The organism is Deltaproteobacteria bacterium GWA2_45_12, assembly GCA_001797365.1.
Taxonomy (GTDB): domain Bacteria; phylum UBA10199; class UBA10199; order UBA10199; family UBA10199; genus UBA10199.
The window spans coordinates 1-57,671 of the sequence record MGPH01000028.1; the positions used below are offsets into that span (position 1 = coordinate 1).

At 45.0% G+C, this 57,671-nt stretch carries 51 protein-coding genes and 1 tRNA gene (1 of these 52 running past the window's edge); 38 read left to right on the forward strand and 14 right to left on the reverse strand.

Annotated features, from left to right (window positions below; all coding sequences use genetic code 11):
- Positions 1-194 precede the first annotated feature (194 nt).
- Both A2048_07655 and A2048_07660 read left to right on the forward strand, forming a co-directional pair.
- The gene (locus A2048_07655) at positions 195-2,225 is read left to right on the forward strand and encodes a hypothetical protein (protein ID OGP09386.1); all 2,031 of its coding nucleotides are present in this window, start codon (positions 195-197) and stop codon (positions 2,223-2,225) included.
- Between the two features lie 24 nt (positions 2,226-2,249).
- Positions 2,250-4,154, forward strand: coding sequence for a hypothetical protein (locus tag A2048_07660; GenBank protein ID OGP09387.1), 1,905 nt, complete (start codon positions 2,250-2,252; stop codon positions 4,152-4,154).
- A 29-nt stretch (positions 4,155-4,183) separates the two neighbouring features.
- Here the strand turns inward: A2048_07660 and A2048_07665 are convergent, their stop codons facing one another.
- Together A2048_07665 and A2048_07670 are read right to left on the reverse strand one after the other, a co-directional pair.
- A complete protein-coding gene (locus A2048_07665; GenBank protein OGP09388.1) occupies positions 4,184-4,582 on the reverse strand; it encodes a hypothetical protein in 399 nt (132 codons plus the stop codon).
- A gap of 3 nt (positions 4,583-4,585) precedes the next feature.
- On the reverse strand, positions 4,586-4,990 hold the full coding sequence (locus tag A2048_07670) for a hypothetical protein (protein ID OGP09389.1): 405 nt from the start codon (positions 4,988-4,990) through the stop codon (positions 4,586-4,588).
- Positions 4,991-5,462: 472 nt separating this feature from the next.
- Between A2048_07670 and A2048_07675 the strand changes: the two genes are divergently transcribed.
- Both A2048_07675 and A2048_07680 read left to right on the forward strand, forming a co-directional pair.
- Complete coding sequence (locus tag A2048_07675) at positions 5,463-5,885, forward strand: hypothetical protein (GenBank protein OGP09390.1); 423 nt, start codon at positions 5,463-5,465, stop codon at positions 5,883-5,885.
- On the forward strand, positions 5,872-6,297 hold the full coding sequence (locus tag A2048_07680) for a hypothetical protein (GenBank protein ID OGP09391.1): 426 nt from the start codon (positions 5,872-5,874) through the stop codon (positions 6,295-6,297). The genes A2048_07675 and A2048_07680 overlap by 14 nt, the downstream gene beginning before the upstream one ends.
- 134 nt (positions 6,298-6,431) lie before the next feature.
- Here A2048_07680 and A2048_07685 read toward each other — a convergent pair whose 3' ends face one another.
- Complete coding sequence (locus tag A2048_07685) at positions 6,432-7,217, reverse strand: hypothetical protein (GenBank protein ID OGP09459.1); 786 nt, start codon at positions 7,215-7,217, stop codon at positions 6,432-6,434.
- Positions 7,218-7,312: 95 nt separating this feature from the next.
- Between A2048_07685 and A2048_07690 the strand changes: the two genes are divergently transcribed.
- Entirely contained in the window at positions 7,313-7,963 is a 651-nt protein-coding gene (locus tag A2048_07690; protein ID OGP09392.1) for a lipoyl(octanoyl) transferase, read from the forward strand.
- A 31-nt stretch (positions 7,964-7,994) separates the two neighbouring features.
- Here A2048_07690 and A2048_07695 read toward each other — a convergent pair whose 3' ends face one another.
- The 9 genes from A2048_07695 to A2048_07735 form a co-directional block, all read right to left on the reverse strand.
- A complete protein-coding gene (locus A2048_07695; protein ID OGP09393.1) occupies positions 7,995-9,194 on the reverse strand; it encodes a hypothetical protein in 1,200 nt (399 codons plus the stop codon).
- A 57-nt stretch (positions 9,195-9,251) separates the two neighbouring features.
- Entirely contained in the window at positions 9,252-10,271 is a 1,020-nt protein-coding gene (locus A2048_07700; protein OGP09394.1) for a hypothetical protein, read from the reverse strand.
- 201 nt (positions 10,272-10,472) lie between these two features.
- Entirely contained in the window at positions 10,473-10,901 is a 429-nt protein-coding gene (locus tag A2048_07705; GenBank protein OGP09395.1) for a hypothetical protein, read from the reverse strand.
- 50 nt (positions 10,902-10,951) lie between these two features.
- Complete coding sequence (locus tag A2048_07710; GenBank protein ID OGP09396.1) at positions 10,952-11,791, reverse strand: hypothetical protein; 840 nt, start codon at positions 11,789-11,791, stop codon at positions 10,952-10,954.
- 95 nt (positions 11,792-11,886) lie between these two features.
- The gene (gene gltD / locus A2048_07715) at positions 11,887-13,332 is read right to left on the reverse strand and encodes a glutamate synthase (GenBank protein ID OGP09397.1); all 1,446 of its coding nucleotides are present in this window, start codon (positions 13,330-13,332) and stop codon (positions 11,887-11,889) included.
- Positions 13,325-17,899, reverse strand: coding sequence for a glutamate synthase subunit alpha (locus A2048_07720; GenBank protein ID OGP09398.1), 4,575 nt, complete (start codon positions 17,897-17,899; stop codon positions 13,325-13,327). The genes gltD and A2048_07720 overlap by 8 nt, the downstream gene beginning before the upstream one ends.
- An 80-nt stretch (positions 17,900-17,979) precedes the next feature.
- The gene (locus tag A2048_07725; protein ID OGP09399.1) at positions 17,980-18,786 is read right to left on the reverse strand and encodes a hypothetical protein; all 807 of its coding nucleotides are present in this window, start codon (positions 18,784-18,786) and stop codon (positions 17,980-17,982) included.
- 42 nt (positions 18,787-18,828) lie between these two features.
- On the reverse strand, positions 18,829-19,848 hold the full coding sequence (locus A2048_07730; protein OGP09400.1) for a hypothetical protein: 1,020 nt from the start codon (positions 19,846-19,848) through the stop codon (positions 18,829-18,831).
- Positions 19,845-20,861, reverse strand: coding sequence for a hypothetical protein (locus tag A2048_07735; protein ID OGP09460.1), 1,017 nt, complete (start codon positions 20,859-20,861; stop codon positions 19,845-19,847). The genes A2048_07730 and A2048_07735 overlap by 4 nt, the downstream gene beginning before the upstream one ends.
- Positions 20,862-20,924: 63 nt before the next feature.
- Here A2048_07735 and A2048_07740 point away from each other — a divergent pair, with 63 nt between their 5' ends.
- The 23 genes from A2048_07740 (at position 20,925) to A2048_07850 (ending at position 42,718) form a co-directional block, all read left to right on the forward strand.
- Entirely contained in the window at positions 20,925-21,257 is a 333-nt protein-coding gene (locus tag A2048_07740) for a hypothetical protein (GenBank protein ID OGP09401.1), read from the forward strand.
- 150 nt (positions 21,258-21,407) lie between these two features.
- On the forward strand, positions 21,408-21,662 hold the full coding sequence (locus tag A2048_07745) for a hypothetical protein (GenBank protein ID OGP09402.1): 255 nt from the start codon (positions 21,408-21,410) through the stop codon (positions 21,660-21,662).
- Between the two features lie 14 nt (positions 21,663-21,676).
- Positions 21,677-22,012 (forward strand): hypothetical protein, encoded by a 336-nt coding sequence (locus A2048_07750; GenBank protein OGP09403.1) that lies wholly within the window; start codon positions 21,677-21,679, stop codon positions 22,010-22,012.
- A gap of 194 nt (positions 22,013-22,206) precedes the next feature.
- A tRNA-Pro gene (locus tag A2048_07755) sits at positions 22,207-22,281 on the forward strand.
- A gap of 121 nt (positions 22,282-22,402) precedes the next feature.
- A complete protein-coding gene (locus tag A2048_07760) occupies positions 22,403-24,493 on the forward strand; it encodes an ATP-dependent DNA helicase RecG (protein OGP09404.1) in 2,091 nt (696 codons plus the stop codon).
- Between the two features lie 68 nt (positions 24,494-24,561).
- Positions 24,562-25,425: a lipoyl synthase gene (locus A2048_07765; protein ID OGP09461.1), complete on the forward strand. Its 864-nt coding sequence runs from the start codon at positions 24,562-24,564 to the stop codon at positions 25,423-25,425.
- 299 nt (positions 25,426-25,724) lie between these two features.
- Positions 25,725-27,095: a hypothetical protein gene (locus A2048_07770; protein ID OGP09405.1), complete on the forward strand. Its 1,371-nt coding sequence runs from the start codon at positions 25,725-25,727 to the stop codon at positions 27,093-27,095.
- On the forward strand, positions 27,095-27,790 hold the full coding sequence (locus A2048_07775; protein ID OGP09406.1) for a hypothetical protein: 696 nt from the start codon (positions 27,095-27,097) through the stop codon (positions 27,788-27,790). Before A2048_07770 ends, A2048_07775 begins: the two co-directional genes overlap by 1 nt.
- Complete coding sequence (locus A2048_07780; protein OGP09407.1) at positions 27,790-28,509, forward strand: hypothetical protein; 720 nt, start codon at positions 27,790-27,792, stop codon at positions 28,507-28,509. The genes A2048_07775 and A2048_07780 overlap by 1 nt, the downstream gene beginning before the upstream one ends.
- A gap of 221 nt (positions 28,510-28,730) precedes the next feature.
- Positions 28,731-29,069 carry a hypothetical protein gene (locus A2048_07785; protein ID OGP09408.1) on the forward strand — a complete coding sequence of 113 codons (339 nt, stop codon included), beginning with the start codon at positions 28,731-28,733 and terminating at the stop codon, positions 29,067-29,069.
- A gap of 117 nt (positions 29,070-29,186) precedes the next feature.
- Positions 29,187-29,798 carry a TetR family transcriptional regulator gene (locus A2048_07790; protein ID OGP09409.1) on the forward strand — a complete coding sequence of 204 codons (612 nt, stop codon included), beginning with the start codon at positions 29,187-29,189 and terminating at the stop codon, positions 29,796-29,798.
- Positions 29,799-29,804: 6 nt separating this feature from the next.
- Positions 29,805-30,578, forward strand: coding sequence for a hypothetical protein (locus A2048_07795; protein ID OGP09410.1), 774 nt, complete (start codon positions 29,805-29,807; stop codon positions 30,576-30,578).
- 102 nt (positions 30,579-30,680) lie between these two features.
- A complete protein-coding gene (locus A2048_07800) occupies positions 30,681-31,661 on the forward strand; it encodes a hypothetical protein (protein ID OGP09411.1) in 981 nt (326 codons plus the stop codon).
- Between the two features lie 8 nt (positions 31,662-31,669).
- The gene (locus A2048_07805; GenBank protein OGP09412.1) at positions 31,670-32,587 is read left to right on the forward strand and encodes a tyrosine recombinase XerC; all 918 of its coding nucleotides are present in this window, start codon (positions 31,670-31,672) and stop codon (positions 32,585-32,587) included.
- 112 nt (positions 32,588-32,699) lie between these two features.
- Positions 32,700-33,239 carry an HslU--HslV peptidase proteolytic subunit gene (locus A2048_07810; protein OGP09413.1) on the forward strand — a complete coding sequence of 180 codons (540 nt, stop codon included), beginning with the start codon at positions 32,700-32,702 and terminating at the stop codon, positions 33,237-33,239.
- A 2-nt stretch (positions 33,240-33,241) separates the two neighbouring features.
- On the forward strand, positions 33,242-34,669 hold the full coding sequence (locus tag A2048_07815) for an HslU--HslV peptidase ATPase subunit (GenBank protein OGP09414.1): 1,428 nt from the start codon (positions 33,242-33,244) through the stop codon (positions 34,667-34,669).
- Between the two features lie 106 nt (positions 34,670-34,775).
- Positions 34,776-35,657 carry an acetylglutamate kinase gene (locus A2048_07820; GenBank protein OGP09415.1) on the forward strand — a complete coding sequence of 294 codons (882 nt, stop codon included), beginning with the start codon at positions 34,776-34,778 and terminating at the stop codon, positions 35,655-35,657.
- Between the two features lie 15 nt (positions 35,658-35,672).
- Positions 35,673-36,893 carry an acetylornithine aminotransferase gene (locus A2048_07825; GenBank protein OGP09416.1) on the forward strand — a complete coding sequence of 407 codons (1,221 nt, stop codon included), beginning with the start codon at positions 35,673-35,675 and terminating at the stop codon, positions 36,891-36,893.
- 137 nt (positions 36,894-37,030) lie between these two features.
- Positions 37,031-37,921, forward strand: a complete 891-nt coding sequence (locus A2048_07830; GenBank protein OGP09417.1) for an ornithine carbamoyltransferase — start codon at positions 37,031-37,033, stop codon at positions 37,919-37,921.
- A 40-nt stretch (positions 37,922-37,961) separates the two neighbouring features.
- Positions 37,962-39,167: an argininosuccinate synthase gene (locus A2048_07835; protein OGP09418.1), complete on the forward strand. Its 1,206-nt coding sequence runs from the start codon at positions 37,962-37,964 to the stop codon at positions 39,165-39,167.
- Between the two features lie 105 nt (positions 39,168-39,272).
- Positions 39,273-40,619, forward strand: coding sequence for a hypothetical protein (locus A2048_07840; GenBank protein OGP09419.1), 1,347 nt, complete (start codon positions 39,273-39,275; stop codon positions 40,617-40,619).
- Between the two features lie 9 nt (positions 40,620-40,628).
- Complete coding sequence (locus A2048_07845) at positions 40,629-41,342, forward strand: hypothetical protein (GenBank protein ID OGP09420.1); 714 nt, start codon at positions 40,629-40,631, stop codon at positions 41,340-41,342.
- The gene (locus A2048_07850; GenBank protein OGP09421.1) at positions 41,339-42,718 is read left to right on the forward strand and encodes a hypothetical protein; all 1,380 of its coding nucleotides are present in this window, start codon (positions 41,339-41,341) and stop codon (positions 42,716-42,718) included. The genes A2048_07845 and A2048_07850 overlap by 4 nt, the downstream gene beginning before the upstream one ends.
- A 12-nt stretch (positions 42,719-42,730) precedes the next feature.
- Here A2048_07850 and A2048_07855 read toward each other — a convergent pair whose 3' ends face one another.
- Positions 42,731-43,666: a hypothetical protein gene (locus A2048_07855; GenBank protein OGP09422.1), complete on the reverse strand. Its 936-nt coding sequence runs from the start codon at positions 43,664-43,666 to the stop codon at positions 42,731-42,733.
- Between the two features lie 336 nt (positions 43,667-44,002).
- Positions 44,003-45,916, reverse strand: a complete 1,914-nt coding sequence (locus A2048_07860; protein OGP09423.1) for a molecular chaperone DnaK — start codon at positions 45,914-45,916, stop codon at positions 44,003-44,005.
- A gap of 192 nt (positions 45,917-46,108) precedes the next feature.
- On the opposite strand from A2048_07860, the gene A2048_07865 reads away from it, so the two are divergent.
- The 10 genes from A2048_07865 to A2048_07910 form a co-directional block, all read left to right on the forward strand.
- Entirely contained in the window at positions 46,109-47,938 is a 1,830-nt protein-coding gene (locus tag A2048_07865; protein OGP09424.1) for a GTP-binding protein TypA, read from the forward strand.
- An 81-nt stretch (positions 47,939-48,019) separates the two neighbouring features.
- Entirely contained in the window at positions 48,020-49,132 is a 1,113-nt protein-coding gene (locus A2048_07870) for a molecular chaperone DnaJ (protein ID OGP09425.1), read from the forward strand.
- Positions 49,133-49,156: 24 nt separating this feature from the next.
- Complete coding sequence (locus tag A2048_07875) at positions 49,157-50,137, forward strand: ATPase (GenBank protein OGP09426.1); 981 nt, start codon at positions 49,157-49,159, stop codon at positions 50,135-50,137.
- Positions 50,137-51,015: a hypothetical protein gene (locus A2048_07880; protein OGP09427.1), complete on the forward strand. Its 879-nt coding sequence runs from the start codon at positions 50,137-50,139 to the stop codon at positions 51,013-51,015. Before A2048_07875 ends, A2048_07880 begins: the two co-directional genes overlap by 1 nt.
- 68 nt (positions 51,016-51,083) lie before the next feature.
- Positions 51,084-51,677 (forward strand): hypothetical protein, encoded by a 594-nt coding sequence (locus tag A2048_07885; GenBank protein ID OGP09428.1) that lies wholly within the window; start codon positions 51,084-51,086, stop codon positions 51,675-51,677.
- Positions 51,674-52,678, forward strand: a complete 1,005-nt coding sequence (locus A2048_07890) for a hypothetical protein (GenBank protein OGP09429.1) — start codon at positions 51,674-51,676, stop codon at positions 52,676-52,678. Before A2048_07885 ends, A2048_07890 begins: the two co-directional genes overlap by 4 nt.
- Complete coding sequence (locus A2048_07895; GenBank protein ID OGP09430.1) at positions 52,675-54,537, forward strand: hypothetical protein; 1,863 nt, start codon at positions 52,675-52,677, stop codon at positions 54,535-54,537. Before A2048_07890 ends, A2048_07895 begins: the two co-directional genes overlap by 4 nt.
- 8 nt (positions 54,538-54,545) lie before the next feature.
- Complete coding sequence (locus tag A2048_07900; GenBank protein ID OGP09431.1) at positions 54,546-56,360, forward strand: hypothetical protein; 1,815 nt, start codon at positions 54,546-54,548, stop codon at positions 56,358-56,360.
- On the forward strand, positions 56,361-57,125 hold the full coding sequence (locus A2048_07905; protein OGP09432.1) for a hypothetical protein: 765 nt from the start codon (positions 56,361-56,363) through the stop codon (positions 57,123-57,125).
- Positions 57,122-57,671 carry the 5' portion of a hypothetical protein gene (locus A2048_07910; protein ID OGP09433.1) on the forward strand. The gene runs 284 nt beyond the window's last position, so only the first 550 of its 834 coding nucleotides appear in the window; it begins with the start codon at positions 57,122-57,124; the stop codon falls past the right edge of the window. The genes A2048_07905 and A2048_07910 overlap by 4 nt, the downstream gene beginning before the upstream one ends.

Sequence of the window (57,671 nt, forward strand, 5' to 3'; positions counted from 1 at the left end):
TGAAGCCATTTATTGGAAAACAAAAACTAACGACTGCAACCCCCATCTCAACTTCTGACGCCAACTCTCCAGTTGACGGGGCGCAGTCCAATTTGTCACGCCGCGTCATCCATCCTAATTAATTCCTCCAATCCGCAACATCTTCAAGCTTTTGCCGATAATATCTGTGGGGAAGGTATAAGGAATAAAACTATATGGTTTCTATTCCTTCATTTAGTGCAGTTCCTGTTGTTTTAGCAAATGCGGGTGGCCCGGTTGGCACCTTTGCTCCTACATCTGTTGATCCTAAACGCTTGCCCGTTCAACCATCCCCTTCTCAACCTTATACTTACCGTGAATGTGGCGCTGAGGAAAACGTCGCAGATATCACGACGGAAGCATTAACCAATCTTAAAAAACAAATAGACGAAACAACTCTAGGCACAAATTTTACTTTACCTGAGGTAGTGTCCGTTTTTGTAGAGATGATGAAGAAAGACTATCCATTCTTGAGCACACAACATATTTGTCAAAAAGGGGGACCTGATGGAACCTATTTTGCCAATCTGGATGTGCCTAGTTTTTTACCCTCACCTGCACAAACGGCTCAACAACAGACTTTAGGGGAAATAGGTGATTTGGAGACTGTGTTAGAAGCCAAGTGTGAAGCTTACTATAATAAATTAGGCATGCCGGATCAGCAGCATTCTCGGGTAGCAGAAGCAGGTATTGGGATTGGAAGTGCGTTAGCTATCTTTGGTATCGGTGTAAATATTTTCCATCGATTGCATGATAGGCAAGAGGTGAGAGAGGGCCGACAGAGCCGCACGTATCAAGATGCGGTGAACGAAGAAATGACTCGTTTGGCAAGAACTAATGGAACTTGGTGCCCACAGAATATTGAACAGCTAATTCCCTATAGGCAAAACATCGTAAGTAGAAATCTACGTTATTTTGGATATCTGGGCTTGGGCATTACGGCACTCATCGCTGGCGCTAAGATATATTCTGGGATGAGTACCCATAAGCTTTCAGAAGAAGAAGCAGAAGAAATCAAAACCTGTTATTCACCAACTAATTACCCTAAAAATCCAGCTCCTGATTCCGAAGCAGATAATACGGCCCTGGCCAAAGCAAAGGCTGATCTTATGGCTCGAATAGAGATGATAGGGGGAAAAGCAACGGCCTTAAGTATTGAAAATGCAAAACAAGCTTATCAAAGCCACGCTGAAGAGGAGGGTATTGGATCTTGGATTATTGGAGGGCTTGCAGTCTTAATAGGTGGATCGACAACAGCATGGGCTTTTAGCCCTTATGGAACTGGCCGCGCTGAACAAACATTGAGAAATGGAGTCAGACCTTTTGACGCCTACGATACAAGAGGTCGTTTAGAAAAATTAAAAGAAGAGGCCAAGGCAGAAGCAAGGGAAAGGTTTAATTCTTTGGTTTTAGGGGGTCAAATGGCTGTATGTAATGAAAATGAAGCTGATCAGCGTGCTCTTGAGAAGAAAGCAGCTGGGGAAACTGTTCAAGATGTAAAAGATGCTGTTGGTGGTTTTTTAGATGCCTATGGTAAATTCTGGGGGAATGCCACTCCAGAAGTGAAGGAGGCAATTAAAAAGCCAAATCAGGAAGTTGAATCTGCTCCAGATGCTGCGCAACCCGCCACCCGCGCTTCAACCCCTTTGGTCCCCGAGCGGAGTGGTCCCCGAGCGGAGTGGTCCCCGAGCGGAGTGGTCCCCGAGCGGAGTCGAGGGGTCGAGGGGTCGAGGGGTCAAGGGGCCACTCCCGATTACGCCTCCCTCCTTTCCCAAGCCCATCAAGCAGGGGGAGTAAGTGAAGTGCTTACCATTTATGCAGACCTTCGCAACGCTACCGAAAACCAAGAAGCCCTTTCGACAGCCGCCAGTGATCTTTACATCCGGAATCGGGATGAGTTTGAAGCCGTGGGAATTGTTTTTAATTCTACGAGCAGCGCTTTTGAGCCTATTTCAGATGAGCAGATAGCGGCCCAAGCATGGGATGCCTATGCTGGTGGTGATTCCAGGAAAGCCGTTGAACTTGTTGGAGGGGCGCCTCTTGCAAGTGAGGCTCCCAACGCTTCAAATTTGGCTCCCTCTACAGCTGTTTCACCCAATGGATCGGTCCCCTTTGTTCCCCCTGTTAGTTTGAAAGCACCTGCACCTGCTCCAGCTCCAGCAAGGGCCCCTCTAGGTTTAAGTCCGGTCAAGATCCGTGTTCCTTAAGTCATGGTCAATAAGGTAAAAAAAATGGGTTCCGTAAAAACAGAACAAGTTCATACTCCTTCCGCATGCACCCAACCTGAAGAAGCGCTGATTGAATTGCGTTATCCTCTTGTTAAAACAACCCAAGACATCCCCGAAGCAGTTTTTAAAATGAAGGAGACTTACCCCAACATACAAGCCAGAGATGTTTGTACCCTAGGAAATAAATATTTTTTTTCTCCCAATGGAAATCCCATTGCTGAAAAAAAACCGGATTCTTTGGAAGCCATGAGTTCGGATCAAATCATGGGAATGAGTGCGCTCGATTACGACCATTATTTCCAAAAGCATCAAGAAACCAAACTTAAGGGAGAAGTGGAATATTTGATGGCCGTTTGCAAGCCTCGTATGGACTATTCCTTAAAGGATTACGGTACCGCATTACCCGAAGTCCTTCAGGCTTCTTTTCTGCCTTTTATGAGCGATCCTAATGTTGTTTTTAGCTGGGATTATATGATTCGGATTGGGGAATCTCTCGTTCCGATGATTGTCTTATATAAGCTTACCTCCAAATTAGGGCAGCCCAAAACTCCAGGAGAATCTCTTGGATTTAATTACAAAGGCATGACGGGCGGTTTTATTTTGAATATTGTGATTGATCGAAGCCTTATGTATGCGGATGTTCCTGATGCAGCACGCCAGGTTCTTGGTCCGGCTATAACTATTGCCGCTTACGAAGTAGCGGCTTCCCCACTGATGGGGCGATACCGTTTAGCCCCCATGAACTATGGAGCCATTCCCAAATGGTATTTAGGGCTAAAGACCTCATCAGCATTATTGGACAAATTGGGGGGATATTTGCCTGAAGGCCATCAAGTTTTGCAAGCAGGTTCATTGAGCAATGACGTTGGCAGTGTGGTTCTTACAGGAACTGTTTTTTATTATTTCGATAGAACTCTTTCAAAACATTTTCCCGAGGTCTTGGCTCGTTTGGAAGCCACGGGTGCGGCTCCGCAGGTTGCGGGTGCAGCAGCAAGAGGTGTAACTGCAGTGGGAGGGCAGGGGCTTAGTCTTGGGGCCAAGGGTATTTTCTATGGAGTAAAAATTGTAAAAGGTGTTTCTGTTGTTTCCCTGGGGGATGCCCTAGGAGGGATGGGAATTGATTTATATATCATGGCCGACAAGGACCCGGATGTCAGATTGCTCAAATTTGCTTTTGACCAAATGCCGCCACAAGAAGATTACCCTGATACTTTGGAATTTCTTTTCCCTACCGCCATTAAAGCAGGCGAAGCACGGGCCTATCAAGATGACCAAGACTATGGCAATAAAGTCACTAAAGCGGCCCAAAATTTGGTTAATGAAAGTAAAAAATTTACTGAATTAATGGAGGGGATTCTGTTGGATCAGGCAATGATCCATGTTGCAAAGGAAGGAGTTCTCGATGAAAGAAGGCTCAAAGGTTTTTTGGCTGAATACTACAAAAAATATGGGGATAATCTAGCAGGCCAATATGATCGCTTAAAAAAAACCGGACACCGTGTTTGGTCAGGGGTGTCGCTTACAGAGCTTATTGATGAAAAAGGGCAATTTAACTTTCATGACATGAAAATATACCTCATTAATTTGGCTGCACGTCGCAAGGAGGTGGTCGAAAAAGAATTTAATAAACGCTGTGAAAAGTTGGGGCTTATGGAATTGAAAAATGGCCGTTTGGAAATTGTAAAGATGGAAGATATCCCAAAAGATCCAAATCCAGAAAAAGAGGCACGCTTAAAGGCTTATCGTAAGGATTTTCTTTTGGGCGGTGCTTTTGGGAGATACAGAAATCAAATTGATGGTTACGCCAAGTTAATAGAAGTTCTCCATAACTCGGACAAAACTCCCACTTTACAAGACAAGCAATTGATCGCTTTGCTATTAAAGACAATTCATTCGCAGGGGGTATGAAAGAATTTTTCATCAGCGATTTCCCCCCCTTATCGATACCAATCTTCAACCAGTAATTCAGGAATAGCTTCGAAATGCTTTGTGTTGTGAGTGATCAGGATGCAGTCGTGGTGAATGGCGATTGCGGCAATGGCCAGGTCCATATCGGCAATGGGGGCGCCTTTCTGCTTAAGATGGGCCTTAAGGCGGCCAAAAATTTTGGCCGTGTGTTTGTTAAAATTAAAAATCTCCAGTTTTTCGATATTTTTTTGAATGGCTTTAAGATTTTCCTGAACTTTTTTCGATTGAAAAATCCCAAAATAGAGCTCGGCTACAGTGATGGAAGAAAGAGAAATCTGGCTATCCCCGACCTCATCTATTTTTTGTTTGATGGATTTGTTTCCTGCCGAAAGGAAAATATAGGTGTCTGTGTCGAAAAGATAGGGCATGGGCTATTCGAACCGCGGGCTATTCAAGCGGCCGTGATGGATATTTTTTAAAAGCTCTTGGGCCTCGTCAGGCTTTAAAACACCAAAGACCTCATCAAAGATGCCTTGGGGTTTTTGTAGGGATTTGTGGTGAAACGGGCTCATCACGTTCTGAGGTTGTTCAAATGCTTCACGCCCCTCAAAGGCATCTAAGATTTCATCAGGAAGGGGATCATTAAAATCATCAGGGACTGTAAAATCCCCTTTGGCCAAGCCCAAGGGTCTTTTTTTTACGGCTTGTTTCTTGATAGGGCTTAGCTCGGCAATGGGTTTATTATGGGAAGAAATAATAATAGTTTCACCGGCTTGTACTCTTTTAAGGATGGCTGAGAAATTCTTTTTTGTTTCGTAAATGTTGATTTGAATCATGGGTTAGACTATAAATCAGGTCAAGTATTAGGTCAATATTTACTTGAGAACCTATTTTGAGGACCTTACCACATACAAATCCATGGTTCGAGGGGCATGTCCAAATAAGGATATCTTGTCCAAGTAGGAGACACCCTGAGGCTCTCGAAAGGTGTGCTTTATTCCTGCCCTAAATTCCGCACCTTTCATTTATCCCCTACGCTCGTTGGCTTCGGGGACGAGCCTTGCTGGGTCAAAACCCTCCGCCTTAGGCGGAGAATCTTGGGTCCAGGGCTTGCCCTGGGGTGCATACCATTGATCTAAAATCCCCCCTGAAGAAAGAAGTTCTTTGATGCTATCGTTTTTTGATTCCCAAGGTCGCGTCCGTGACGCGCAGGCCTTGGATGTATACGCTCGGACTCTTTCAAAACATTAACCCGGATTCAAAATTAACTCCTTGGTTTTCATAAAACCTCTGTTAAAATGCTTTTTTATGAAGCTTGGTTTTAAATCCATTCAGGAGATATTGAGCAAACATCCCCAAGTTCTTTTTTCCTATCTTTTTGGCTCATTCGCCAAAGGCAAAACCCATGCCGCCAGTGATTTGGATATTGGGGTTTATGTTTCTGAAAACAATGAAGTCAAACGCGAAGCTCTTCTTGATTCCATTTATAATGATCTGGTCAAGTCAAAATTACCGGCATCGCTTGATCTGGTTGACTTAAGAAAATTGCCATCCCATGTTAGCTATGAAATTGTGGCCAAGGGCCAAATCTTGATGTGCCGTGATGAAAAAGAGCGGATTGAATTTTCTTGTCGCGTGCTTCGGGAGTATTTCGACATGGAATACTATCGCCAGCGTTATTATAAAAAGATGATGGATCGCATTGAAGGAGGACGCTTTGGTCATCTCTAAGACAGTCATTTTAGAACGGCTCAAAAAATTGGAGCAATGTTTAAAACGCCTGAAAACAATGGCCCAGATTTCAGAGGCTGATTTTCTTGGATCGTGGCGGGACCAGGACATTGCTGATAGAAACCTGCAATTGGCGGCAGAAGCTGTTTTTGATATTGCCAACCATATTATTTCAGAAAAAGGCTATGAAATGCCGACGACATTGGAAGAAACCTTTCCGGTTCTGCAAAAGAACGGCATTCTCTCAGAGAATTTATATCAGAGATTACAGGGGCTGGGACGTTTTCGAAATCTTATTGTGCATGAATATATGACTATCGATTACCACAAGATTTATTCCTATCTTCAGACTCACCTGGTTGATTTTGAAGCATTTGCCGCCGAAATAGGGCAATTCTTGAAAAAATCCTGAAAATTTATCCTTCGACAAAAACTCGGCCCCTTGGGGCCGAAATAAAATGACGGATAACCCTGAGCGAATCCCGCATTGCGGGATGAGTCGAAGGGTGGCTCAGGATGAAACTCGGGGGCTTGCCCCCGAGTTCTTCATTTCCCCACAAAATTCGGAGTGCGTTTTTGACGGATGGCGGCAATGCCTTCTTTAATGTCTTGAGTGGCAAAGCAGGTGGCTTGGGCGGCGGAATCATAAATGAACATTTGCTCCAGGGTTTTGTGCATGGCCATTTGAATGCCTTTTTTGATAAGCCTTACCGGCACGGGGCCGTTTTGGGCTATTTTGGTGGCGATACTTTTCACATAGTCCATCAAGCTTTCAGCGGCCACTGCATCGTTAAGCAGGCCATAGTCAAGGGCCTGTTCCGCTTCAAAAACATTCCCTGTCAAAAGAATTTCAGAAGCCATGGTGGGCCCCACCAGGCGGGTGATGAGATAAGTGCCCCCCATGCCGGGGGCCAGGCCAAGGCGGGCAAAATTAGCCCCCAATTTGGCCGTGGTGGCGGCATAGCGAAGGTCGCAGGCCAACGCCAGGCAAAAGCCGGCTCCCACTGCGGGGCCGTTAATGGCGGCAATCACGGGGATGGGTAGTTTGCGAATTTCAAGAAATGTTTTATAAAAATTCTGTAATTCTTTCTGGTTGGTGGCTTTTTTCTTCTTGATTTTGGATTCCAGCATTTCAAGATTGCCACCGCTTGAAAAAGCGCGTCCGGCGCCTGTAATAATGACCACGCGAATTTGGGGATCTGATTTGATCTGTTTTAAAATGGCCCCAAAAGCCTTGCCCATGGTTTCATCCATGGCATTCAAAGTTTCAGGGCGGTTGAAGGTGAGGGTGGCGATATTTTTTTCAACTTGAAATAAAATGGGTTCGTTCATAGAAGTTGAATCCTCTGAAAGAGTCTCAAATTTTTCCAATTCATGGTTCGACAGGCTCACCATGTCCAATGTATAGCTTATCGAAGGGTTTAACTATGTCATCTTTTCAATCCCAATTCTTGGGACGAATTTCTTATGCCGAAGCTCTTGGGTTAATGCAAGAATTTAAAGCGAAGCGGCAGAATAACGAAATAGGGGACCAGATTCTCTTTTTGGAACACCAAGCTGTCGTCACCATGGGAAGAAAACCTTCCGAAAAAGATTTATATCTTAAGAAAGAAGAGCTTCTTAAAAAAAATATCGATTTTGTCAAAACAGATCGGGGTGGCAAGCTTACTTACCATGGGCCTGGGCAGTTGGTGATTTATTTTGTTTTTGATATTCAAAAACGGGGATATTCCATTGAAGAGTGGGTTTGGAATGTGGAGGAAGGGGTCAGAAAGTTTTTGAGCGAGAAGGGAGTTGAGTGTGAGCGGGATGAGGATAATCCGGGGTTGTGGGTGAGGGCGGCTCACGAACCGCCCCTACAAAAAATTTGCTCCGTAGGATTTCATGTTTCTAAAGGGGTGACAACCCATGGTGTGGCCCTGAATCTTGATTGTGATCTAACCCCTTTTGGTTATTTTTTACCGTGTGGTGTTGAAGGCAGAGGAATAACCAGTGTTTTAAAAGAGACAGGGAAAAAATTGTTCTTGGAAGAAGCCGCAAAAGAAATTGAAGGTATTTATCGGGGGTTGTTTACGTAGGGGCGCCGCTTGCCGCGCCCCCCATGCACCCTCACCCCAACCAGATCGATTCCCGTTTTTTAAGGCGTTTGTTGATCATGCTTTGAATGGTCTGTCTTACTTCTTCTGAAAGACGGTTGATAAGCAAGTCGTCATTTAAACCCTGTTCCCCATATTTTTCGTAGGAAATAGCGGGGGCGTATTGGATGTCCCATTTGGCAGGAAGCGGGATAAGCCCAAAAAGCCCAAGCCAGGGGAAGGTGGGGGTAAAGGGGATGAAGGGGACCCCAATGGCCTTTGCCAGGGAATTGGATTTGAAAATGACGGGATGAATTTCTTCAGCCCCGATGACGGCCGTGGGAACGATGGGGCTTTTGGTTTTCATGGCCAGCTTTATGAAGCCACCCCGACCAAAACGCTGAAGTTTATAACGGTTTTTAAAACTTTTACCGATTCCCTTGACGCCCTCAGGAAACACAATGACCGCGTGCCCGGCTTTAAGAAGCAATTCGGCATTTTCCGGGCAGGCACGCACCCCACCCAGCCGATGCATGGCTGTTCCCAGAAAGGGCATGTGATAGGCAAAATCTTCGACCAAAAATCGGGCATCCTCGCGCACGGGGTGGTCATTCATAATGGCTACTTTAAGCATGGAGCCATCCCAGGGAATGGTTCCTGAATGATTGGCGACAATAAGGGCGGGGCCCTCATCGGGAACATGATGCATATCCCAGGTATTGACCCGCCAATAGGTTTGATACATGAAATCAAAAAAAGGTTTTACTTTTTCAATCAACCGCCGGTCCATGCCGAAGAGATCCACTTCTTCTTCATATTCCTGGTTGCCTAAACTCTGGATGACGTTTCGATAAAAATCAAAAGTGAACACCTTCACCAGTTGCGAGGTGAGGTTTTTGACCAATTCAAGACGGTCTTTTTCTTCTTGTTCCAGTTTTTCTTGAATGGATAGAAAATTGAAGGTTTTCTGAACACGGGCCTCCAATTGTTCGGCAAATTGTTCCAGCTCGCATCGCAATTGCAGTTCGCCTAGCTTGTGGGAAATTTTTTTGTTGATAAGGGTGCTTAAATCATTGTCTGCCATTTCTATGGATTGGGCTAAACTTTGGGGAAGCGTGTTTAAGCTTTCATCAAGATTCTTGGCGAGGTTTTCAAAAATGGGTGGAGATTCTTTTCTGTTTTTACCACGATAGAAAGAAAGCACTTTGGGATTTTGTTTTAACGGTTGTTCCATATAATATCCCCCTTTATCCCGCTACGCGGTGATAAAGGGGGATGATACGGGGGAAACCTACGCCTCAATCAACTGAATTTCCCGCAATTTTTCCGCCCCCACAAAACTGATCAGGGCTTCCTTGGAGGAAAAACCTGGGTTGAATTCCAGAATTTTTTTTGCCTTGGAACCGTCAGCCACATACGTATACCGCAAAAAATCGACATGCGAGCCGGGGGCCGGGGATAAATCGGCGAGCCAGGCCAATTGCACCAGTGTTTTAAAGCCGAATTGGGGCAGTTGAAAATTGACCCTTCCGCAAATTTTGATGACCCGCGACAAGGGAAGCACCCCATCCCCCACAATATTAAAAATGCCGGGGCAATTTTTTTGAAGAGCCAGCTTGAAAGCCTTCATCAGGTCTTCTTCATGTAAAAACTGGACAAGGGGGTCAAACCCCAAAATGGTGGTGACAAACAAATTTCTTAAAAAACGGGTTTTATAACTATTAACCGTGGGCCCCAAAATGGTGCATGGGCGCAGAATGGTGGCGGTGCATGAGGGATGTTTTTTTGAAAAATTCAAAACTTGTTTTTCTGCATCGATTTTATCGGTCAAGAAAGGTCCTTGCTGGAATCCTTTTGGCTCATGAACGTCTTCCTGCAAAAAATTCGGGTTTTTGATGGAAGCCCCATAAACATCAGTCGTAGACGCTAAAATAATTTTTCTAATGCGAGCTTCGGCGCATGCATTAAGGACATACATCGTTCCCACAGAAACAAGTTCATGGGCATACGAAGGATTTTTTGGGGGCGTTACCGGTAGGGCGCAGTGTAGCAAGGTATCGCATTGTTCCCTTTTAAGGATGTCCGCCAATCGCGCATCGGCTAAAGTTTCGGTGAGATCAAGGTGATAGTATTTCGTTTTTTTGGATTCGTAAGCCGCTTCTTTGGTGTCAAGGGCGATCAATTGTTCCACGGAGGGATCTTTTTCCAGCGTATCAAGCAGGCAAGATCCGATAAACCCCGCTGATCCCGTAATGGCCACGCGGGAGGAGGTGGTCTTTATTGCTGACGGGTTTTTCTTTTTATCGGCCATGAGGACTAAAACCCTCTACCCCCTGTTGTCCCCTCCTTCGACAGGCTCAGGACGGCGCTTACAAAGGGGGACAGAAGAATGAGTGAATCCCCTACAAAGAGGGACAGTTTTTAGTCTCCCCTCCTTTATAAGGAGGGGATTACCCATCATTCTCCCCTCCTTGTTAAGGAGGGGATTAAGGGGAGGTAGAATTCAAATTTCCTAAGTTTCCCATTTTACTTTTTTATAAAAATAAAAAGTGATCAAAAACATGCTGCCGTCTGAAATAACACCGACAAGATAAGCCAGGGAATAACCCTGCTTGAAGTAAAAAACAAAAAAGAAGAAGGTTGAGACGAATTTGGAAATTAAAAAGGGGATGACAAAATCAATATTGCGGCGAATATCTTTTTGGGCCCAATAACAAAGAAAAATAAGAACCACCATGAGCGACAAGGTTAACGTCAGCCAGAAAAACTCGCTCGGTTCGTTAATCAGGGGAAGTTTGGGAAAAAAACGCGTGGACACTTTATTGATGCTTATGAGCAATTGATTCCCAAAGAAAAGAAAAAAGACCCCGGCTGACCCAAGAATAAGCATCCATGTTTGAAGAAGATTTTTAAGGTTTTTTTCGGCGGGGGTTAATTCCATTGGAAATACTTATCTCATAAATAACAGAAGGGGGCAATGCTGGAATTATGTTAGCCGACAATCTTCCCCATCCCCACAATCCCATGGCATTTGGAATGTGTGGCAACAATAAATTTCGTAGGGGCGAGGTTTCCTCGCCCAAAACTCTTTTTCAATTTTCTCCATTCCTCCGCAATATTTTTTAAGGGGATGTAAGCCACGCCGTAAACCAATGCGGTGCAAAAAAAGGTGTGGATAGTTGTAGTTGGACCCTGAGCGGAGTGGGCCCTGAGCGGAGTCGAAGGGTTGAAGGGTCGCAGAACTTTCTTAAAATGTTCCCGAAAATCCCAAGTGCGTGGGGCTTGGGTGTGGGGGCAAATAGTGGGCTCGTCACAATCTAAGGGACAGATCCAAGTTGCAAAACTTGTCGCTACAATTCCGGAATCGAAATTTTTTTGGTAGGGGGTGTTAAGGGATTGATTGTAAGGAATGATTTCTGTTTTAAATCCTTCTTTCTCCAAGAGCTCTAAAAAAACCTTAAAAAAAACATGGGGGGCAGTGTGGTCGGGAATGAGGATGTCATTCTCATCAACGGTATAAACCCAAGGGCAAGCCTTGGAAGATTCTCCGCCTAAGGTGGAGGGTTTTGACCCGGCAAGGCGCGTCCCCGAAGCCAACGAGCGTAGGGGATCAAAACCCTGATTAAGAATATCGACGATAAATTGGGAATAAGATTTTTTAATGATTTGATTCGGATGTTTTTTTTCTGCCAGGGAATTTGGTTTGTCATCAACAAAGAACAGGGATTTGAAATCGATAAGCCCTTCTTTTTTGGCCCTGATTAATTTTTGCCCGTAATCGAGCGAGAGTTTGTGGGTGCCGAGGATGTAAATAGAGTGAAGGGAGAACATTAGCCATTTCCTCAAATGACGGGCCTTCGACTTCGCTCAGGCATCGGTCTCTAAGCAGAGTGGTCCCCGAGCGGAGTCGAGGGGGCGAAGTGACATCAACACCCCATCAATAATTCCGTCTCCCCCATTAAATATTTGTCAATCGACTTCGCACATTCCCGCCCTTCGGCGATGGCCCAGACGATGAGGGACTGGCCGCGCCGGGCGTCTCCTGCGGCAAAGATGCCGGGGACGGAAGACATTTTTGTTTCATCGGTTTTAATGTTGCCACGCGCATCAAGAACTAGGCCTGCTTCTTCGATGGCGCCTTTTTTTTCAGGCCCGACAAACCCCAAAGCCAAAAGGACAAGATCGGCCTCAAGCGAGAATTCACTTCCGGGGATTTCTTTAAACGATGGGCGTTCAGAAGGGGAGGACGGCTTTATCCATTCAAGATGGACGCAATTAATTTTTTTAATGACACCATTTTCTCCTGAAAAGCTTTTGGTCAAAATGGAATATTCACGAGCCCCCCCTTCGTCGTGGGCCGGTGAAGTTCTGTAAACAAGGGGCCATTGGGGCCAGGGGTTGTCAAAATCACGTTCTTTGGGAGGTTGGGGCAAAAGTTCAATTTGATGAATCTGTTTGGCCCCTTGACGGTGGGCGGTTCCCAGACAATCAGCTCCTGTATCACCACCCCCAAGGATGATGACGTTTTTTCCATGGGCGGTAATTTGATTTTCAATTTTTTCTCCGGCATTCACCCGGTTTTGCTGGGTAAGATATTCCATGGCCGGATGAATGCCTTTAAGTTCGCGTCCGGGAAGGGGCAGATCACGCGCCTGGGTAGAACCCATGCACAGAGCAATGGCATGATAATCTTTTTGAAGAGCTTTAAACGGCATGGTCTTGCCAATGGAAACACTTGTTTTGAAAACAACCCCTTCGGCCTCCATTTGCTTGATGCGTTGGTCAATACGCCATTTTTCCATTTTAAAATCGGGGATTCCATAACGGAGTAAACCCCCAATGCGGTCATCGCGTTCAAAGACAGTCACTTCATGACCCACGCGGGCCAATTGTTGCGCACAGGCAAGGCCGGCCGGGCCTGAGCCCACAACAGCTACCTTTTTACTGGTTAATTTTTTTGCAGGCTGGGGTTTGACCCATCCACTTTTAAAAGCATGATCGATAATATTAAACTCGATATATTTAATAGTGACGGGCGGTGCGTTAATTCCAAGTACACACGCCCCTTCGCATGGGGCCGGGCACAAGCGGCCGGTGAATTCAGGAAAATTATTGGTGGCATGCAAACGGTCGATGGCGTCTTTCCAGCGGTTACGATAAACAAGATCATTCCAATCGGGGATCAAATTACCCAAAGGGCAGCCTTGATGACAAAAGGGGACGCCGCAGTCCATGCAACGGGCTCCCTGGCGCTTGATGGAGTCTTCCGGGAATTCCTTGTAGATTTCCTTGTAGTCGTGAACCCTTTCCTGAATGGAACGTTCAGGGGTGCCTTCACGAGGGTATTCCATAAAACCGGTAGGCTTACCCATACATGGCCTCCCTTTCGGAAATTCCCAATTCCTTCATTTTTTTCCTGATTTCAATGAGGGCCGTTTTGTAATCTCTTGGCATTACTTTTACAAATGAAGCCACTTCTTTATTGAAGTTGGCCAAAATTTTCTGAGCAGAAGTACTTTGCGTATAATCAAAATGATTTTGAATAAGGTTTTTGAGGGTTAAAATATCATCCTCATCAACAACAGGGTCTAAATCCACCATGTCCGGATTGCAGTTTTGTTTGAATGTCTTTTTTGGATCGTAAACATAAGCAACGCCTCCGCTCATGCCCGCAGCAAAATTGCGGCCGGTAGGTCCCAAAACAACCACGCGACCGCCGGTCATGTATTCACAGGCATGGTCTCCCACGCCTTCAACCACGGTATGAGCCCCACTGTTACGAACACAAAAACGCTCCCCAGCCACCCCATAAAAATAGGCTTCTCCTTTGGTCGCTCCATAAAGGACTACATTACCTATGAGGATGTTCTTTTCAGGAACAAAAGGGGATTTTTTGGATGGGTAGATGATGATTTTTCCTCCAGAAAGCCCTTTACCAACATAATCATTGGCATCGCCTTCCAAGGTAAGAGTGATTCCGGAAGGGAGAAAAGCCCCAAAACTTTGACCAGCCGAACCATTAAACTTAATAGAGATGGTATCTTCCGGTAACCCATTACTTCCATGAAGACCTGTCAACTCACTTCCTAACATAGTGCCCGTGGTACGGTTGGTATTGTTGATGGGCATTTCAAAAGCCACTTTCTTCTTGTTTGACAGGGCCGCTCGCGATTTTTCAATTAAAACATTGTCCAAGACTTTGTTCATGCCATGATCTTGCCGGGTAACACATCGGATAGCAACTTCAGGTCCAATCTTTTGCTTGTAGAAAATTGATGAAAAATCGAGTCCTTTAGCTTTCCAATGCTCAAGGGCACCATCAACATCAAGCAGATCGCTTCTGCCAATCATTTCATTTAAGGTTCTAAACCCAAGTCCGGCCATGATTTCGCGCAATTCCTGGGCGACAAAATAGAAAAAATTCACCACGTATTCAGGTTTTCCTGTAAATTTTTTGCGAAGCTCGGGGTTTTGGGTGGCCACACCAACGGGGCAGGTATCCAAGTGACAAACACGCATCATAATGCACCCCACCGTCACCAGCGGAGCTGTTGCAAATCCAAATTCTTCAGCCCCCAGAAGCGCCCCGATGGCCACATCGCGACCGGTTTTTAATTGGCCATCGACTTCCACCCGGATGCGATCACGCAAATTGTTGCGAACTAGGGTTTGCTGGGTCTCAGCCAGGCCCAGTTCCCACGGTGTGCCCGCATGTTTAATGCTTGTTAAAGGAGAAGCCCCCGTTCCTCCGTCATAACCGGCGATAAGAACAAGGTCGGCGTGCGCTTTGGCCACACCGGCAGCCACCGTGCCCACGCCCACTTCGGAAACCAGTTTGACACTGACACCGGCCCTTGGATTAGAATTTTTTAAATCAAAAATAAGCTGGGCCAAATCCTCAATGGAATAAATATCGTGATGGGGTGGGGGAGAAATAAGCCCGACTCCAGGAGTTGAATAACGAACTTTTGCAATCCAAGGCCATACTTTTTTACCCGGAAGCTGACCGCCTTCGCCGGGTTTGGCTCCCTGGGCAATCTTAATCTGCAGCTCATCGGCATTGACTAGATATTCGCTTGTTACTCCAAAACGTCCAGAAGCCACCTGTTTAATGGCACTGCGCCGGAGATCACCATTGGCATCGGGTTTAAAGCGAGCAGGGTCCTCACCACCTTCCCCGGTATTTGATTTGCCGCCCATGCGGTTCATGGCGATGGCCAATGTTTCGTGGGCTTCTTTACTGATGGAACCATAGGACATGGCTCCTGTTTTGAAATGTTTGACGATACTTTCAACCGATTCAACTTGGTCTAAGGCAATGGGATTGGATTTCTTGAATTTAAAAAGCCCGCGTAAAGTACATAATTTTTTGGCCTGGTTATTAACCAGGGCGGCATATTCCTTGTACACGTCATAGCGGTTGGACTTGGCGGCATATTGAAGCTTGGCCACGGTATCCGGATTTAACAAATGGGCTTCCCCGTCACGCCGCCATTGATAGCTTCCCCCCGGTTCAAGCATGGGGTCCTGTGAAAGGCGTTCGGGGAAGGCGCGACGATGGTTTATAAGCACTTCACGGCCTATTTCTTCCAACCCGATTCCTTCAATGCGGGAAGCTGTGTGGGTAAAATAGTCATCAATGACTTCCTTGTTTAATCCGATGGCTTCAAATATTTGGGCCCCGCGATAACTTTGAATTGTGGAAATGCCCATTTTGGACATCACCTTGACCAACCCTTTTTTGACCGCTTTTCGGAAATGGGCCACCGCTTTCTCGTGGGGCATTTCCAATGTTTTTTCACGAATAAGATCATCAAATGTTTCAAACGCCAAATAGGGGTTGATCGCTCCGGCCCCGTAACCGACCAACAGACAGAAATGATGGGATTCGCGCGGTTCCCCTGTTTCCAGTACAAGGCCTGTTTTGGTTCGCTCGCCCTTACGCACAAGAAAATGATGCAATCCGGCTGTAGCCAAAAGGGATGGAATGGGAGCCAAGTCGTGACTCACACCACGGTCGGACAAAATGATGATGTTGGCCCCTTGATGAATGGCTTGCAGGGCCTGTTTGAAAATATTCTGAAGACTTTTTTCCAGCCCTTTGACTCCTTCAGAGGCCGTAAACAGCATGGGAATGGTTTTTGACTTGAACCCCTGATGCTCATTGTCTTCAAGTTGTTTGAGGCGTGCCAGTTCGTCGTTGTCGATGATGGGATTGACCAGTTTTATTTGATGACAGCTTTGCTCGCCCGGATTGAGCAAATTACCCTCGGCCCCAATGCTTGTGTCCACCGAAGTGACCAATTCTTCACGGATGGCATCAAGGGGTGGGTTGGTGACCTGGGCAAAAAGTTGCTTAAAATAAGAAAACAGATTTTGGGGACGTTCGGACAAAACGGCCAAGGGAGCGTCATTCCCCATGGAACCAATGGCTTCTTCGGCATTTTGCGCCATGGGCAGCATGAGAAGGCGGACATCTTCTTGGGAATATCCAAAAAGAATTTGGCGTTGGGTGATTCCTTTGTGGTTGGTTTCGGGCATGGTCTTGGCTTTGGGCAGATTTTCAAGAGGAATCAGATTGTTTTGAAGCCATGTTCCATAAGGGTTTTGGGAAACAAGCTTTGTTTTTAATTCTTCGTCGTCAATGATGCGGCCGGCTTGGATATCCACAAGAAACATGCGCCCTGGTTGTAAGCGACCTTTCAGGACAATATTTTCAGGGGGAATATCAAGAACCCCCACTTCGGAAGCCATGATGACCAAATCATCTTTGGTGACATAATAGCGGGAAGGTCGCAGACCGTTACGATCTAAAATAGCCCCAATCATTTTTCCGTCTGTAAAGGCAATCGAGGCAGGACCATCCCAGGGTTCCATCAGGCAGGAATGATATTCATAAAAATCTTTTTTGGCCTGACTCATGGTGGTATGCCCGCTCCAAGCTTCCGGGATCATCATCATGACAGCATGGGGCAGGCTATAGCCCCCCATCACCAACATCTCGAGGGCATTATCAAAACTAGCTGAGTCGGAACCGCCTTCCCGGATGACCGGCAACACCTTTTCAATTTCATTTCCAAAAAGGGGCGATTTAAAAAGCGCCTCACGGGCACGCATCCAGTTTATGTTTCCGCGCAAAGTGTTGATTTCGCCGTTGTGACAGATGTAGCGAAAAGGGTGGGCCAACTCCCAATTGGGAAATGTATTTGTGCTGAAACGCGAATGAACAATGGCCAAGGCCGATTTAAAATGAGGATCGGCAAGATCAGGAAAATAAGGGCCCAATTGGTTTGAAATGAGCATCCCCTTGTAAACAAGGGTGTGGTTTGAAAGGGAAGGAATATAAAAAGCCTTGGAATTTTTCAGCCCTGATTCTTTGATGGCACTTTCAAAAGTCTTGCGAATGATAAACAGGCGTCGTTCGAAAGCGACACTTTCTTCACCTGGAAGAAGAGGGCCTTTTTTCCCCATGCCCACAAAAACCTGCTTCATGTGGGGCATGGCTTCCAGGGCGGTTTTCCCAAGCATGGTGGGATTTACGGGGACATCCCGCCAGCCAAGAATTTCCTGTTTTTGTTCTTTGATGATTTTTTCCAAAAGCTTCATGCCGGCGCTTTGCTGATGGGAATCTTGGGGCATGAAAACAAAGCCAACACCATAATGGCCTTCCGAGGGCAAAGAGATTTTAAGGTTTTTGGCCTCACGGTTTAAGAATTCGTGGGGGAGTTGAATGACAATGCCGGCCCCATCGCCTGTGTTTGTTTCGCAACCACAAGCCCCACGATGCTCAAGATTGCTTAAGGCCTGAAGGGCTTTTTGAATGATATCGTGGGATTTTTTTCCCTTCATGTGGACGACAAAGCTCACCCCGCAAGCATCATGCTCAAAGGCAGGGGAATACAATCCCTCGGTGATATTGGGTTTTGAACTTGTCGCCATAAGCTAAGAATTAATTAAAAATTCCCTTAAGAACCAAACGTGGCAAAGGGAGCCACTTATTTCTTAAAAAGGGAAGGATTTCAAGGCAATTTTTCAGATTTCTCCGTTTTTTTACGGTGCAATACCCAAAAAAGAGGAAGCGCGATCCAGGCAAGATCGGCCAAGGCCAGGAACCATTGGCGAAGGAAAAGAGTGATCAGCCAATTGAACGCAAAAATTCCGAAATATAAATAAACACCGTAGGGGCGCTGCTTGCTGCGCCCATCATACGGCAAATTGCGGGCGCAGCAAGCAGCGCCCCTACACAAAAGAATATTTATTCCCACAATCAAGAACGCCGTTAAAAACCAACCGGCAAAATTGAAGAAGGGGATGCCAAAATAAAAACCGGGATGGGGGTAGTGGTAAATCTTTCCCAAAAACCATTGTTCTCCCATGTTGGATAAAGGATCGACAATGATATCGAGAATGGTGGTGAAAAGGGCGGCGAGGAGGGGAAGACGTAGCTCGTGAGTTCGTAAGCTCGTCGCTCGTCGCTCGTCATTCGGGGTCCCCGTATTACGAGCAACGAGCAACGAGCGACGAGCAACGAACTCCGCCACACTATACCCCGCAAAACAAAGAAAGACATAAGACATCGAATCCCAAACGGGGACACCCCAATTAAGCCATTCCCCTTGAAGGTTTTCATAAATATAAAAATACCATCCATAGGGAAAACCGGTTCGAATCGAAAGCCCTTCAGAAATCCATGCGATGAAATAACCGACAATCAAAAACTGAAACGTAAAACGCCACCCGTGACTGCGTATGGCAATGAAAAGATAAGTGAGTAAAAAAAGAGTGACATACCACCGGTGCGAGAATGTGTAGAAAAGAATATCCATTTTGTAGGGGCGCCGCTTGCCGCGCCCATTATTGGAAAAACATTAGGGCGCGGCAAGCAGCGCCCCTACGGTATATTGTTTCACCTGAATTTTTAGGGCCTCATCAATGGAATGACAGGAAAACCCCAATTCGTTTTTAGCCTTGGTGGTATCCATATAAAAAGGAATCCTGACAGAACGTATTCCTTCAAGAGTTCCCAAGGGAGTGTTGCCGGTAAATAAAGCCAGTTTTTCCATAAGTCCACTTGTAAGGCAGGCCAACCCATACGGAATTTTAAAACCCAATCTGGCTTGATGGGAATTGGCCGCCACTTTCTTGTAAAAGATTTCAAAGCTTAGATTGGGGCCCCCCAAGATATACCGATGGCCCCTTAACCCGTCTTGCATGGCTTGAAGATGACCTTTCACCAAGCTGCGCACATCCACCATGTTAAACCCGGTGGGGTAATAAAAACGCCCCATTTTTTTTTGAAGAATCATCCGGATGAGAAATCCCACAGGGCTTGGCAAAAAATCTCCGGGGCCCACGGGCATGGTGGGGTTTACAATGACGGCATGACGTTTCTGGGCATATTCCAAAACTATTTTTTCTGCGGCAATTTTGCTTCGGGTATAAGGGCCGGGAGCATTGCTTTCTTCCAGAAGATGGTTTTCGGAAGCAGTGGGGTTTTGGTTGGTTCTTTTCAGAACTTCAGAAGAGCTTGTATGAACCAAGCCTTCAACATGATGTTTTAAGCAGGCATCACAGACATGTTGGGTCCCCTTGATGTTGATTTCTTCATGGTCTTTTCTTCGTTTTGTCCCCAAATGACTCAAGGCTGCCAAATGAAAAACATGGGAGGCTCCGGAAACAGCCTTGGACACATCGTTTTTGTTTCGAATGTCCCCCAAAAAAATTTCCAGACGATTACTTGCCAAAATAGGGTTTCCATTTTCAGGGTGGCGTAAAGGATCCGAGGGCAACATAAAAGCCCTAATGCGACTTTGGGTTGATTTGAGAAGATGAAGAATGAGATTGGAGCCGATAAAACCGCTGGCCCCCGTGACAAGGATGAGTTTCATGATTTTTCTTCTTCGTAGCTGGCACGGATCATCTTGATGAAAACCTGAAGAAGGGCCGGGTCCCACTGTCCCGAGCTTAATTCTCTTTCAAAGATGGCGGCTGATTGAATGGGAGAAATGCCCTTGCGATAGGGGCGGTTGGAGGTCATGGCGTCAAAGGCATCGGTAATGGCACAAATGCGGGCGCCCAGAAAAATCTCTTCGCCTTTTTGGCCGTCAGGGTCTCCCTTGCCATCCCAACGTTCATGGTGGTTGCGAATGATGGGAAGCAGGGTTTTAAATGATTTGAGATTTTTGCAGATTTCGTAGCCGCGGGTGGGGTGTGTGCGGATATGCGCAATTTCTTCCTGGGTCAGTTTGGTTTCTTTATTCAGGATGGCTTCCTTGACTCCCACTTTTCCGATATCGTGCAATAAGGCACCGCGTTTTAAGTCTTCCAACTCTTGTTCGGCCAAGCCCAGTTGTTTCCCCAAGAGGACGGAATATTTTGAAACGCGTTCCGAATGGCCGCGCGTATACACATCTTTGGCTTCCAAAGCGTCTGCCAATGTAAAAACAACCGACTCGCAACTATCCAGTTCATTATAAAGTTGCTTTACACGAATAAGCGACTTAACCCGGCTGATGAGTTCCAGCTTGTTATAGGGTTTCATCAAAAAATCATCCGAACCAAGTTCAATGGCCTTGATTTTGTCATCAATTTCCTTGAGGGCTGTCACAATAATGATGGGGATAAATTGGGTTTCGGGGTTACTTTTCAGAAGCCGGCATACCTCATAGCCGCTCATGCGCGGCATCATTAAATCCAATAGAATTATGTCGGGAGGATCTTTTTTGACACATTCCAAGGCATCTTCCCCGCCATAGCACTTGGTGATGGCATAGTTAAAAGGTTTAAGCTGCACGGAGATAAGTTCAACATTGGTGGGATTATCGTCCACAACCAGCACTTTGGGCCGATTATCTGTTGATTTATTAAGGAGGGGAACATCGATGCTGGCAGGGTTTTGCATAAGTTCAGGCATTTTAGAAGATTCAAGCTTGAACTAAAAGGCTTTTTTTTGTAAGAAGGGGGCATGTTTAAGCTTATCAAGTTTGTTTTTTGGGTTTGTGCTGTCATTATCCTTGCTTACTTCATGACGGATATTCGTATTGGAGGTAAAACAATCAAGGAAAATGTGGATGAGTTTTTCAAATCTCCCCAGGGGGAAGGTTTGAGTGAAAAAGCCAAAACCTGGGTGGAGGAGAAAATAGAATTTGTCTTTGGAAACATGACGAAGGGGAAGGTGATGCAAACCATTGAAGAACACCAAGACATTTTGGATGAACCGAAAAAAAAATCCCCCGAGGAGATCGAACAAGATGACCGAAGCAAGCTTAAAGATATTTTTCGTGAGAATACCAAATGAAGCTTCCCGCGGCAAGCTGCGGGGTATCAAAGCGGAATTGCGCCATAGCCAACCCGCCTTCGCTACAGCTTCGGCGCGGTTCGCATCTTTTGGAAACCCTGCAGCAAGCTGCGGGGTATTGGCGGAGGCGAATAACAAAGGAGATAAAAAATGACTGAAGTTCAATCATGTAAAGTAGACAAATGCAAACGTACCTACCGTGCCAAGGGTTACTGCGATACACATTTTAAAAAATGGCGCCGCGGTGAATTAGCTAAGGCTCCCTATAAAACCTGCAATCAGGAAAATTGTCGAAAGAAACAGCATTTAAAAGGTTTGTGCCAAGATCATTTTAATGCGGCGTACAAAAAAGAGGTCGGTGCCCCTGCGGTGGCTGAAGCGGCCCCAAGCGCCCCTGCTTCTTAAATTTTAAGAAGTGGATGTCTTTTAAAAAACAGAAAATATTTTTTTTAGTTCTTGTTTTTTTGTCTGTCACTTCCGTGGCCGAAGCTTTTTGTCCAAGGAATACCCCTTCCCGTGTCGCCAATAAATTTGAAAGACATTACGATACCGACGGAGATGGTTGCCTTAATTTTGCAGAAAGGGGACGTTACAGAACGCACCAGATTTTAGGTTGGGAATTGGCCGACACCAAAAAGAAAAAGAAGCATGATCTTAACAAAGACATGATGCTTAACCCGTACGAATGGCAAAAATATCAGGAAGACTTAAAGAACGATCCCAAAGTAAACCTGCTGCCACTGTTGCTACTTTGACTATTAATGACAGATCCGGGAACAAATCCCCCTTAATCCCCCTTTTTTAAAGGGGGAGAAAACATGGGGCCCGTATCGTCCCCCTTTAAAAAAGGGGGATTCCAGGGGGATTTTACCCGAATCCATACCTTTTGCTTGACGAAAGAGAGCCTCATCCGTTATCTGTTTCCCCCCTTTGTTTTTGATTTTTTTTGCGGGGCGTAGCGCAGCCCGGCTAGCGCACTCCCTTGGGGTGGGAGTGGTCGCAGGTTCAAATCCTGTCGCCCCGACATTTGAGTGGTCGTCCGCCGAAGGCGGATCGCCCCGACATTTGAGTGGTCGTCCGCCGAAGGCGGATCGCCCCGACATTTTGTAGGGACCCCGTAACGCGGGGTCCCTACATTCAATCCCATGTCTGACCCCCTCACAACCCATGTTCAATATGTCAAAGGGGTGGGGCCCTATATCGCTTCGCTTTTGGATAAAAAGGGCATCCATACCGTTGCCGATCTTTTTTATCATTTTCCAGCCTATTACCTTGATCGTCGTAAACTAGACACCATCCGTAGTTTGCAGCCCGGCAAGGAATCTTGTGTTATTGCCGAAGTTGTGGGCAGTGCCACACGCATGTTGGGGCGAAGTCGTAAACGTATTTTTGAAATTGTCGTGCAAGACGGCACAGGAATCGCCCTTCTTGTTTTTTTTAATTTCAGCGAAAAATTCTTAAAGAAAAAATATCCCCAAGGGAAACATATTTTTATTTCCGGCGAATGCCAGATGTTTGGGGCCCAAAAACAATTCGTGCATCCGGATATCGAAGATTGGGAAGAAGGAGAAGAGACAGGAGGCGGAATATTGCCGGTGTATCCATTAACAGAGGGGCTTTATCAAAAATCCCTGCGCAAAATCATTGCCGGGGCTCTTGAGCATTATTTGGAAGGTTTTGAAGAATCCCCTTATTCTGTGCGGGCTGAGGGTGATTCCAAAGTGAGTTTAAAAGAGGCTCTTCTTAAGGTGCACAGCCCTCCATCCGATGCCAATATTTGCGATCTCAATGAGATGAAGTCGGTTTGGCATCAACGAGTCATTTATGACGAATTGTTTTATCTGCAATTGGGTTTGGGCATCAAAAAAGTCAATTTCAAAAAAGAGGAAGGATATCAATTTCAGAAATCCGAAAAATTATTATCCGGCGCCTTAAGCCTTCTCCCCTTTGAATTAACGGGGGCCCAAAAACGTGTGTTGTCGGAAATAGAAATTGATTTGCTCAAAAATGAGCCCATGAATCGTATGCTTCAAGGGGATGTGGGGTGCGGTAAAACGATGATTGCTTTTCTTTCTTCCCTGATAGCCATTGAAAACCAAACGCAGGCCGTCCTGATGGCTCCCACCGAGGTTTTGGCCCAGCAACATTTTATCAATTTAAAACCACTGGCTGAAAAATTGGGGATCCGTATTGCGCTTCTTACACGCACAACCGAAGGAAAAAATGATGTCTTAGATGAGTTGGCTCAAGGGAAAATAGATCTTGCCATCGGGACTCATGCCCTTATCCAGGATAATGTCTTGTTTAAAAAATTGGGGCTCATCATCATTGATGAACAGCACCGCTTTGGAGTGATGCAAAGGGCACGGCTTAAGAAAAAATCATCGGTGTGTCCGCATATTTTGGTGATGACGGCAACGCCCATCCCGCGCACTTTGGCAATGAGTGTGTATGGCGACTTGGATGTTTCCATTATTGATGAACTTCCCAAGGGGCGCATCCCCATCAAAACATATGTGTTCAACGAAAAAATGAGGGCAAGGGCCTATGATCTCATCCGGCGTGAGCTGGAAAAGGGAAGGCAGGCTTATTTTGTTTATCCCTTGATTGAAGAAAGTGAAAAGAGTGATTTAAAAGATGCCCAATCGATGGCTTTGGAATTAAGCCAGGTGTTTTCATCTTATAAAGTGGGATTGATGCACGGACGCATGAAGAATGATGAAAAGGATGGGATCATGCGTTCTTTCAAAAAAAATGAAATCCAGATTCTAGTTTCAACCACGGTCATTGAAGTGGGTGTGGATGTGCCCAACTCAACGGTTATGGTGGTGGAGCATGCAGAACGTTTTGGGCTTTCGCAATTGCATCAATTAAGGGGAAGGGTGGGAAGAGGGGCGCATGAATCTTATTGCTTGCTCATGGCCCATTATGCGCAGTCCGATGAAACCCGGTTTCGATTACGTGTGATGGAAGAAACAACCGATGGTTTTAAAATTGCTGAAGAAGACCTTCAATTGCGCGGCCCGGGAGATTTTTTGGGGACACGCCAATCGGGGCTGCCCGCTTTTCGCTTGGCCCATTTGGTGCGCGATTCAAAACTTCTGGCTGCGGCGCGTAAGCGCGCCATGGAAATTATTGAGGATGATCCGGACTTAAATCATCTCCATCACCATCTGATCAAAAAAATTCTAGTTGAAAGATGGGCTGAAAAATTGGAATTGGCAGAGGTGTCTTAGATATTTTGGTCCCTGAGCGAAGTCGAAGGGACGGTGTGCTTCGACTCCGCTCAGCAACCGAAAGCATTATGCAACCCTTACTCAAACCCCCATGGCTTAAAAAACGCCTGGACGTTGCCGCCCTGACAGGCATGCAGGCCAGGTTGCGTGGCCTCACCCTGCATTCAGTATGCGAAGAAGCGCGTTGCCCCAATATTTCCGAATGCTTTTCCAAGGGTGTGGCCACCGTCATGATCATGGGCGATACCTGCACGCGCGCTTGCAAGTTTTGTGCAGTGGCCACGGGCCGTCCCAAACCCCTTGATCCAAATGAACCGGAAAATGTCGCCAAATGGGCGGGGGATGCGGGTTTGAAACACATTGTGATTACGTCGGTGGATCGGGACGATCTGCCCGACTTGGGGGCCACCCATTTTGGAAAAACCGTTCAAACGATGAAAGAAATCCATCCTTTGATGATTGTGGAAGTGCTTACCCCCGATTTTCAGGGGAAAGGGGAGCTCATCGACAAAGTTTGCCAGGCAGAACCAAAAATTTACAATCACAACCTGGAAACTGTTCGCCGGCTTACGCCCGGGGTTCGTTCTGCGGCCAGGTATGATCGTTCCCTTCAGGTGATAAAATGGGTCAAAAAAAATTATCCAAATCAATTGACCAAGTCGGGTCTCATGCTGGGCTTGGGCGAAACCGAGGAAGAAATTCTGGAATCGATGCAGGATCTTTTAAACCATGGCTGCGACATGCTCACCCTGGGTCAATACCTTCAACCCACCTTGAAACATCTTCCCGTTAAAGAATACATTCCCCTTGAAAAGTTCGAAGGATACCACAAACGCGGTCTTCAAATGGGCTTCAAAGCCGTTTTTGCCGGCCCCTTTGTACGCTCTTCCTATCTGGCCGATGAGCTTTATGAACAAACGTTTTCGGTTTGATGTTTTTCATCACTTTTGACCTTTGGACAGAATTGGCTTGAGCTTTATTTCCAATGGTTTCCCGTTATTTTAATTACAATAAAAAAATAAAATCGTCATTCCTGCCACGTGACCCCGCAACGCGGGGTTCTGTTGGCAGGAATCCAATACTGGGCCCCCGCTCTCAGAAATCCTCGGAGTACCGAGGATTAGCGTGGCGGGGGTGACGTTTATAGAGGTGTCCAAAGATTAGCATCACTTTCATTGACACAAAATTCCAAAAATGATGAAGTGCGCCATTTACTTTCAGGAGCTTTTTTATGCGTTTTTCCCTGCGTTCTTTTTTGATTTTGTTTTTTCTGCTGGGGCTTACTCATTGCGGGTTTCATAAACCGCACGTCAGGGTTCTTCCCAAGACGGATACCCTGGATAGAAAAATCCTTTTTATCGGTTTGGATGGCATGGGCTATGCCATGATGAAGGAACTTAAAGACGAGGGCTATTATCGCGGTTTTTCTGAACCGATTCCGCTGATTGTTCCTTTTCCGTCAGCCACGACCATCGGCTTTACAGGCATTTTTCAAGCGCTTGATGTAGGCACTGTTCCCGGTTACGAGACCCGTTTTTATTCCTTCAAAGATGACAAGATTATCGGGGGGACGCCTTTTGATGTTTATAAAATTCCCATTAATTACAAATATTATTTTGATTCCTTCAGGCATACCATGACGGAAAAGGCCATTATGTACGGATTTCCCGGGGTCGCCGGCATGCAAGACCTCGAACGTGCAAGAAGATTGGTCATGAATAGCCCTAAAAAAGTGGTCTTTTCGTATTTGGGCGGTACCGACGGAGCCCAGCACTTGTTGGGACGCAACCGCACCAAGCGTTTCATGAAATTCATGGATTCCTATTTGGAACGAATAAAGAAAGAATATGAAAACAAATTTCATGCGCCATTGGAAATCGTCCTGTTTTCAGATCATGGATTCCATTACGACAAGATGCATTTGATGACGGCTGCGGACATTGAAAAAGTCATCAAAGGCCGGGGTTTCAAGCTTGCCAGCCATTTGCGCAACAATCCAAAGAATGTGGTTACGGTTCGGTTTGGGCTTTTGAGCGCCGGAGCCCTGTTTACCCACCCATCTTCTGTCACCGAAGTGGCAAGACTTGTCAATGGAGTGGAGGGCATTGATCTTGTTTTCTGGCCCGAAAAAAACCGGATTTACGTGCTTAATGGAAAAAACGAAGAGGCTTATTTTGAATATGAATCAAAGCGCCACTACAAATATGTTTCGATAAAAGGCGATCCCTTGCATTATCTTGGTGGCAAAACCATTTTGAAGCTTTCAGATGACCAATGGTTTAAGAAGACATGGAACGAACAATACCCCGATGCCGGTTACCGTTTGTATGATGCTTTTCATCATTTGGTTGAAAACAAGGCCGGGATTCTTTTTAGCTTGAAACCAAAGTATCAATTTGGCAGCATGGCTGCCTTAACCGGTACACAGCTTAAATTTGGACACAAGGGAACTCACGGGGCTCTCTTTCAGGATGTAAGCCAGGGTGTGGTGATGACCGATAACCCAAAGATCAAACTTCCCCAAGCCCTGCGTTATGATGATTTTTTTAATGTGTTTATCCCTAAAGTGGTGGATGCGGTGAAAAAATGCGGAGTCCATTAATGAGCAAAAAAAAATGCGTTGTTTTTGATCTGGATGGTACTTTGGTTGATTCCATGAGTGGGCTGGCCGATATAGCCCAAAAGGTCATCCAGGAAATTTACGACGTTTCTCCTTTGTGGGCTCGCACCCAATACCAACAAACTTCCGGGCTTCCTTTTCCTTTTCAGTTGGACAAAATTTTTCCACAAGACTCTCGTAATAGTGGGGCGGTTACGCTTTTTGATGATCTAAAAGAAAAATATTACGTTCATGCCCCTCTTTTTGAGGATGTAAAAGCGGGTCTTCATCTTTTAAAGAGTGAAGGCTATCATCTGGCGGTTTCCTCCAACAACGATCAGGCTTTGGTGAGCCAAAAAATAGAGCAATTTGATTTACATTTTGACATGGTCATGGGGTTTAGACCCAATTTTTTAAAAGGGGCCGATCATTTCCGTTGGCTTTTTCATTGCCTTGGTCTTTTGCCTTCAGACACCTTCATGGTGGGAGATTCCCTTCATGACGGAAGGTTGGCCCGTCAGTCCGGTGTTTCTTTTGTGGCCCGTTTGGGTACTTTTTCAAAAACGGATTTTGAAAAAGAATTTCCATCACTTTGTTCCGTTTCTTCCTTTGAAGAACTTCCACTTCTCTTGGCCAAGCAAGATTCTTCAGAAGATTTTGTTTTAAAACGTTCGGCACGACCGTTGATCTCATTATAATGAATATCCTTATTTTAGCTGCAGGGATGGGCGTTCGCCTGGGAAATATTGATCAACCCAAATCCCTTGTTTCCCTCAAGGGCAAATCCCTTTTGGTTCATCTTTTAGATGGGTTGAGATCTTTTTTTGATGGCACCATTTATGTCGTGGGCGGTTATTGCATTGACCAGCTGGCTCTTGTGACCCAAAAAGATTCTTCCATCAAACTTCTTAGTAACACCCATTATTCCCGCGGAAGCATCCTTTCTCTTTTGGCAGCCAAGGAATTTTTAAATGATTCGTTTTTTCTCATGAATGCGGATCATCTTTATTCACCACGCATTTTAGGGAAAATTTTTTCATTACAAAAAAATCCGGAAAACATCCGCATCCTATGTGACCACGATCGCGCCTTGACCCAGGATGACATGAAGGTGAAATTAAATGCCAAGGGAAATGTCCAGGCAATTTCAAAAACACTTTCCGATTTTGATCTTGGGTACATTGGCTGTAGTTTCATTCCCAAAGATCGTCTTTCTTTATACTGGGAAACGGCCATGGAGGTTTTAAAAACGAAGGGGGACAAAGTGGCTGTTGAAAGTGTTATCCAGGCTCTTTCAGACAGGGGAGAAGACGTTTGCCCCTTGGATGTGAGTGGTTCTTATTGGATTGAAGTGGATACTCCGGAAGATAGGGCCAAAGCAGAACAAACGCTTTCCATGGTTCTAAACGATTTTTAGCTTGATCTTTGTTTTCGGATATTTAATATCCCCCTCGTTTTTCTCCCTTGGCTCTCTTTGACGCAAGAATGTTGACTTGAATGTTTAATTTTAACTCCAAACAAAAGGGTTGGAGAGTTGACAATCAGCCGCACGGCGGCGGTGAGGGGGAGGCTCCAGCGGCTTTGCCGATGGAGGGGGCGACGCGAGCCCCTATAATCGAATTTTAAAAAGGAAGATTTATGAGCTATGACGATTTAACCGGTGAAGAATTCATTGATGTCATTAAAGATGCCATGAAGGAAGATGGGCGTGTGCGTGTTGATTTTGTCGAATTTGAAATGAACAAGGGACGCCCTGTTTTGGCAGGAAGAGTGGCCAGCGATGAAGATTTACTTATTGTCGATGAAATCATGACGGATACTCTTGAAATTGACGACTATGACAACAATATCTGGGTTGATGATAGCCTTTCCTTTGAAGCCAGAGATGATGACGAAGAGGAAACAGAAGACCTCAATTTTGATGAAGCAAGCGATATGGATGAAGAAAGTTTTGATGAAGACGAGGAAGAAAAGTAAGCCTTTGGCGCGCCATGTCCCATCCCCTTGAATTTAAACAATAGTTCAGGATTAAATCCTTGACAAAATGGCTTGATTCATGAATGAATCACCATTCATTTTTGTGATATTTTCTGTATGGTAAACTCTCCAGCCAAAAAGAGTTCGGTTGATAAACGGCAAAAAATCATGGACGCGGCAGTCCATGTTTTTGCCAAACAAGGCTTTTACAACAGTACGGTCGCCGATGTTGCGCGTATGGCGGACGTGGCCGATGGGACCATTTACCTTTATTTCAAGAACAAGGACGATCTGCTCATTTCCATTTTCGAGCATAGCATCCAGTTTTTTATAGGATCGGCTTACGAAGAGCTTAAAGGAGCCAAAAACGCTGTCGACAAACTTAAAAAGTTTGTTTATCTCCATTTAAAACTGGTTCAAAACAATCCCCATTTGGCTCATGTTATCCAGGTAGAACTTCGTCAGAGTGCCAAATTTGTAAAGGAATACGCCAACGAGAAATTTTTTGAGTATTTAAATATTGTTCGATCCGTCATTGAAGAGGGTCAGCAACAAGGCTTGTTCAAGAAAAGTTTAAATCCCACCTTGGTTAAAAGAGCCATTTTTGGAGCCATTGATGAAATGGCCTTGGAATGGGTTTTGATGAACAAGAAGCGATATTCCATTGAAGAAGCCGCCAAGGAATTATGCCTTCTCTTTATTGAAGGAATGATGGAAAGAAAGGAATAAAAAAATATGAAAATAGCCGCTCTTTTGAAACAAGTTCCCGACACCGAAACAAAAATTCGTATCAAGGCCGATGCCAGTGGTATCGAAGAATCGGATATCAAATACATTGTAAATCCTTATTGTGAATTTGCTGTGGAAGAGGCCATTAAAACCAGGGAAAAAAATCCTGGCAGTGAGGCCGTCGCCATCTCTTTGGGGCCCGACCGTGCTGTTGAAGCCATTAGAACAGCCCTGGCCATGGGCATGGATAAAGGGATTCATATTCAACATACGGGAGGATGGTTGGATAGTTTTAGTGTGGCCACAGTTTTGGCTAAAGTGATTGGGCAAAATAATTTTGATGTCATTTTTTGCGGCAAACAGGCCATCGATGAAGATGCCGGCCAGACGGCCCAAATGATTGCCGAAATTTTAAACATTCCCCAAGTCATGGTCATCGAAAAATTTGAGCTAAAGGATGCCAAAACAGCTGTTGTTACTCGCCGTGTCAGTGGAGGGGCCAAGGAAATTTATGAAACCCCACTCCCCATTCTTGTGGGTTGTGAAAAGGGGCTTAATACCCCTCGTTACGCTTCTTTACCCGGCATCATGAAGGCAAAAACCAAGCCCGTTCAAAAACTGCTTTCAACCGATTTGTTGGCGGGAAGTCAGTCGCTGGTTCAATTTGTAAACTACCAACTGCCCCCTGAACGTAAAGCCGGCAAGAAACTGGATGGAGAGCCAGCCCAACAGGCCAAAGAATTGGCCCGTTTGCTCAGGGAAGAAGCAAAAGTGATATAGTACTGGGCATGGTCCCTGAGCGAAGTGGTCCCCGAGCGGAGTCGAGGGGTCGAAGGGACACCTCGACTCCGCTCGGTGACCACCCCTAAAGAGGAGAAAATCATGACCGACATTCTTGTATTAGGCGAACATGCAGACGGTAAAGTGAAAAAAACAACCTTTGAACTTGTTTCCAAGGCCAGCCAGTTGGCAGGCGAATCTGGGGGAAAAGTTTTTTGTTTGTTTATTGGAAATAAGGTGGGTGATTTGCCGGGCCAAGTGGCTTGTTTTGGCGCCAAGGCCGCCATTGTGGTCGAAGATGAAAAACTGGCCAACTACAATACTATTGCCTTCAAAGAAATTCTGGTTCAGGTGATCAACCAGTTCAAACCAAGCATTGTTTTGGGAACGGCATCTCCCACAGGAAAAGATGTTTTTCCCCGTTTGGCAGTCAGTGTGAAGGCGGGTCTTGCCACCGATGCCATCGAACTTCGTCTGGATAACGGAAAACTTGTTGCCAAACGTCCTGTTTTTTCGGGAAAAACCCTGGTTGAAGTTTCGTATAAAACACCCGTTCAGTTGGCGACATGCCGTCCCAATTCTTTCCCAACCAATGAGGCATCCACAGGAGCTGCCCCCGAGATTATCAAGCTTTCACCCCAAATTTCTGAACTGCGTTGTGTGATGAAGGAAAAGGTGCAAGGAGTTGTTGGCAAGCAAGATTTGACCGAAGCTGAAATCATTGTCTCCGGAGGGCGTGCGATGGCCAATGCGGATAATTTCAAGATTTTAAACGCCATGGCCGATGTGATAGGGGCCACTGTAGGAGCTAGCCGTGCCGCCGTTGATTCAGGATATGCCCCCCATGACATGCAAGTGGGGCAAACCGGAAAAGTGGTCAATCCAAAACTTTACATGGCCTGTGGTATTTCCGGGGCCATTCAGCATTTGGCGGGGATGCGTACTTCCAAGGTGATTGTCGCCATTAACAAAGACCCCGAAGCTCCCATTTTTTCAAAAGCGGACTATGGCATTGTAGGAGATTTATTTACCGTAATCCCTCTTTTGACGGACGAACTTAAAAAAGTGGTTGCTGAAAGTTAAAGCCAAACATGAATGATCCAAGTTTTGAGGTTTTTAGGGAGGCTCTCTTGCACGAAAAGCAAGCTTCCCCCCATACGGTTAAAAACTACCTCCATGATCTCAAAGAGTTTTGGGGATACCTGCATCAATTCAGTCCAGAATGTATAAATAATAAAAAACTTGAACTAAATAAAGTTAACCCATTAATACTAAGGGGGTTTTTATCTTTTATATTTCAAGGGAAAAGTCCTGCTACTGTAGCGCGAAAACTTTCGACTTTGCGAACTTTCTTTCATTTTTGGGTTAAAAGAGGTGTTTTAAGCCAGAACCCGGCCAAGGCGATTTCATCCCCAAAAATTCCCAAAAAATTGCCCCGTTTTTTAAATGTGGATGAAATTTTTGCCCTTTTAGATATTGCGGTAACCGACGATTTTCAGGGAAGACGGGATTGTGCCATCTTGGAATTACTTTATTCATCGGGCTTACGCGTTAGTGAACTGGTGGGGCTGGATGAAACCTGTGTTGATTTGGAAAACAGGTTGGTTAAAGTCTTGGGAAAGGGACGCAAAGAGCGTATTGTGCCCGTGGGGAAAAAAGCCATTGAAAAACTGAAAATCTACTTGGAAAAACGGGATAAAGTATTGGCCCAATTAAAAACGACAAACAAAACATCGTCTGTTTTTTTAAATCGTAGGGGCGAGCGTCTGAATGTAAGGAGTGTTCAACGTTTGGTGAGGCAGGCTTTAGTCAGATCGGGGTTGGGTAAAGAAATATCGCCCCATGGCTTACGGCACACTTTTGCCACCCATTTATTGAATGCCGGGGCCGATTTGCGGTCCATTCAAGAACTCTTGGGGCATGCAAATTTGTCAACCACCCAAAAATATACCCATGTCAATGTGGAACAATTGATGAAGGTGTATGATTCGGCGCATCCAAAGGCATGAGGGATATAACGAATTGACAAAAACGTAGGGGCGAACCTTGCCTGCCCGCCTCAGGAGGGTATTCGCCCTGAAATGGGCGATCACAAGGATCGCCCCTACATAGGAGAATTAAATGCAAGAAAAAATAAAAAGCACAACAATCCTGGCCGTTTTGCGTGACGGCAACCTGGCCCTGGCGGGTGATGGGCAGGTGACCTTCAATCAAACGGTCCTTAAATCAAATACAAAAAAAATCCGGACCCTTCATGATGGAAAAGTATTGGCCGGCTTTGCCGGATCAACAGCAGATGCTTTTACTTTATTTGAGAAGTTTGAGGTAAAGCTTAACGAATATAATGGCCAGCTTGTGCGCGCGGCTGTTGAAATGGCCAAGGAATGGCGCATGGATAAAATGCTGCGTCGCCTGGAAGCCATGCTTTTGGTGGCGGACAAATCAAATATTCTGGTTTTATCAGGTAATGGGGACGTCATTGATAATGAAGATGGCATTGCAGCCATTGGGTCCGGTGGCCCCTTTGCACTGGCCGCGGCACGTTCTTTGGCCAGGCACACAAAACTTCCGGCCAAGGATATTGTCATGGAGGCCATGAAGGTGGCTTCTGAAATCTGTATTTACACCAATAACCAAATTGTTTTAGAAGAGATTTCTTAATTATGTCCAACGACTTAAAAAACTTTATCCCGCGCGAAATTGTGTCCGAGCTTGATCGGTTCATCATCGGCCAGCACGAAGCCAAAAGGGCCGTGGCCATTGCCATGCGCAATCGTTGGCGAAGGCAACAAGTGAGTGCCGACCTTAAGGATGAAATCACCCCCAAGAACATCATTATGATTGGCCCCACCGGTGTGGGAAAAACGGAGATTGCCCGGCGCCTTTCAAAACTGGCCAATGCCCCCTTCATCAAGGTGGAAGCCTCCAAATTTACGGAAGTGGGTTATGTGGGGAAGGATGTCGAATCGATGATTCGTGAGCTTTTGGACACGGCCATCAATATGGTTCGCTCCGAAGAAGAAGAAAAAGTCAAAGTAAAGGCCGAGGAGTTGGCGGAAGAACGATTGCTTGATTTGCTTCTTCCCAAAAAATCGCAACGCCCAAAGCAGGCGGCCCCTCTTTCACAGGAGGGAGGAATGGTTTTTGATGTACCGATCCAGGAACCACCGCCTTCTTTGGTAGAAGAAGAAAAAGACGATACTCGTGAAAAAATGAAGCTGATGCTCCGAACGGGGAAACTAGATAACCGCAGTGTTGAATTGCAGCCCGATGCCGGTCCACGTTCCGGTGGAATGCCCATGATCGAAGTGGTGACAGCCGGTGGCAGCCTGGAAGATATCGGAAAAAATTTGCGAGAAATGTTTTCAGGCATGATGCCCGCGGGGCGTAAACGAAAAAAGGTGAAAGTGCCAGAGGCGCTTAAAATTCTTACAACCGAGGAAGCCGCCAAATTAATAGAAATGGATGAGGTAGTTAAAAAAGCCATTGTTCGTGTCGAGCAAAATGGAATCGTGTTTATCGATGAAATTGACAAAATCGCTTCGCGTGAAGGCTCTGGCCGCGGGCCCGATGTTTCACGCGAGGGGGTGCAACGCGATATTTTACCCATTGTTGAAGGGAGCACTGTCAGTACGCGTTATGGAATGGTAAAGACCGATCATATCTTGTTTGTGGCGGCGGGGGCGTTTCATGTTTCAAAGCCCTCCGATCTTATTCCTGAATTACAGGGGCGTTTTCCCATTCGTGTGGAATTGCAATCGCTTAAAGAAGAAGATTTTATCCGTATTTTAACAGAACCCCAAAACTCACTGTCAAAACAGTACAAGGCGCTTTTGGCCACCGAAGGGGTTGAACTTGATCTTACTGAAGAGGGTTTAAGGGAAGTAGCGAAGTTGGCCGCATTGGCCAATGAACAAATGGAAAATATCGGAGCTCGCAGGCTTTACACCATTATGGAACGTGTTTTGGATGAAATATCCTTTGATGCCAGCGAAAAATCGGGACAAAAGTTTGTTGTAGATGCCAAGTATGTAAGACAATGCTTGGCCACGGTGATGAAAAACCAGGATTTGAGTCGTTATATTTTGTAAATGTTTGGTCCCCAAGCGAAGTGGTCCCCGAGCGGAGTCGAGGGGTCGAAGGGCCATCTCGACTCCGTTTGGTACCCGTTCATCGATTAGATTTACGGAGAAAATAATGGAAGAACTGATCGAAAAAGCAAAAATCTTGATGGAAGCCCTTCCCTATATTCAAAGATTCAAGGGAAAGCGCCTGGTTGTTAAATATGGCGGACATGCCATGGAAGATGAAGGGCTCAAGAAAAGTTTTGCGCGGGATGTCATCATGATGAAGCTGATCGGGCTACATCCGGTGATTGTGCACGGGGGCGGGCCACAAATAGAAAAAGTGTTGAAGCAAATGGGTATTGAACCCAAGTTTCATAACGGAGTTCGTATTACCGATTCGGACACCATGGATGTGGTTGAAATGGTGTTGGTTGGGAAAGTGAACAAGGAAATAGTCGGGCTCATCAATTTAAACGGTGGTTCTGCCCTTGGTTTTTCCGGCAAAGATGGCCAGCTTATCCAGGCCTCCAGAATGGATCCGCAGAAAGTAAAAAAGACAAAAAAAACCTCCGAGCTCATCGATATGGGCTTGGTGGGGGTTGTTGATAAAATCAATACGGATGTGATCACAAAGATGGAAGACTCGCTTTTTATTCCCGTCATTGCCCCTGTGGGGGTTTCCGAGACGGGCGAGTCGCTTAATATTAATGCCGATTTCGTGGCGGCCAATGTGGCAGGGGCTTTAAAGGCCGAAAAATTATTGCTGATGACGGATATTAACGGAGTTAAAAACAAGGAAGAAAGTCTTATCCCCACACTCACCCTGGCTGAAAGCAAAAAATTGATTGATACAGGTGTGGCGACAGGGGGGATGATTCCAAAACTTAAATGTGCGATGGAGGCTTTGGAAAAAGGGGTACAGTCGGTCCATATTATTGATGGCCGGGTTCAACATGCCCTTCTTCTTGAAATTTTCACTGATAAAGGGGTTGGAACCCTTATCACCCATTAATATTTTTCAACGATCATGTCTCCCAAAAAACCCCCAATTTTGCCGACCCATGATTTATTCCAAAAATATGTTTTGCCCACCTATGCCCGCATTCCTCTTTCTTTTGTCAAGGGGAGGGGAGCCACTCTTTGGGATGAATCAGGAAAAAAATATCTCGATTTTGTCGCGGGTGTGGCTGTAAACAATTTGGGTTATGCTCATCCGGCCATGGTCAAGGCCATTAAAGCCCAGGCAGTGCGGCTTATTCACTTGTCTAATTTGTATGAAATAAGGGAGCAGGGGTTGCTGGCTTCCGAATTAATAAAATATTCCGGCCTGGATAAGGCTTTTTTTTGCAATTCAGGAGCTGAAGCTGTTGAAGCCTGTATCAAACTGGCCAGGTATTACAGCATCAAGAATTATTCTTCAGACAGGTATGAAATTATTGTTTGTGAAAACTCGTTTCATGGAAGAACCTTGGGCGCTTTATCGGCCACGGCACAAAAGAAATACCGGGAAGGTTTTGGCCCTCTGGTGGAAGGATTTAAAATTGTCCCTTATGACGATATTGAAAAAATTTCCGGGGCCATTACAGAAAAAACGTGCGCTGTGTTGGTAGAGCCCGTTCAGGGCGAAGGCGGAGTCAATATCCCTGATGCTTCCTATTTGTCCCGTTTAAGAGAACTGTGTTCCCAAAAAAATATTTTGCTTATCTTAGACGAGGTGCAGGTGGGGATGGGGAGGCTTGGTTCTTTGTTTGCTTATCAGCAAACCGGCATTACTCCCGACATGGTGGCCTTGGCTAAGGGCTTGGGCTGTGGCTTTCCTGTGGGCGCTGTTTTGGCTTCCGATAAAATCGCATCGGTGGCCAGACCCGGCATTCATGCTTCCACCTTTGGAGGAAATCCCCTGGCGTGTGCTGTAGGGTTGGCTATTTTATCGGTTATTTCAAAAAAATCTTTTTTGGAAAAGATTCTGGAAAAAGGATCGTATTTCCTGCAAATTCTCCATAAGCTTAAAGAAAAACATCCTGTGATTGAAAACGTACGTGGACGTGGTTTGATGCTGGCCTGTGATTTAAAAGACGATTTGGCATCACAGGTTGTAGCCAAAGCCAGGGACAAAGGAATGCTCTTTAATTGTATCCAAAATAAAACTCTGCGTTTCGTTCCCCCTTTGGTTGTTACAAAGGCAGAAATTAAAAAAGCGGCCCTTATCCTCGACCAAATCCTGGGCGAGCTAAATATGACATCTTAAATGATTGTGTATGTTCTCATATCGTCATTCCCGAGTGCTTTTATCGGGAATCTACATTGCTCAAATAGTGGATCCCCGACAAAATCATTCGGGGATGACAGAAATGCGCAGTTATTTATGACGCTAAAATATAATAAATGAAACATTGTCTTACATTAAAAAATTTGGGGGCCGAAACCATTTTATCCATTTTGGATAGAGCCCTTTATTTCAAAAAAAATCGTCAGCCACTGACTCTTTTAAATGGGAAGGTGTTGGGACTTATCTTTGAAAAAGAATCAACGCGTACGCGTATTTCATTTGAGGTAGCCATGGGAAGGCTGGGGGGCACCAGTATTTATCTCAGCCAGTCTTCAAGCCAGATTTCCCGTGGGGAAACCTATGCGGATACCGCCCGGGTTTTATCGCGTTATCTGGATGCCCTTGTTTTGCGTGCTTATTCCCAGGCCGATCTGGAAGAATTGGCAAGCCATGCTTCCATTCCTGTGATTAATGGATTAACCGATGACGCCCATCCTTGTCAGGTGCTTGCCGATCTTATGACCATCCTGGAGAAAAAAGGGAAATGGGATGATTTGAAAATCGCCTACATTGGTGATGGCAACAATATGACAAACACCTGGATTGAAGCGGCCCTGTTATTGAATTTTAATCTTCACGTGGCCTGTCCCAAGGGATATGGGCCTTCCAAAGAACTTGTTTCTAGTGTTAAAGGAATTGAGTCCATTGGATTAACATCTAAACCGCTTGAGGCGGTGGCTCATGCCGATGTAATCAATACGGACACTTGGTTTTCAATGGGGCAAAAGGTTTCCCAGGCAAAAAGAAAAAAATTCAAGGGGTTTCAGATCAACCGGGCCCTGCTTCAAAAAGCGAGTCCCGATGTCATTGTGCTTCACTGCCTGCCGGCCCATCGCGGAGAAGAAATAACTGATGAGGTTTTAGATGGCCCCCATTCTGTGGTTTTTGATGAGGCGGAAAACAGGCTGTATGTGCAAATGGCTTTGTTGGAATATTTGTTAACGTAGGGGCGCTGCTTGCTGCGCCCATGATAGGGAGAGCGATTTCATGACAAAAAAAATCAAAAAAGTAGTTCTCGCTTACTCTGGTGGTTTGGATACTTCCGTCATTTTAAGATGGCTTATCGAGACATATCAGTGCGAGGTTGTCTGTTTTGCGGCTGATTTGGGGCAGGGAGAAGAGTTGGACCATCTGGATGAAAAAGCCAAAAAGACGGGTGCTTCCAAAATTTATATTGATGATCTTCGGGAAGAGTTTGTGCGGGACTTTGTTTTTCCTATGTTGCGTGCGAATACGGTTTATGAAGGCAGTTATTTGTTGGGAACTTCCATTGCCCGTCCTTTAATTGCCAAACGTCAGATTGAAATTGCCCTAAAAGAAGGTTGTGATGCCGTTTCCCACGGGGCCACAGGCAAGGGCAATGATCAGGTGCGTTTTGAACTTACTTACTACGCCTTAAAGCCGGACATTCATGTGATTGCCCCCTGGCGCGAGTGGTCCCTTGATTCACGTCAGTCCCTCCTTGATTATGCGGCCAAGCACGGCATCCCTGTGCCCGTCACACCCAAAAAACCTTACAGCTCTGACCGTAATTTGTTGCACATCAGTTTTGAAGGAGGAATTTTGGAAGACCCCTGGAAGGCGCCCCCTGATGATATGTTCCTCCTTTCGGTTTCTCCTGAAGACGCCCCTGACAAGCCCGAGATTATTGAAATCGACTATGAAAAAGGAAACCCTGTTGCGGTCAATGGTGAAAAATTGAGCCCGGCTATGTTGCTTGCCAAATTAAACATGCTTGGTGGCAAACATGGAATAGGCCGTGTGGATCTTGTTGAAAACCGTTTTGTGGGCATGAAAAGCCGTGGCGTTTATGAAACTCCGGGCGGTTCCATTTTACATGTGGCTCACCGCGCTGTTGAGTCGCTGACCATGGACCGCGAAGTCTTGCATTTAAGGGATGGTCTCATCCCTAAATATTCCGAGCTTGTTTATTACGGCTTTTGGTATGCCCCCGAACGCGAACTTCTCCAAAACCTGATTGATGACTCACAATCAAACGTCACAGGCACGGCGCGTTTGAAACTTTATAAGGGTAATATCACTGTGTTGGGCCGAAAGGCAAAGGCCAGTCTTTTTAACCAGGAAATTGCCACTTTTGAAAAAGACACCGTCTACAACCAAAAAGATGCCGAGGGCTTCATCAAATTGAATGCCCTTCGCTTGCGTATTCGTAAAATGGTTGGGATTTCATAAAAAATGTTATGGTTCGACGGAGCTCACCATGTCCGATATAAGGACACCCTGAGCTTGTCGAAGGGTTGATCTGAAGACTTCTTTTAAAAAAAAATTATTTTTGACATGAAAAGCTCAGTTAGAAAATTTACTTTTCTTTTTGTTATTCTTTTTCCAGCTCTGGCCAGCGCTCAAGGGAGTGGTGTCCTACGACTCAACTTTAATCAATGTGTCACCATGGCCCTTCGTGAAAATGGCCAGATTTTAGCCTCTGTTCAGGATATTGAGGTTTCCAAGGCCAAACGGATTGAAGCTCATCCCAACTTCATTCCTGTCATAAAATATCAGCATCGCATAGCCCCCGTGCCCGAAGACACAGACAATGCTTCCGGCAGTTTTTTTGACGGGGATATCAGTGTATTTAACAATTTCAAGGTGGAAGTGGGAAGTGCCGTGAGCACTTTTGGAAAAATCAAGACGGCCCAAGAATTGGCAGAGCTGGGGATTGATGCGGCCGAACTTAAAAGTCAAAGATCAGCCGATGAAACTATCCTGAAAATTTATCAGGTCTATCAGGGAATTTTGTTGGCACGTGACCTGAAGGCTTTAGGCAAACAGGCCCATGATGCCCTTCAGGGAAAAATTAACGAGCTTGAAAAAGATTCAGTCCACGACCAGCTTCAAATCTTGCGGCTTAAGGTGGCTATCTATGAAGTTGAACGCAAACTGGAAGAAGCCAACAAAAAAGAAGAGCTTGCTCTCAGTGGTTTAAAATTGCTTATTGGTGTTGACCATGATGCCCCTGTTGATTTGATGGATGTGGATTTAAAGCAGGTTTCCTATAAAGTTTTGTCCTTGAATGCTTATGTTGATAAGGCCCATCAGTATTTGCCCGAATATAAACTTTTAGCCACGGGCATAGAGGCTCTTGAGAAAAAACTGAAACTGGAAAAACTTAATTATGCGCCCAACCTGGGGATGGGTGGTTTTTTTGATATCGGACGGGCCCCCAACATAAGGGGAAGCAGCAGTGATGAGGATAGTTTTAATAATCCTTTTAACTTTACCAAGGCAGGGATTGGTTTTGAGCTGAAAGGGGAGCTCGATTTTGTCAAAACGCGCGCCAAGGTAAAACAAGCCCAGGCGGAGCTCAATAAAAGTTTGCTTGAAAAGAAAACAGCTTTTCAGGCTTTGGATCTGGATATTGAAAAATCCTATCTTGACCTTAGAGAAGCGGAAACTCTTTTGACCCAGGCCATCGAAGCAAAAAAAGCGGCCCGCCAAATGGTTTTTTTAACCAAGAGTAATATGGATATTGGCATTGGTGAAAAAAAGGATTATTTGGAGGCCATTCAGTCCTATCTTATTTTTCAGGGTAGGGAATTGGAGGCTATTTTTAACTACAATCTGGCGGTTTATTCGTTAAAGAGAAAAATCGGTGAGCTTATCCCAAAAAATACGATGAAATCTTAAGGAGATGACATGAAACTTTATTCTCTGGTTCTTGGTTTATTTTTATTGGCTCTTTTATCCGGGTGTGGAAAGGGGTGTAGCTCCCAGCAATCACAGGAAGCCATTATTCCTTCATCGGATCCACTGGCTCAACAGGAAGAAACCTTGACTCCCTTGCCCCCGGACAAGTTTCCCACACCCACCCAGGCCATTCAGGATTTGGACAAGAAAGTTGAATCTTACAAAACAGGTCCTGGTTTAACTTCTGAAGACGTGCAGGACAATCTGAAGCTTAAAGCAAAAATTATCCGTGGCACCTTTGATTTGTATGAATTGTGCCGCTTGGCTCTGGATAAACACTGGGAGCCTTTATCCGAAAAAGACCGGCATTATTTTAGCGATTTGATGACCCGCCTTTTGGAACGAAAAGCCATTTTTTCAAAGGAACAAGTCAAAGACCAATCAAAACCGTACAAGATCCAATACAAGAGTGAAAGCTATCTTGATGCCGAAAAAACCATGGCCAAGGTTTCAAGTATTCTTTTTGTGCCCTCCGAAAAGATTGATTTAAACATCCATTATCTTCTGAAAAAAACACCGTATGGATGGAGAATATACGATGTCATCGTCGATGACGCTTCCCTGGTTGAAAACTATAAATTTCAATTCAACACCATTATTACAAAAAATGGTTATCCCAATCTTATTGAACGCATGGAAAACAAACTGAAGGAAATGCAATGAAACGTTGCATTCTTTTTTTGGCCGATGGAGCCAGGCCCGATGTTTTGCAAGATGAGTTAAAGAAGGGGCATCTTCCAAACCTGGCCCGTTATTTTGCCGAAAAGGGCGTTTCTACTTCCATGGTCACGGCTTTTCCTTCCACTACGGGGCCGGCCTATCTTCCTTATTTAACGGGTCTTCATCCGGGGCCTTGCAATGTGCCGGGCATTCGCTGGTTTGATAAAGACCATTATGCCAAGCACGGTTGGGGTTTTAAAAGTTTCCGCAGTTATGTCGGGCTTGAAACCATGTTATTGCCTTCCGATTTGGATCCGAAGGTACGGACTATCTTTGAACTTTCAAAAAATCCGGTGAGCATCCTCAATAATATTCGACGCAAGTTCGGAAAGGGGGTTGATAAAACGAGCGGGATGAGAATCTGGTATGTTTATTACGCCCATTTGACCGACCATTGGTCATTTGTGGATACGGCCATGACCAACAAGGCACTAGCCGCCATCGATGACGATTTTGACTTCATGTTTGTGGTATTCCCGGGCATCGATGAATATTCCCATCGCTCCAGCCCGTTTCATTCCAGGGCAAGACAGGCCTATAAAGAGTTGGACGCTAATGTAGGAAAGATCATTGAAAAACTTCAATCAAAAAACATGTATGAAGATACTCTCTTGGCCATTGTCGCTGACCATGGGCTTTCGGAAACACATACGCATTTTGACATTGGTCCCTTTCTGGATTCAAAAGGAATCAAAACCTTTTACTACACCAATATTTTTAAATTCAATTTTGAAGCGGCTTCCATGGTTTCAGGCAATGGGATGACCCACCTTTATTTCAAGGGAAAAAAAGGTTGGGAAGGGCGCCTCTTTTTTGAAGACTTGCAAGAGCAGGGGCTACTCTTAGATGAGTTGCGATTAAGGCCCGAGGTGGATATCTTGGCCTGTCAAGGGCAGGATGGCAGTATTCATTTGCTTACCGAGCGGGGACATGGGGCGTATAAGGTGAATGAAGGAAACCTGGTTTATCGATGGACGCATGGAGAGCCCTTGGGCATTTGGGCGAATAGCCAGAAGGAAGTAGCTCTTGACCTGGATGCTTCCATCGATGCCACTTTTGATTCCCATTATCCTGATATCTTCATGCAATTATATCTTTTGTTTCAGTCCCCCCGATGTGGGGATGTGATTGTTTCAGCCAAGCCCGGCTTTGATTTGCGTGAAAAGTACGAACACCCCGAACACAAAGCATCGCATGGTTCGCTTTGCCCTGAGCATATGTTGGTTCCTTTGCTTTTAAATAAGAAACTTTCCTTCCCCCCAAATAGAAAACACATCCGTTCGATGGATGTGTTTTCGATGATAAGAGATTTTATATGAATTCTATTGGTTTTACTGACGTCGCAAGTTCTGCAATCTTCGTATGTTTTCCACGATACCCTGTGGATTGAAGTCCCCTTGGCATACTTTGTTTGCACCTCTTTGCATGGTCTTACATATTTGGCCATTTTGGCAATCATTATTGGTTTGACAAGAGAGAAAAGAATATCCGGGAATTGAGATCACCTTCCGTCTATTGCAAATATAGTTTACTTCGTAAGGTTTGCTTTCATGATTTTGGTTTTTCCCGTATTTTAAAGTGAGGCTTAAAGTGGTTGTGCCTGACTTACCGCAGCTGGCCTGGGGCATGCGTAAAAGAGGAACTGTGACGTGTTCTTTATCAAAAGTTTTTTCGGCCTTGGTTTTTTCTTTTTTTGTTTTCTTTGTTATTTTTGCAAAATCACATTTATCAATATCTTTTGCTGACCGGACGGCATCCTCATCAATTTTGGAACAAATGTTTTCATTACATTCATCAACGCATGCGTCATAATCTTCATCGATAGAAGCATCTTCACATGCATCCATGCACCAGCCGTCACAATTCTCCCAATCACATTTTACCAAATCATCATCTTCGTCATTGGCACCCACCAGCATGGCCGAATCGTATTTGAGGGCTTTGGCAAACACAGTTTTTTTGGACTTTTTGAGATCTTTACCTGCTTTGACATCTTTTACTTCATCAAGACTTAAATCCACACTTTCATCTATTTCAGCTTCATCACCATCAATATGAACGGTGCATCCATCTTCTATTTTACAATCATCAGTGGTGACAACCGTTAAGCTGTCTCCTTCACGGACTTCCTCAACCATGCCTCCATTGCCATCCATGAGGCCTAAAATTTCAGGGCCACCACCGCCGTCGCCATGATTGTCATCGCTACAGGCCCCTAAGAAAACAAACGAGGTTATAATGATAAAACTTAAAAATGATTTTTTCATAGTCTTGACTCCTTTTTTATCCACCGAGAATTAGTATAAGCAAAAAGGTTGCCAAGAAAGAATTTATTTAACCAATTGAAATTATTTAATATTATTGGTTCTAACGGAATAAGTATGCGGGAAACCTTCCCTCAAAGACTTGTTTTTAAAATGAGAATGGGGAGGGGAGACCTCGTAGGATTGCATAAATGACTGGATATAATTCCGGGACATGGTGAGCCCCGTCGAACCATGATTCGGCCCCACGCGGGTGATGGTTCGACCACCGCGTAGCGGGGTCCCGTGTGCGGGACAAGCTCACCATGTCCTTTTTCTTTTCTCATACGAGGCAAGACATTATTTACTTTCTTCAAACTCGGCATCGACGACATTGTCGTCTTTTTTGGGTTCTTCTTTTTTAGGCTCACCGGACCCTTCAGCACCGGGAGCGGCTCCTTGGGCATTGGTTGTTTTGTACATGGCTTCCCCAATTTTAAAGGAGGCCTGTTGCAGTTCTTCCATGCTGCTCTTGATTTTGTCCGTATCGTTATCGCTGATGGCTTTTTTTACTTTTTCCAAAGCGTCTTCAATGGTTTTGACATCGGCGGCTGCCAGCTTGTCCTTGTGTTCTTTCAAGTTTTTTTCAACTTCAAACACAAGCCCGTCGGCACGGTTTTTGGTTTCAATTTCTTCACGTTTCTTTTTGTCGTCCGCTTCGTGTTCCTTGCCTTCCTTGACCATCTTGTCAATTTCCTGTTCCGACAAACCGGAAGAAGCCGTGATGGTGATTTTTTGTTCCTTACCCGTGGCTTTGTCCTTTGCGGAAACATGGGCAATGCCGTTGGCATCAATATCAAAAGTGACTTCTACCTGGGGCATGCCACGAGGGGCCGGAAGAATACCATCCAAATGAAAGCGCCCAAGAGTACGATTATCGCGGGCCATTTCACGCTCCCCTTGCAACACATGAATCTCGACACTGGTTTGATTGTCTGCCGCTGTTGAAAATGTTTGTGACTTGCGTGTGGGAATGGTCGTATTCCGTTCGATGAGTTTTGTCATGACGCCTCCCAGTGTTTCAATACCCAGCGAGAGGGGGGTGACATCCAAAAGAAGCAGATCTTTCACTTCACCGGTAAGCACACCTCCTTGAACGGCGGCCCCGGCAGCGACCACTTCATCGGGGTTAACCCCCATGTGAGGTTCCTTGCCGAAGAATTTTTTCACTTCGTCGCGAATGCGCGGCATGCGTGTTTGCCCGCCCACCATGACAATTTCAACAATATCCGAAGCTTTTTTGTTGGAATCGGCCAGACATTTTTTTACAGGTTCGAATGATTTTAAGATGAGCTCTTCGCACAGCGATTCAAGTTTGGCGCGGGTAAGCTTGATGTTTAAATGTTTAGGCCCACTGGCATCGGCAGTAAGAAAGGGCAGATTGATTTCAGTTTCCAAGGCACTTGAAAGCTCAATTTTTGCTTTTTCAGCCGCCTCTTTCAAACGTTGAAGCACCATTTTGTCTTTGGAAACGTCCAGGCCCTGGTCCTTCTTGAATTCAGCAATAAGATAATCAATGATTTTTTGGTCGATATTATCCCCGCCCAAATGAGTGTCCCCATTGGTAGCGACCACTTCAACGACGTTTTCCCCTACTTCAAGAATGGAAATATCAAAGGTACCGCCTCCAAAGTCATAGACAGCGATCAGTTCGTCTTTTTTCTTGTCCAACCCATAAGCAAGGGAAGCCGCGGTTGGTTCGTTGACAATGCGCAAAACATTCAGGCCGGCGATTTTTCCTGCATCTTTGGTGGCCTGGCGTTGGGCATCGTTAAAATAAGCGGGCACTGTAATGACGGCGTCATTGACCTTTTCGCCCAGATAATCTTCGGCGGCACTTTTCAGTTTTTGTAGAATTTTTGCGGAAATTTCAGGAGGAGAATAGCTTTTGCCACTAATATCGACCGAGACATCTCCATTGTCACGTTTGAGTACTTTGTAAGGAACAAGGGTAATTTCTCCGGGGACTTCCTCAAATTTTCGTCCCATAAATCGTTTGATGGAATAAACAGTATTTTCAGGATTTGTAATCGCTTGGCGTTTGGCTACCTGACCCACCAAAACTTCCCCATCTTTGGTAAAGGCCACAACAGAGGGTGTTGTACGGGCCCCTTCCTGATTGGGAATGATTTTTGGCTCACTGCCTTCCATCACTGCGACGCATGAGTTAGTGGTTCCAAGGTCAATTCCGATTACTTTTGCTTTCTTAGCCATTGTTTTCTCCTGTTTGATGTTAAATTTGTGAATAATTCACAATATTTGATAAAGCTTCCATGCCCTCACAAACAAGCCCCATAGATAGGTAAAAACTTTCATCTGTCAACCCTTGGGATTAAAAAAACTTCAAGTTTTCAGGGAATTTACCTTGCATCCCGATTTTAGTCGTCCTAAGTAAGCCAACTCTTTATGAAACAGATAAACGACAAAATTAGAAACATCGCCATTATTGCCCACGTTGACCATGGGAAAACGACTCTGGTGGATCATCTTTTCCGTCAGGGAGGGCTTTATCGTGACAACCAAGCCGTTTCGGACCGTGTGATGGATAACCTTGATTTGGAACGCGAGCGGGGTATTACGATTGCCGCTAAAAATTGTTCGGTCAGTTACAATGGAATCAAGATAAATATTGTGGATACCCCGGGGCATGCTGACTTTGGAGGTGAGGTTGAACGCGCCCTGATGATGGTCGATGGAGTCATTTTACTTGTCGATTCTGCCGAAGGTCCGCTTCCCCAAACCCGTTTTGTTCTTCAAAAAGCATTGAAGCTTAAATTAAAAACCATGGTTGTGGTCAATAAAATTGACCGCAAGGATTCACGCCCCAAGGAAGTTTTGGATGAAATTTATCAACTCTATATTGATTTGGGTGCCACCGATGAACAAATCGATTTTCCTTTTTTCTATGCCATTGGTCGCGACGGCATTGCCAAAAAAGCATTGGATGGAACCGAGACCGATCTGAAAGTTTTATTTGAAGCCATTATCAATAAATTACCCCCTCCCAGTTATGACGATACAGAACCGTTTCAAATGTTGGTGTGTAATCTGGGATATTCAGACTATCTGGGGCGTTTGGCCATTGGCAAGGTTTTCCACGGCAAGGCCAAAAAGAACGACGCCCTTTTGTGTGTGGATGCAAACAATAAAATCAAACCACTTAAAGTTTCAAAACTTCAGCTTTACCAGGGAATTCAATTTCAGGAAGTTGATAGGGTGGAAGCCGGCGACATTGTTATTTTGTCGGGTATTGATGAAGTGAAAATCGGGGACACCATTTGTACCGTAGAGGCTCCCAAGGCATTGCCCCGTATTTTGGTGGATGAGCCCACCGTGGCCATGCGTTTTATGCCGAACACTTCACCCTTTTCCGGAAAAGAGGGCAAGTATGTCCAGTCGGCGCGTATTTGGGACCGCTTGAAAAAAGAAATTCTCTACAATGTGGCCATTCAGATTGAAATGGATGCAAACGGCGAAACCATGATCGTCAAGGGTCGGGGCGAACTTCAATTGGCCGTGATTATTGAAACCATGCGCCGTGAAGGTTTTGAATTGTGCGTGGGGAAACCCCAGATCTTGTTCAAGGAAATCAATGGACAAAAATGCGAACCTATTGAAAATCTGGTCATCGATTGCGGCGATAGTTTTACGGGCATTGTCATTGAAAAGCTTGCTTTGCGCAAAGGGGTCATGAAAAATATGCAGCCTTTTGGGGAAGGGCGTGTGCGTCTTGAATTTTCAATCCCGTCGCGAGGGCTTATAGGCTATCGCGGCGAATTTTTAACGGACACCAAAGGCACCGGCCTCATGAATGCTTATCTGGAAGGATATGAACCCCATCGTGGAGACATTGTTCACCGTATCAGTGGTTCGCTTATTTCAGACAGGATGGGGGAAGCCATTCCCTATGGGCTTTTTCATTTGGAAGATCGCGGACGTTTTTTTATTACACCGGGGACGGCCGTTTATGAAGGCATGATTGTGGGTGAACATAATCGCGATAATGACCTGGAAATTAACGTCACTCGCACCAAAAAACTGACCAACATGCGTGCCGCCGGTAAGGACGAAAACGTTATTTTAACCCCCGTTCTTCCGCCCACGCTGGAACAGGCCATCGAGTTTATCAAGGATGATGAGTGGGTTGAGGTAACTCCCCTTAATGTACGTTTGCGTAAAGCCATTCTTAATAGTTCGGAACGAAAGATTGCTTCAAAGAAGATTGATTCATTGTAGGAGGCGTGAAGTATCCTTACGATACAAAAATCACTCAAACAATTGACAAAGATTCATAGAGCATTATTCTAGAAAAATTTTATGAAACGCGATTACTACGAAGTCTTGCAGGTAAGTAAAACGACCACCGAAGCCGACATCAAAAAGGCCTACCGTAAACTGGCTTTTCAATATCATCCCGACAAAAATTCTGGCGACAAAAAAGCTGAAGAACTTTTCAAGGAAGCCTCCGAAGCTTATGAAGTGCTTTCCGATGCGAACAAAAGGAAGCTCTACGACCAGTTTGGGCACCGTGGGCTCCAAGGAAGCGGTTTTCATGGCTTCTCGGGTGTTGATGAGGTTTTTGATTCCTTTGGTGATATTTTTGAGGATTTTTTTGGTTTTTCAGGAGGGCGCGGTCGTTCGCGCACCCGGGCCAGGCAAGGTTCAGATTTAAGTTATGAGCTCGAAATCGATTTCATGGAAGCCTGTAAAGGGGTTAAAAAAATCATTCAAGTTCATAAAAGTATCCCTTGTCCCGAATGTGAAGGATCAGGGGCTAAAAAGGGGAGTCAGCCCCATATCTGCCCCCAATGCCAGGGGCATGGTCAGGTCCGGCATAATCAGGGCTTTTTCACTATTAGTACAACATGCCCGGCTTGTCATGGGGTTGGTCACAAAATAAAGGAATTTTGTGATGAATGCCGGGGGCAGGGGGCCGTACGTACTTCCAAAAAAATTGATGTTTCCATTCCTGCAGGTGTTGAAAACGGGATTCGTTTGATGATTCATGGCGAGGGGGAAGCCGGCCTGCATGGGGGCCCGGCGGGGGATTTGTATGTTCATCTTTTAGTGAAAGAACATGAGAATTTTAAAAGGGAAGGGGAACATATTGTTACAGAGCTGGCCGTGAATATGGCTTTGGCGGCTTTAGGGGGAAAAATAAAGGTTCCTACCATCGATGGAGAAGAGGAAATTTCCATTCCCGAAGGAATTCAAAATGGGGAAACCATTGTTCTTAAAGGCAGGGGTGTCCCGCATCTTCGTTCCAAACATCACGGAGACCAAATTATTGTTGTACACGTTGAAACTCCAAGAAATTTAAGCAAGGATCAAAAAGAATTACTTCAACGCTTGGAAGAAAGTTTTGATAAAAATGCCCCTATTCATCACAACAATAAAAGAAGTTCCAAAAAGAAGAGTTTTTTTGGATAATGCAGCTCTTCAAAGGGAGGTTGCATGAATTTAGATGAATTGTCGGTAGAAGTTAGGTCTTTCCATTCGCTTGTTTCCCAAGCTTTTAACGAAATCGAAAAAACCATTGTCGGCCAAAAAGATCTGGTGAGTAAACTTCTTTTGGGTTTATTGACCGATGGGCATATTCTGGTTGAGGGGGTGCCGGGACTAGCCAAGACAACCACGGTCAAAACAATGGCCCGGGTTATTTCCGCTTCCTTTCAGCGCATTCAATTTACTCCCGATCTATTGCCCGCCGATATTCTAGGAACCCAAATTTACAATCCAAAAACCCAGGAGTTTTATGTAAAGCGCGGCCCCTTGTTTCACAATATTATTCTTGCTGATGAAATCAATCGCGCCCCGGCCAAGGTGCAAAGCGCTCTTTTGGAGGCCATGCAAGAAAAACAGATCACCATTGGGGAGCAAACTTTTAAGTTGGAAGAGCCCTTTATTGTGCTGGCCACACAAAATCCCATTGAACAGGAAGGCACCTATCCCTTGCCTGAAGCCCAGGTGGACCGCTTCATGCTGAAGTTGAATGTAAGTTACCCTTCAAAAGCGGAAGAGTTTCAAATCATGGAACGTGTGGCCAATAAAATGAGTGCTGAACCCAGGGCTGTTTTAAGTACGCAAAAAATTCTGGAGATGCGCGAGGTCATTCGCAAAATTTATATCGATCCCAAGCTTAACGATTACATCATCCGCCTTGTTTTTGCCACGCGCCAACCCGAAGAGTACGGACTAAAGCTTGGCCCCTACATCCGTTATGGGGCTTCCCCGCGAGCCTCCATTAATCTGCACATGGCGGCCAAGGGTTTGGCTTTCCTTAAAGGGAGGGCTTACGTCATTCCCGAAGATGTAAAGACAATCGCCCACGATGTGATGCGCCATCGTATTTTACTCACCTTTGAGGCTGAAGCCGAAGGCCTTACCAGTGACTCTTTATTGCAACAGATTTTGGACGGCGTTGAGGTGCCTTGATGCTCTCACCAGAACTTCTCAAAAAAATCGAGAACATTGTGATTAAAAGCCGTTATTTGGCCAACGAAATGTTTTCGGGCGAATATAAAACGGCTTTCCGCGGCCGGGGCATGGAATTCGAAGAGGTCAGGGAATACATTCCCGGAGATGATGTGCGCTTGATTGACTGGAATGTTTCAGCCCGCATGGATAAGCCCTTTATTAAAGTCCATCGGGAAGAAAGAGAGCAGGCTGTCATGTTGGTAGTTGATTTATCACAAAGCCTTTATTTCGGATCAAAAAAAAGATTGAAAAGAGAAGCGGTTGCCGAATTAGCGGCTGTTCTTGCCCGTGCCGCCACCAACAGCAATGACAAAGTGGGCCTCATTTTATTTTCCGACCGGGTTGAATATTATCTGCCCCCCCGCAAAGGAAAAAGCCATGTCTGGCAAGTAGTCAAGAGCATTCTGACCCATAAACCCATCGGGCAAAAAACAAATCTTGAAGGCGCACTTCATTTTTTAAGCAGGGTGGTCCATCGGCGCTGTGTTTGTTTTGTTATTTCTGATTTTTTGACGGAAGGCTTTGAAAGCGTGCTTAAAGCGGTTTCGCGCAGATACGATGTTGTTAATTTCATCATGCGTGACCCTTTGGAATTAAATTGGCCCGGGAAATCATTTGTGAACCTGAAAAGTGCCGAAGAAGAGGGGGTTTCCTTGGGCCAAAACATGGGAGGCAAAAACATAAGGAAATTTAATGAGTATCAAAAATTGAGTATCCAAAATCTTACAGCACAATTCCAGGGCATGAATATGGATGCCCTTTTTCTAAAAACAAATGAAGATTACATCGATACCCTGATACGATTTTTTCGTTTTAGAGATAAAAGGAGAAATTAAGCATACCTCGTGTACCCGTGTAAGGGCGGTTCACGAACCGCCCCTACATGGGGCACTCGCCATTTATTATGGAAGACATCCCCCAATCATCTGAGAGCATGAAAGATATTCTGGATATCGAGAATATTGTCCTGTTTTTATGGCCAAAAGTGCTGCTCTTTGTATTTGGAATTCTGGCTCTGCTTCTTTCTATTTTTTTAATCATAAAGATTTTTCAATTTTTAAAAAACCGCAAAAAAAAAATCCTCTCCCTTTCACCCTTGGAACAATCTTTAAAAAGACTTTCCAAAATTGGCATTAATTTGCTGATTAACTCCCCCCAACCCCCTCTTAAGCTAAGAGGGGGCAAGGGGGAGTTATGTCACTCTGTATATTTTGAGCTGTCTGAAATTTTACGAGAATACCTTGATCGGGCTTATTCATTTCCTGCCATGGAAAAATCAACGAGCGAAATCAAAGAATTGTTTATAACAAACAAGCCCATCGCGCTATCAAATGAAATCATTGGTGAGCTCGTTTCATTTTTCGAAAAGGCAGACCAAATAAAATTTGCAGGCCAACCCAGTGACAATGAAGGTATTAAGGTGGATATGGAAAAAATTAAAAATATAATCATTTGTCTGGATGGCTTATTAAAAAAAGACATTTCCAAACATTCATGACCACATCTTTTTTTCAATTTGGCAGTCCCTATTTTTTATTCCTTCTTCTTTTATTGCCCCTTGTGTGGTGGTGGCAGGGTAAAAAAAAAGGTGTTTCCATTCGTTATTCCTCATTGAAACTTTTTTCTCCTATTACAGGCAAAGATTCGATTCGATTTCATTTTCCACGTTTTTTTTTCATGGTCGGGTTAGCCCTTTTGATTATTGCTTTGTCGCGACCCCAAGCCGGGTTTAAATCGACGGAAATAACAGCCGAAGGTATTGATATCATGCTCACCCTGGACACTTCCGGAAGCATGAAGGCCCTCGATTTTGAAATAGAGGGCCAAAGAACAAACCGGATGGAGGTGATTAAGAAAGTCGTTGATGATTTCATTGCCCACCGAGTCAGCGATCGCATCGGGCTTGTCATTTTTGGGGATACTGCTTTTACACAATGCCCACTCACCCTTGATTATGACATCCTCCGTTCTTTTCTAAAATTTGTGCGTATAGGAATGGCAGGCGAGTCAACGGCCATTGGCAATGCCCTGGCCACAAGTGTTAAACGTTTAAAAGACAAACCGACAAAATCAAAAATCATTATTCTTCTTACTGATGGAAGCAGTAATGCCGGAGAAGTGGCTCCCATCACAGCGGCCCAGATTGCCAAAGATTATGGAATCAAGGTTTACACAATTGGGGTGGGAAGTAATCTTGAAGTTCCCTTTCCCCAGGAAACGCCTTTTGGCACACGAATTATCCGTGCGCGCCTGGATATGGATGAGGCCAGCCTTAAAGAAATAGCAAACATTACCGGAGGGCGTTATTTTAAGGCGACCGACACGTCCGAACTTCAAAAAATTTATGCCACAATCGACCAGTTGGAAAAGACGGAAGTAAATATGAAACAATTCAAAGAGGTCAACGAACTCTATTTCTGGTTTGTGGGCGCTGCTTTGTTATTGATGATGAGTGGTTTGCTTTTGGAAAACACCTTATTGATGAGGTTGCCCCTATGATGTGGGCCCATTTTAAATGGTGGCCGATTTTGTTTTTGGTGCCCGGGCTCGCCCTTTTTTTAAGAAGCACTTACCAGTGGAGAAAAAAACGTCTTCAAAGCTTGATAGATGCTCCCTTATGGCCTGAAGTTTTGCCAGGATGGGAACATCATCGTCTTCTTCCCAAGGGAATTCTTTGGGTTCTTGCTTTTACTTTTGTTTTGGTCGCCCTTTTACGCCCACAATGGGGATATGAGCTTAAAGAGGTACACCGAAAAGGGGTGGATATTTTTGTTTTGGTGGATGTTTCAAATTCAATGTTGGTTGAAGACATCAAACCAAACAGACTGGAACGTGCCAAGCGCGAACTTAAGGACCTTCTTGATTATCTTCATGGGGATCGCATTGGGCTTATTCCTTTTGCTGGCAAGGCCTATGTTGCTTGCCCCCTGACCAGTGATCATGAAGTTTTTTCCTTGTTCACAGATGAGCTTGATACAGAGCTTATTCCCACTCAAGGGACTAATATGGAAGAAGCCTTCCAAAAAGCTCTGGAGGGTTTTGGGTCCAGCCCTTCGGGTTCAAGAACCATTATTTTGATGACCGATGGCGAATCGACAAGTGGAGCTTGGAATCAGGTGGTGGAGCGAGTTCAAAAAGAAGAGGTGAAGGTTTTTGTCATGGGTTTTGGCACGGAGGCCGGCGGCCCCATTCCCGAATCGAGTGGGGGAGGTTTTAAGAAGGATGAAAATGGGGGACTCGTCATTTCCAGACTGGATGAGGATTTTCTTGAAAATTTGGCCAAACAAACAGGGGGAACCTATGTTCAATCGACAACCGATGATCGTGACATCGACTTGATTTATAAACAGGGGATAAAAAAAGTAACAGAAGAACAAGAATTCAAATCCGATCAAAAGCGCATTCCCCTCGAGCGTTTTCAGATTCCCCTGGGTCTTGGGTTTATTTTATTTTTAATCATTTTTCTTTTGCCCGATGTTTCAAGAATGGGAAAAATGTTTTTGGCTGTTTTTATTCTGGGGTCCTTGTTTTCAACTTCAAGCCATGCCTTTGCCCCCTGGGAAGCCCAAAAGGGAAACCGGTATTATCTGCAAAACAAATACGACAAGGCGGAAGAAGAATATTTAAAGGCCCTTTCAACAAACCAATCCCCCCGGTTTTATTATAATTTGGGAAACAGCTATTATCGTGAGGGCAAGTTTTTAGAGGCCGAAGGGGCTTACCTTAAATCGCTTGATTCGCCGGATGCCTCCTTGCGTGAAAAGGCCCTCTATAATCTGGGAAACACGCATTATAGGCAGGAGCATTTGAAGGAGGCCCTCGATTTTTATGAAAAAGCCCTTAAAAGCAATCCGAAGAACACGCAAGCCAAACTTAACCATGATTTTGTAAAAAAATTGTTGGAAGAGCAGAAAAATCAGGAAAATAAAGAAGAGGAAAAAAACGACCAGGAACAAAAAGACAATAAGGATTCATCATCAAATAATCAGGAAGAAAAAGAAGACCAAAAAAAATCAGGTGATTCTTCACAACCGGAAAATAAAAACTCTTCGGAGAACCAGAAAAAAGAAGAAGCTGAGCAGAAAAAGGAGAATGAGACAAAGCAGAATGAAGGTGAAGAAAAAAAGGATGAACAAAAGCAAAACATGGATCATAATCCCCCCTCACAAACAGAGGGAGGGCAGGGGGAACAAAATGATGGCGCCATGGGCAAATCCGGAAGCGGTTCGCAAGGAGTGAGTCAAAAAGAAGCCCAGCGACGGCTTGATTCGTTGGAAGATACGCCAGGAAAATCATTGCGTGAAATGATCCAAAAAGATTTGGGAAGGCATCCTCGCCAACCCGAAAAGGATTGGTAGTTTTTGTTATGAAAAAATATTTTTTATTTTTTATTTTTATTTCCCAGATATTTTTTCATGCGCCTGAAAGCCGGGCTGATGTTTCTGTTCAAGCTGCGATCGATCCATCCCGGGCGAGCCTTGAAGATGAGCTCACTCTTACCGTGACGGTTTCAGGGAGTATGCAGGCCACTGAACCCAGCCTTCCTTCCATGGCCGCTTTCAAGGTTATTCCATCGGGGACTTCCACCAGCTTTCAAATCATCAATGGGCAAGTGGGTAGCCAGAAAGCCTATAGTTACATCCTTATTCCCACACAGGAAGGTCATTTTAATATGGGAGGAGTTAGTGTCTTTCTTAACGGAAAAGAATACACTTCCAATCCTCTTGAAGTGACCATTAGTAAATCCCCCCATGTTCCCTCTGGAAAACCCGCACAACAACCGGATCAAGTGCCTACTGATGAAGATGCCCAAACCTATCTTGATCGCACACAAAGAAATATGGCTGATTTGAAGCCCTATTGGATCGAAGCTGGGCTCACCAATAAAAATCCCTTTGTCAATGAGCAGATCCTTTACACTTTCAAGTTTTATACTTTGGTAAATGTGGGGCAGGCCCAATTAAGTTTGCCCGAGTTCAAGGATTTTTGGTCGGAAGAGGTTGTCCCCGAAAAAAAATATTACACCACCCTCTCCGGGCAAAAATATGTTGTGAGCGAAAAAATAATCGCTCTTTTACCCTTGCGTTCAGGGGATCTTTCCATTCCTGAGACAAGTCTAAGGGTAGAGGTGCCTGACCAAAGGGCGGATTCATTTTTTAATGACCCTTTTTTCCGTATGGGCAGGCTCAATATGCGCCCCAAAAATTTGGTGGCTCCCGCCCTTGATCTTAAAATAAAACCATGGCCTGAACCCCAACCCCCTGATTTTTCAAATCTCGTAGGTGAATTCTCCTTAAAAACCTCCCTTTCATCCGAAAATATTTCAATGGATGATTCGGCGACCCTCACCCTTGAAGTGACGGGCAAGGGAAATATTAAGGACGCCAAGCTTGTTTTGCCCGAAACTCTGGATGATTTTAAAATATATGATGACAAACCAGCCCTGGATGTCACTCATGCCGAGGATGGCTTGCAGGGTAAAAAAGTATTCAAGGTAGCCCTTGTTCCCCAAAGAGAGGGAGTCTTTCAAATTCCTCCTTTTTCATTAAGTGTGCTCGATCCTAAAACAGGAAATTATGTCCCCTTAACCGGTTCTCCCTTCACTCTTCATGTCAAAGGAGGATCGGCCTCTTCTGTTTTGCCCATCCAGAGACCGGGTTCAGACCGGTCCATCCTTGTTTCCAATGAAGATTTAGCTCCCATTCATGATGAATGGGGAAGAGCCAAGGCAAAAGAATTGAGTCGGCAATTTTTGCTGTTTTTATTTTTCATTCCCGCTTTTCTTGTTTTATTTGTTTATGTTTTTCAGAAAAGAAAAAAGTATCTGGAGGCCCATGAAAATGAATATAGGACAAGAAAAGCACTGGCGGTTTTTAAAAAATCAATGCGCAAGGCGGCTTCCTTAAGTGATCTTAGGGAAAGACAGGCTTGTCATCTGGAGGCTGTTCGCACTTATGTGCGCAATCGCATGGGGCTTGAACAAATAGGGTTGACACTTCAGGAAATGATGCGTTTTCTGGAAACCAAAAGTATCAGGCAGGATAAAAAGGCAGAATTTGAAAAAATACTGCTTGGTTTTGAGAAAACTTGCTATGGCGGGCATGTTCCCCAAAAGACAGAATTGGATCAATGGGCCCCACGTTTAACCAAACTTATAGAACAGATTGACAAGAAACTATAAATGAAACCCTATTATTTGATATTTTTATTGATTCTTTTTTCAGGCTCCCTTTTTGCCGATACGCCCGATCCTCTGTTTATCCAAGCCAACAAGGCCTATATCTCCAAAAATTATGAGGAGGCTTTCCAGGCTTATGAAACTTTGATCAAGAAAGGGGAGGCGGGGGCCTTTGTCTACGGGAATGCAGCCAATTCGGCCTATTATCTTGACCGCATGGGTCTGGCCCTGCTTTATTCCAAAAAAGCCCTCATGCGTGCTCCCAGAGATGCCGATTTAAGGGCCAATCATTATTTCATTCTGCAGCATACACATGCGACAAACAATACGTCTTTGAATATAGAATCCGTGATCGAAAAAACTTTTTTCTGGAGCAGTTACTTGACTGGTCATGAACTTTGGCTGGTCACTTTAAGTGCTTATTTTCTTCTGTGTTTGTTTGTTATTCTATTTTTGGTTTTTAGAAAGAACATCCTTAAAAAAGGATTTTTTTTCTCATTTATCTTGTTTCTCTTGTGCCTTTCTGGATTATTGACGAATTTGCTTTTTTTATATAACCCCCAGGATCACTACATTGTAGAAAAACAAGTTCCTGTTTATCCCTCTTTTGTATCTTCTGAACCATCCGATGTTTTAGCTGACGGGACCAAGGTAAGGGTGAAGGTTAAACATGGTATGGGAGAAGGGGACCAGTGGCTTTTTATTCATTATGGAAATGGTAAAAAGGGATGGCTTAGATCCGTGCAGGCACTTCCGATAAATTTATGAGCAAACCCACCCAGTCCTATTTTAAATCACACGATCATCATCGCTTATACTATGAAACCTGGGGCCACGATAAACCCAGGGGGACGCTTATCTTTGTTCATGGCCTTAACGAACATTCAGGGCGATATGCCCATGTGGCCGATTATTTTCAGAAAAGAGATTACAATGTCTATCTCTTTGATCACCGCGGACACGGAAAATCCGATGGTTTGCGCAGTTTTGCGGATGATTTTTCCCATTACCTCAAAGATGTGGATGAATTTGTTCATTTGGTCTTTAAAACGGAACGGGATCACAAGGTTTTTCTTGTGGGTCACAGTATGGGAGGGCAGATCGTTTTAAATTACCTGGCCAAATATCGTTCACGTCTGTCCGGTTTTGTCACGTTTTCCCCCAATATACTTACTGTTCTCAAAATTCCTTTTCTTAAAAAGTGGATCGGATTGAAACTGGCTTGTTTCATGCCCAAATTTTCGGTCGTCAACGAAATTGATTGCCGCTTCATTTCTCACGATCCCAAAGTGGTTGAAGCTTATGAAAATGACC

Coding starts and splice junctions, on each gene's coding strand:
- A2048_07655 (OGP09386.1), top strand. CDS start 195: ATGGTTTCTATTCCTTCATTTAGTGCAGTTCCTGTTGTTTTAGCAAAT.
- A2048_07660 (OGP09387.1), top strand. CDS start 2,250: ATGGGTTCCGTAAAAACAGAACAAGTTCATACTCCTTCCGCATGCACC.
- A2048_07665 (OGP09388.1), bottom strand. CDS start 4,582: ATGCCCTATCTTTTCGACACAGACACCTATATTTTCCTTTCGGCAGGA.
- A2048_07670 (OGP09389.1), bottom strand. CDS start 4,990: ATGATTCAAATCAACATTTACGAAACAAAAAAGAATTTCTCAGCCATC.
- A2048_07675 (OGP09390.1), top strand. CDS start 5,463: ATGAAGCTTGGTTTTAAATCCATTCAGGAGATATTGAGCAAACATCCC.
- A2048_07685 (OGP09459.1), bottom strand. CDS start 7,217: ATGAACGAACCCATTTTATTTCAAGTTGAAAAAAATATCGCCACCCTC.
- A2048_07690 (OGP09392.1), top strand. CDS start 7,313: ATGTCATCTTTTCAATCCCAATTCTTGGGACGAATTTCTTATGCCGAA.
- A2048_07695 (OGP09393.1), bottom strand. CDS start 9,194: ATGGAACAACCGTTAAAACAAAATCCCAAAGTGCTTTCTTTCTATCGT.
- A2048_07700 (OGP09394.1), bottom strand. CDS start 10,271: ATGGCCGATAAAAAGAAAAACCCGTCAGCAATAAAGACCACCTCCTCC.
- A2048_07705 (OGP09395.1), bottom strand. CDS start 10,901: ATGGAATTAACCCCCGCCGAAAAAAACCTTAAAAATCTTCTTCAAACA.
- A2048_07710 (OGP09396.1), bottom strand. CDS start 11,791: ATGTTCTCCCTTCACTCTATTTACATCCTCGGCACCCACAAACTCTCG.
- gltD (OGP09397.1), bottom strand. CDS start 13,332: ATGGGTAAGCCTACCGGTTTTATGGAATACCCTCGTGAAGGCACCCCT.
- A2048_07720 (OGP09398.1), bottom strand. CDS start 17,899: ATGGCGACAAGTTCAAAACCCAATATCACCGAGGGATTGTATTCCCCT.
- A2048_07725 (OGP09399.1), bottom strand. CDS start 18,786: ATGGATATTCTTTTCTACACATTCTCGCACCGGTGGTATGTCACTCTT.
- A2048_07730 (OGP09400.1), bottom strand. CDS start 19,848: ATGAAACTCATCCTTGTCACGGGGGCCAGCGGTTTTATCGGCTCCAAT.
- A2048_07735 (OGP09460.1), bottom strand. CDS start 20,861: ATGCAAAACCCTGCCAGCATCGATGTTCCCCTCCTTAATAAATCAACA.
- A2048_07740 (OGP09401.1), top strand. CDS start 20,925: ATGTTTAAGCTTATCAAGTTTGTTTTTTGGGTTTGTGCTGTCATTATC.
- A2048_07745 (OGP09402.1), top strand. CDS start 21,408: ATGACTGAAGTTCAATCATGTAAAGTAGACAAATGCAAACGTACCTAC.
- A2048_07750 (OGP09403.1), top strand. CDS start 21,677: ATGTCTTTTAAAAAACAGAAAATATTTTTTTTAGTTCTTGTTTTTTTG.
- A2048_07760 (OGP09404.1), top strand. CDS start 22,403: ATGTCTGACCCCCTCACAACCCATGTTCAATATGTCAAAGGGGTGGGG.
- A2048_07765 (OGP09461.1), top strand. CDS start 24,562: ATGCAACCCTTACTCAAACCCCCATGGCTTAAAAAACGCCTGGACGTT.
- A2048_07770 (OGP09405.1), top strand. CDS start 25,725: ATGCGTTTTTCCCTGCGTTCTTTTTTGATTTTGTTTTTTCTGCTGGGG.
- A2048_07775 (OGP09406.1), top strand. CDS start 27,095: ATGAGCAAAAAAAAATGCGTTGTTTTTGATCTGGATGGTACTTTGGTT.
- A2048_07780 (OGP09407.1), top strand. CDS start 27,790: ATGAATATCCTTATTTTAGCTGCAGGGATGGGCGTTCGCCTGGGAAAT.
- A2048_07785 (OGP09408.1), top strand. CDS start 28,731: ATGAGCTATGACGATTTAACCGGTGAAGAATTCATTGATGTCATTAAA.
- A2048_07790 (OGP09409.1), top strand. CDS start 29,187: ATGGTAAACTCTCCAGCCAAAAAGAGTTCGGTTGATAAACGGCAAAAA.
- A2048_07795 (OGP09410.1), top strand. CDS start 29,805: ATGAAAATAGCCGCTCTTTTGAAACAAGTTCCCGACACCGAAACAAAA.
- A2048_07800 (OGP09411.1), top strand. CDS start 30,681: ATGACCGACATTCTTGTATTAGGCGAACATGCAGACGGTAAAGTGAAA.
- A2048_07805 (OGP09412.1), top strand. CDS start 31,670: ATGAATGATCCAAGTTTTGAGGTTTTTAGGGAGGCTCTCTTGCACGAA.
- A2048_07810 (OGP09413.1), top strand. CDS start 32,700: ATGCAAGAAAAAATAAAAAGCACAACAATCCTGGCCGTTTTGCGTGAC.
- A2048_07815 (OGP09414.1), top strand. CDS start 33,242: ATGTCCAACGACTTAAAAAACTTTATCCCGCGCGAAATTGTGTCCGAG.
- A2048_07820 (OGP09415.1), top strand. CDS start 34,776: ATGGAAGAACTGATCGAAAAAGCAAAAATCTTGATGGAAGCCCTTCCC.
- A2048_07825 (OGP09416.1), top strand. CDS start 35,673: ATGTCTCCCAAAAAACCCCCAATTTTGCCGACCCATGATTTATTCCAA.
- A2048_07830 (OGP09417.1), top strand. CDS start 37,031: ATGAAACATTGTCTTACATTAAAAAATTTGGGGGCCGAAACCATTTTA.
- A2048_07835 (OGP09418.1), top strand. CDS start 37,962: ATGACAAAAAAAATCAAAAAAGTAGTTCTCGCTTACTCTGGTGGTTTG.
- A2048_07840 (OGP09419.1), top strand. CDS start 39,273: ATGAAAAGCTCAGTTAGAAAATTTACTTTTCTTTTTGTTATTCTTTTT.
- A2048_07845 (OGP09420.1), top strand. CDS start 40,629: ATGAAACTTTATTCTCTGGTTCTTGGTTTATTTTTATTGGCTCTTTTA.
- A2048_07850 (OGP09421.1), top strand. CDS start 41,339: ATGAAACGTTGCATTCTTTTTTTGGCCGATGGAGCCAGGCCCGATGTT.
- A2048_07855 (OGP09422.1), bottom strand. CDS start 43,666: ATGAAAAAATCATTTTTAAGTTTTATCATTATAACCTCGTTTGTTTTC.
- A2048_07860 (OGP09423.1), bottom strand. CDS start 45,916: ATGGCTAAGAAAGCAAAAGTAATCGGAATTGACCTTGGAACCACTAAC.
- A2048_07865 (OGP09424.1), top strand. CDS start 46,109: ATGAAACAGATAAACGACAAAATTAGAAACATCGCCATTATTGCCCAC.
- A2048_07870 (OGP09425.1), top strand. CDS start 48,020: ATGAAACGCGATTACTACGAAGTCTTGCAGGTAAGTAAAACGACCACC.
- A2048_07875 (OGP09426.1), top strand. CDS start 49,157: ATGAATTTAGATGAATTGTCGGTAGAAGTTAGGTCTTTCCATTCGCTT.
- A2048_07880 (OGP09427.1), top strand. CDS start 50,137: ATGCTCTCACCAGAACTTCTCAAAAAAATCGAGAACATTGTGATTAAA.
- A2048_07885 (OGP09428.1), top strand. CDS start 51,084: ATGGAAGACATCCCCCAATCATCTGAGAGCATGAAAGATATTCTGGAT.
- A2048_07890 (OGP09429.1), top strand. CDS start 51,674: ATGACCACATCTTTTTTTCAATTTGGCAGTCCCTATTTTTTATTCCTT.
- A2048_07895 (OGP09430.1), top strand. CDS start 52,675: ATGATGTGGGCCCATTTTAAATGGTGGCCGATTTTGTTTTTGGTGCCC.
- A2048_07900 (OGP09431.1), top strand. CDS start 54,546: ATGAAAAAATATTTTTTATTTTTTATTTTTATTTCCCAGATATTTTTT.
- A2048_07905 (OGP09432.1), top strand. CDS start 56,361: ATGAAACCCTATTATTTGATATTTTTATTGATTCTTTTTTCAGGCTCC.